This is a genomic window from Ensifer sp. ENS09, from assembly GCF_014852425.1.
Classification (GTDB): Bacteria; Pseudomonadota; Alphaproteobacteria; order Rhizobiales; family Rhizobiaceae; genus Ensifer.
Genome location: NZ_JACVBP010000003.1, coordinates 511,964 through 566,136, shown reverse-complemented (window position 1 = coordinate 566,136; position 54,173 = coordinate 511,964). Strand labels below are relative to the sequence as shown.

At 59.4% G+C, this 54,173-nt stretch carries 59 protein-coding genes and 6 pseudogenes (2 of these 65 running past the window's edge); 25 read left to right on the top strand and 40 right to left on the bottom strand.

All coding sequences use genetic code 11. From position 1 onward, the window contains the following. Positions 1-206: the 5' portion of a helix-turn-helix domain-containing protein gene (locus IB267_RS17750; RefSeq protein WP_192448785.1), read on the bottom strand. It extends 82 nt beyond the left edge of the window; the window shows 206 of its 288 coding nt (coding positions 1-206); the start codon lies at positions 204-206; the stop codon falls past the left edge of the window. A gap of 3 nt (positions 207-209) precedes the next feature. After that, positions 210-1,547, bottom strand: a complete 1,338-nt coding sequence (locus IB267_RS17745) for a type II toxin-antitoxin system HipA family toxin (protein WP_192448784.1) — start codon at positions 1,545-1,547, stop codon at positions 210-212. A 1,122-nt stretch (positions 1,548-2,669) separates the two neighbouring features. On the opposite strand from IB267_RS17745, the gene IB267_RS17740 reads away from it, so the two are divergent. After that, on the top strand, positions 2,670-3,080 hold the full coding sequence (locus tag IB267_RS17740) for a low affinity iron permease family protein (protein WP_192448783.1): 411 nt from the start codon (positions 2,670-2,672) through the stop codon (positions 3,078-3,080). 141 nt (positions 3,081-3,221) lie between these two features. Continuing rightward, positions 3,222-5,333 (top strand): catalase, encoded by a 2,112-nt coding sequence (locus IB267_RS17735; protein WP_192448782.1) that lies wholly within the window; start codon positions 3,222-3,224, stop codon positions 5,331-5,333. Between the two features lie 58 nt (positions 5,334-5,391). On the opposite strand, the gene IB267_RS17730 is transcribed toward IB267_RS17735, so the two are convergent. The 5 genes from IB267_RS17730 to IB267_RS17710 all read right to left on the bottom strand — a co-directional run bounded on the left by IB267_RS17730 (position 5,392) and on the right by IB267_RS17710 (position 7,471). Beyond that, on the bottom strand, positions 5,392-5,709 hold the full coding sequence (locus IB267_RS17730) for a hypothetical protein (protein WP_192448781.1): 318 nt from the start codon (positions 5,707-5,709) through the stop codon (positions 5,392-5,394). A 228-nt stretch (positions 5,710-5,937) separates the two neighbouring features. Further along, a complete protein-coding gene (locus IB267_RS17725) occupies positions 5,938-6,171 on the bottom strand; it encodes a hypothetical protein (protein WP_192448780.1) in 234 nt (77 codons plus the stop codon). A 51-nt stretch (positions 6,172-6,222) separates the two neighbouring features. Further along, positions 6,223-6,516, bottom strand: a complete 294-nt coding sequence (locus IB267_RS17720) for a DUF982 domain-containing protein (protein WP_192448779.1) — start codon at positions 6,514-6,516, stop codon at positions 6,223-6,225. A gap of 35 nt (positions 6,517-6,551) precedes the next feature. Further along, positions 6,552-6,911, bottom strand: coding sequence for a DUF2188 domain-containing protein (locus tag IB267_RS17715; RefSeq protein WP_192448778.1), 360 nt, complete (start codon positions 6,909-6,911; stop codon positions 6,552-6,554). Positions 6,912-6,943: 32 nt separating this feature from the next. After that, positions 6,944-7,471 (bottom strand): DUF4142 domain-containing protein, encoded by a 528-nt coding sequence (locus IB267_RS17710; protein WP_192448777.1) that lies wholly within the window; start codon positions 7,469-7,471, stop codon positions 6,944-6,946. A gap of 218 nt (positions 7,472-7,689) precedes the next feature. Between IB267_RS17710 and IB267_RS33960 the strand changes: the two are divergent. Beyond that, a pseudogene (locus IB267_RS33960) lies at positions 7,690-7,930 on the top strand (hypothetical protein). Positions 7,931-7,989: 59 nt separating this feature from the next. On the opposite strand, the gene IB267_RS17700 reads toward IB267_RS33960, so the two are convergent. From IB267_RS17700 to IB267_RS17675, 6 genes are all read right to left on the bottom strand, one after another. Beyond that, positions 7,990-8,577 carry a cysteine hydrolase family protein gene (locus IB267_RS17700; protein ID WP_192448776.1) on the bottom strand — a complete coding sequence of 196 codons (588 nt, stop codon included), beginning with the start codon at positions 8,575-8,577 and terminating at the stop codon, positions 7,990-7,992. Between the two features lie 148 nt (positions 8,578-8,725). Continuing rightward, positions 8,726-9,682, bottom strand: a complete 957-nt coding sequence (locus IB267_RS17695; protein ID WP_192448775.1) for an SDR family oxidoreductase — start codon at positions 9,680-9,682, stop codon at positions 8,726-8,728. Positions 9,683-9,763: 81 nt separating this feature from the next. Further along, positions 9,764-10,693 (bottom strand): DUF3618 domain-containing protein, encoded by a 930-nt coding sequence (locus tag IB267_RS17690; protein ID WP_192448774.1) that lies wholly within the window; start codon positions 10,691-10,693, stop codon positions 9,764-9,766. Beyond that, positions 10,690-11,109, bottom strand: a complete 420-nt coding sequence (locus IB267_RS17685) for a phage holin family protein (RefSeq protein WP_192448773.1) — start codon at positions 11,107-11,109, stop codon at positions 10,690-10,692. Before IB267_RS17685 ends, IB267_RS17690 begins: the two co-directional genes overlap by 4 nt. Continuing rightward, positions 11,102-11,635 (bottom strand): nutrient deprivation-induced protein, encoded by a 534-nt coding sequence (locus IB267_RS17680; RefSeq protein ID WP_192448772.1) that lies wholly within the window; start codon positions 11,633-11,635, stop codon positions 11,102-11,104. The genes IB267_RS17685 and IB267_RS17680 overlap by 8 nt, the downstream gene beginning before the upstream one ends. 378 nt (positions 11,636-12,013) lie before the next feature. After that, the gene (locus IB267_RS17675; protein ID WP_192448771.1) at positions 12,014-12,526 is read right to left on the bottom strand and encodes a hypothetical protein; all 513 of its coding nucleotides are present in this window, start codon (positions 12,524-12,526) and stop codon (positions 12,014-12,016) included. Between the two features lie 305 nt (positions 12,527-12,831). Here IB267_RS17675 and IB267_RS17670 point away from each other — a divergent pair, with 305 nt between their 5' ends. Next, entirely contained in the window at positions 12,832-13,137 is a 306-nt protein-coding gene (locus tag IB267_RS17670; protein WP_192448770.1) for a DUF1236 domain-containing protein, read from the top strand. A gap of 165 nt (positions 13,138-13,302) precedes the next feature. On the opposite strand, the gene IB267_RS17665 is transcribed toward IB267_RS17670, so the two are convergent. After that, a complete protein-coding gene (locus IB267_RS17665) occupies positions 13,303-13,689 on the bottom strand; it encodes a response regulator (protein ID WP_192448769.1) in 387 nt (128 codons plus the stop codon). Then, the gene (locus tag IB267_RS17660; RefSeq protein ID WP_192448768.1) at positions 13,689-15,203 is read right to left on the bottom strand and encodes a sensor histidine kinase; all 1,515 of its coding nucleotides are present in this window, start codon (positions 15,201-15,203) and stop codon (positions 13,689-13,691) included. The genes IB267_RS17665 and IB267_RS17660 overlap by 1 nt, the downstream gene beginning before the upstream one ends. Before the next feature lie 578 nt (positions 15,204-15,781). On the opposite strand from IB267_RS17660, the gene IB267_RS17655 reads away from it, so the two are divergent. Beyond that, positions 15,782-16,186 carry a GFA family protein gene (locus IB267_RS17655; RefSeq protein WP_192448767.1) on the top strand — a complete coding sequence of 135 codons (405 nt, stop codon included), beginning with the start codon at positions 15,782-15,784 and terminating at the stop codon, positions 16,184-16,186. Positions 16,187-16,263: 77 nt separating this feature from the next. Here the strand turns inward: IB267_RS17655 and IB267_RS17650 are convergent, their stop codons facing one another. Next, positions 16,264-17,154, bottom strand: a complete 891-nt coding sequence (locus IB267_RS17650; protein ID WP_192448766.1) for a LysR family transcriptional regulator — start codon at positions 17,152-17,154, stop codon at positions 16,264-16,266. A 92-nt stretch (positions 17,155-17,246) separates the two neighbouring features. Between IB267_RS17650 and IB267_RS17645 the strand changes: the two genes are divergently transcribed. Then, complete coding sequence (locus IB267_RS17645) at positions 17,247-17,489, top strand: helix-turn-helix transcriptional regulator (RefSeq protein WP_192448765.1); 243 nt, start codon at positions 17,247-17,249, stop codon at positions 17,487-17,489. 161 nt (positions 17,490-17,650) lie between these two features. Here the strand turns inward: IB267_RS17645 and IB267_RS17640 are convergent, their stop codons facing one another. From IB267_RS17640 to IB267_RS17625, 4 genes are all read right to left on the bottom strand, one after another. Beyond that, positions 17,651-18,649, bottom strand: coding sequence for a serine hydrolase domain-containing protein (locus tag IB267_RS17640; RefSeq protein WP_192448764.1), 999 nt, complete (start codon positions 18,647-18,649; stop codon positions 17,651-17,653). A gap of 221 nt (positions 18,650-18,870) precedes the next feature. Next, positions 18,871-22,137: an error-prone DNA polymerase gene (locus tag IB267_RS17635; RefSeq protein ID WP_192448763.1), complete on the bottom strand. Its 3,267-nt coding sequence runs from the start codon at positions 22,135-22,137 to the stop codon at positions 18,871-18,873. Then, positions 22,134-23,657 (bottom strand): DNA polymerase Y family protein, encoded by a 1,524-nt coding sequence (locus tag IB267_RS17630; RefSeq protein ID WP_192448762.1) that lies wholly within the window; start codon positions 23,655-23,657, stop codon positions 22,134-22,136. Before IB267_RS17630 ends, IB267_RS17635 begins: the two co-directional genes overlap by 4 nt. Beyond that, complete coding sequence (locus IB267_RS17625; RefSeq protein ID WP_192448761.1) at positions 23,572-24,333, bottom strand: ImuA family protein; 762 nt, start codon at positions 24,331-24,333, stop codon at positions 23,572-23,574. The genes IB267_RS17630 and IB267_RS17625 overlap by 86 nt, the downstream gene beginning before the upstream one ends. 186 nt (positions 24,334-24,519) lie before the next feature. Between IB267_RS17625 and IB267_RS17620 the strand changes: the two genes are divergently transcribed. Beyond that, positions 24,520-25,191 carry an SOS response-associated peptidase gene (locus IB267_RS17620; RefSeq protein WP_192448760.1) on the top strand — a complete coding sequence of 224 codons (672 nt, stop codon included), beginning with the start codon at positions 24,520-24,522 and terminating at the stop codon, positions 25,189-25,191. Between the two features lie 40 nt (positions 25,192-25,231). Next, complete coding sequence (gene dinB, locus IB267_RS17615; RefSeq protein ID WP_192448759.1) at positions 25,232-26,314, top strand: DNA polymerase IV; 1,083 nt, start codon at positions 25,232-25,234, stop codon at positions 26,312-26,314. Positions 26,315-26,333: 19 nt separating this feature from the next. Here dinB and IB267_RS17610 read toward each other — a convergent pair whose 3' ends face one another. After that, positions 26,334-26,780, bottom strand: coding sequence for a hypothetical protein (locus IB267_RS17610; protein WP_192448758.1), 447 nt, complete (start codon positions 26,778-26,780; stop codon positions 26,334-26,336). Positions 26,781-26,917: 137 nt separating this feature from the next. On the opposite strand from IB267_RS17610, the gene IB267_RS17605 reads away from it, so the two are divergent. The 3 genes from IB267_RS17605 to IB267_RS17595 all read left to right on the top strand — a co-directional run bounded on the left by IB267_RS17605 (position 26,918) and on the right by IB267_RS17595 (position 29,932). Beyond that, complete coding sequence (locus IB267_RS17605; RefSeq protein WP_192448757.1) at positions 26,918-27,775, top strand: alpha/beta fold hydrolase; 858 nt, start codon at positions 26,918-26,920, stop codon at positions 27,773-27,775. Positions 27,776-28,318: 543 nt separating this feature from the next. After that, the gene (locus IB267_RS17600) at positions 28,319-29,245 is read left to right on the top strand and encodes a hypothetical protein (protein ID WP_192448756.1); all 927 of its coding nucleotides are present in this window, start codon (positions 28,319-28,321) and stop codon (positions 29,243-29,245) included. 69 nt (positions 29,246-29,314) lie between these two features. Then, positions 29,315-29,932 carry a flavodoxin family protein gene (locus IB267_RS17595; RefSeq protein ID WP_192448755.1) on the top strand — a complete coding sequence of 206 codons (618 nt, stop codon included), beginning with the start codon at positions 29,315-29,317 and terminating at the stop codon, positions 29,930-29,932. A 54-nt stretch (positions 29,933-29,986) separates the two neighbouring features. On the opposite strand, the gene IB267_RS17590 is transcribed toward IB267_RS17595, so the two are convergent. Further along, positions 29,987-30,685: an MOSC domain-containing protein gene (locus IB267_RS17590; protein ID WP_246810689.1), complete on the bottom strand. Its 699-nt coding sequence runs from the start codon at positions 30,683-30,685 to the stop codon at positions 29,987-29,989. Between the two features lie 30 nt (positions 30,686-30,715). Further along, positions 30,716-30,988 (bottom strand): hypothetical protein, encoded by a 273-nt coding sequence (locus IB267_RS17585; protein WP_371742589.1) that lies wholly within the window; start codon positions 30,986-30,988, stop codon positions 30,716-30,718. Positions 30,989-31,567: 579 nt separating this feature from the next. Between IB267_RS17585 and IB267_RS33955 the strand changes: the two genes are divergently transcribed. Further along, the gene (locus IB267_RS33955; protein ID WP_371742588.1) at positions 31,568-31,756 is read left to right on the top strand and encodes a hypothetical protein; all 189 of its coding nucleotides are present in this window, start codon (positions 31,568-31,570) and stop codon (positions 31,754-31,756) included. A 166-nt stretch (positions 31,757-31,922) separates the two neighbouring features. On the opposite strand, the gene IB267_RS17575 is transcribed toward IB267_RS33955, so the two are convergent. Beyond that, positions 31,923-32,981 carry a YihY/virulence factor BrkB family protein gene (locus IB267_RS17575; RefSeq protein WP_192448753.1) on the bottom strand — a complete coding sequence of 353 codons (1,059 nt, stop codon included), beginning with the start codon at positions 32,979-32,981 and terminating at the stop codon, positions 31,923-31,925. 602 nt (positions 32,982-33,583) lie between these two features. Between IB267_RS17575 and IB267_RS17570 the strand changes: the two genes are divergently transcribed. The 4 genes and pseudogenes from IB267_RS17570 (at position 33,584) to IB267_RS17560 (ending at position 35,845) form a co-directional block, all read left to right on the top strand. Beyond that, the gene (locus IB267_RS17570) at positions 33,584-33,826 is read left to right on the top strand and encodes a hypothetical protein (protein WP_192448752.1); all 243 of its coding nucleotides are present in this window, start codon (positions 33,584-33,586) and stop codon (positions 33,824-33,826) included. Between the two features lie 180 nt (positions 33,827-34,006). Continuing rightward, complete coding sequence (locus IB267_RS17565; RefSeq protein ID WP_192448751.1) at positions 34,007-34,447, top strand: sigma-70 family RNA polymerase sigma factor; 441 nt, start codon at positions 34,007-34,009, stop codon at positions 34,445-34,447. 719 nt (positions 34,448-35,166) lie between these two features. Then, positions 35,167-35,364, top strand: a pseudogene (locus IB267_RS33375) (alpha/beta hydrolase); the annotation flags it as partial. Positions 35,365-35,473: 109 nt separating this feature from the next. After that, positions 35,474-35,845 carry a hypothetical protein gene (locus IB267_RS17560; RefSeq protein WP_192448750.1) on the top strand — a complete coding sequence of 124 codons (372 nt, stop codon included), beginning with the start codon at positions 35,474-35,476 and terminating at the stop codon, positions 35,843-35,845. 293 nt (positions 35,846-36,138) lie between these two features. Here IB267_RS17560 and IB267_RS17555 read toward each other — a convergent pair whose 3' ends face one another. Beyond that, the gene (locus IB267_RS17555; RefSeq protein ID WP_192448749.1) at positions 36,139-36,621 is read right to left on the bottom strand and encodes a pyridoxamine 5'-phosphate oxidase family protein; all 483 of its coding nucleotides are present in this window, start codon (positions 36,619-36,621) and stop codon (positions 36,139-36,141) included. A 399-nt stretch (positions 36,622-37,020) separates the two neighbouring features. Between IB267_RS17555 and IB267_RS17550 the strand changes: the two genes are divergently transcribed. Continuing rightward, positions 37,021-37,203, top strand: a complete 183-nt coding sequence (locus tag IB267_RS17550; RefSeq protein ID WP_192448748.1) for a hypothetical protein — start codon at positions 37,021-37,023, stop codon at positions 37,201-37,203. Between the two features lie 742 nt (positions 37,204-37,945). Here IB267_RS17550 and IB267_RS17545 read toward each other — a convergent pair. Then, positions 37,946-38,200 (bottom strand): hypothetical protein, encoded by a 255-nt coding sequence (locus IB267_RS17545; RefSeq protein WP_192448747.1) that lies wholly within the window; start codon positions 38,198-38,200, stop codon positions 37,946-37,948. A 489-nt stretch (positions 38,201-38,689) separates the two neighbouring features. Then, positions 38,690-39,076, bottom strand: a complete 387-nt coding sequence (locus tag IB267_RS17540) for a hypothetical protein (RefSeq protein WP_192448746.1) — start codon at positions 39,074-39,076, stop codon at positions 38,690-38,692. Between the two features lie 80 nt (positions 39,077-39,156). Between IB267_RS17540 and IB267_RS17535 the strand changes: the two genes are divergently transcribed. Together IB267_RS17535 and IB267_RS17530 are read left to right on the top strand one after the other, a co-directional pair. Beyond that, positions 39,157-39,417, top strand: a complete 261-nt coding sequence (locus tag IB267_RS17535; protein ID WP_192448745.1) for a hypothetical protein — start codon at positions 39,157-39,159, stop codon at positions 39,415-39,417. 155 nt (positions 39,418-39,572) lie between these two features. Further along, positions 39,573-39,986 carry a hypothetical protein gene (locus IB267_RS17530; RefSeq protein ID WP_192448744.1) on the top strand — a complete coding sequence of 138 codons (414 nt, stop codon included), beginning with the start codon at positions 39,573-39,575 and terminating at the stop codon, positions 39,984-39,986. A gap of 107 nt (positions 39,987-40,093) precedes the next feature. On the opposite strand, the gene IB267_RS17525 is transcribed toward IB267_RS17530, so the two are convergent. The 3 genes and pseudogenes from IB267_RS17525 to IB267_RS33370 form a co-directional block, all read right to left on the bottom strand. Continuing rightward, on the bottom strand, positions 40,094-40,294 hold the full coding sequence (locus IB267_RS17525) for a hypothetical protein (RefSeq protein WP_192449262.1): 201 nt from the start codon (positions 40,292-40,294) through the stop codon (positions 40,094-40,096). Further along, a pseudogene (locus IB267_RS33950) lies at positions 40,277-40,474 on the bottom strand (hypothetical protein); the annotation flags it as partial. The gene IB267_RS17525 and the pseudogene IB267_RS33950, both read right to left, overlap by 18 nt. 429 nt (positions 40,475-40,903) lie before the next feature. Further along, a pseudogene (locus IB267_RS33370) lies at positions 40,904-41,404 on the bottom strand (glycosyl transferase family 1); the annotation flags it as partial. Positions 41,405-41,814: 410 nt separating this feature from the next. On the opposite strand from IB267_RS33370, the gene IB267_RS17520 reads away from it, so the two are divergent. After that, positions 41,815-42,045: a hypothetical protein gene (locus IB267_RS17520; protein ID WP_192448743.1), complete on the top strand. Its 231-nt coding sequence runs from the start codon at positions 41,815-41,817 to the stop codon at positions 42,043-42,045. A 79-nt stretch (positions 42,046-42,124) separates the two neighbouring features. Here the strand turns inward: IB267_RS17520 and IB267_RS17515 are convergent. From IB267_RS17515 to IB267_RS17505, 3 genes and pseudogenes are all read right to left on the bottom strand, one after another. Beyond that, positions 42,125-42,915: pseudogene (locus IB267_RS17515) on the bottom strand (SDR family NAD(P)-dependent oxidoreductase). 15 nt (positions 42,916-42,930) lie between these two features. Next, positions 42,931-44,088, bottom strand: a pseudogene (locus IB267_RS33365) (zinc-dependent alcohol dehydrogenase). A gap of 179 nt (positions 44,089-44,267) precedes the next feature. Further along, on the bottom strand, positions 44,268-44,819 hold the full coding sequence (locus IB267_RS17505; RefSeq protein ID WP_192448742.1) for a DNA-3-methyladenine glycosylase: 552 nt from the start codon (positions 44,817-44,819) through the stop codon (positions 44,268-44,270). Positions 44,820-45,519: 700 nt separating this feature from the next. On the opposite strand from IB267_RS17505, the gene IB267_RS17500 reads away from it, so the two are divergent. Next, positions 45,520-46,164: a hypothetical protein gene (locus IB267_RS17500; RefSeq protein WP_192448741.1), complete on the top strand. Its 645-nt coding sequence runs from the start codon at positions 45,520-45,522 to the stop codon at positions 46,162-46,164. Here the strand turns inward: IB267_RS17500 and IB267_RS17495 are convergent. Then, positions 46,151-46,441, bottom strand: a complete 291-nt coding sequence (locus IB267_RS17495) for a hypothetical protein (RefSeq protein ID WP_192448740.1) — start codon at positions 46,439-46,441, stop codon at positions 46,151-46,153. The two genes, IB267_RS17500 and IB267_RS17495, sit on opposite strands and share 14 nt — an antisense overlap. Before the next feature lie 491 nt (positions 46,442-46,932). Between IB267_RS17495 and IB267_RS33360 the strand changes: the two genes are divergently transcribed. After that, the gene (locus IB267_RS33360; RefSeq protein WP_246810688.1) at positions 46,933-47,121 is read left to right on the top strand and encodes a hypothetical protein; all 189 of its coding nucleotides are present in this window, start codon (positions 46,933-46,935) and stop codon (positions 47,119-47,121) included. Positions 47,122-47,259: 138 nt separating this feature from the next. Here IB267_RS33360 and IB267_RS17490 read toward each other — a convergent pair whose 3' ends face one another. Continuing rightward, positions 47,260-47,955, bottom strand: a complete 696-nt coding sequence (locus IB267_RS17490) for a chitinase (RefSeq protein WP_192448739.1) — start codon at positions 47,953-47,955, stop codon at positions 47,260-47,262. Further along, the gene (locus tag IB267_RS33730) at positions 47,931-48,065 is read right to left on the bottom strand and encodes a hypothetical protein (protein WP_256436948.1); all 135 of its coding nucleotides are present in this window, start codon (positions 48,063-48,065) and stop codon (positions 47,931-47,933) included. Before IB267_RS33730 ends, IB267_RS17490 begins: the two co-directional genes overlap by 25 nt. A gap of 259 nt (positions 48,066-48,324) precedes the next feature. On the opposite strand from IB267_RS33730, the gene IB267_RS17485 reads away from it, so the two are divergent. The 3 genes from IB267_RS17485 (at position 48,325) to IB267_RS17475 (ending at position 52,481) form a co-directional block, all read left to right on the top strand. Then, on the top strand, positions 48,325-48,786 hold the full coding sequence (locus IB267_RS17485) for a hypothetical protein (RefSeq protein ID WP_192448738.1): 462 nt from the start codon (positions 48,325-48,327) through the stop codon (positions 48,784-48,786). 624 nt (positions 48,787-49,410) lie between these two features. Further along, entirely contained in the window at positions 49,411-52,065 is a 2,655-nt protein-coding gene (gene ligD, locus IB267_RS17480; protein ID WP_192448737.1) for a DNA ligase D, read from the top strand. Next, the gene (locus IB267_RS17475; protein ID WP_192448736.1) at positions 52,062-52,481 is read left to right on the top strand and encodes a DUF4112 domain-containing protein; all 420 of its coding nucleotides are present in this window, start codon (positions 52,062-52,064) and stop codon (positions 52,479-52,481) included. The genes ligD (IB267_RS17480) and IB267_RS17475 overlap by 4 nt, the downstream gene beginning before the upstream one ends. A gap of 27 nt (positions 52,482-52,508) precedes the next feature. Here the strand turns inward: IB267_RS17475 and IB267_RS17470 are convergent, their stop codons facing one another. From IB267_RS17470 to ligD (IB267_RS17455), 4 genes are all read right to left on the bottom strand, one after another. After that, positions 52,509-52,784 (bottom strand): hypothetical protein, encoded by a 276-nt coding sequence (locus tag IB267_RS17470; protein WP_192448735.1) that lies wholly within the window; start codon positions 52,782-52,784, stop codon positions 52,509-52,511. A 10-nt stretch (positions 52,785-52,794) separates the two neighbouring features. After that, the gene (locus IB267_RS17465) at positions 52,795-53,094 is read right to left on the bottom strand and encodes a DUF982 domain-containing protein (protein WP_192448734.1); all 300 of its coding nucleotides are present in this window, start codon (positions 53,092-53,094) and stop codon (positions 52,795-52,797) included. Positions 53,095-53,164: 70 nt separating this feature from the next. Further along, positions 53,165-53,641 carry an Hsp20 family protein gene (locus IB267_RS17460; RefSeq protein WP_192448733.1) on the bottom strand — a complete coding sequence of 159 codons (477 nt, stop codon included), beginning with the start codon at positions 53,639-53,641 and terminating at the stop codon, positions 53,165-53,167. Between the two features lie 171 nt (positions 53,642-53,812). After that, a protein-coding gene (gene ligD / locus IB267_RS17455; RefSeq protein ID WP_192448732.1) for a non-homologous end-joining DNA ligase crosses the window boundary here: on the bottom strand, positions 53,813-54,173 show its 3' end. Its footprint extends 671 nt past the window's final position; the window shows 361 of its 1,032 coding nt (coding positions 672-1,032); its start codon lies off the right edge, out of view; it ends in the stop codon at positions 53,813-53,815.

The following is a 54,173-nucleotide window of genomic DNA, read 5'->3' as shown; positions in this document are numbered from 1 at the left end:
GGGTTCGCCGTACCTGCTTCGATTTCGGCGACTTGCCTACGGGTTAGTCCCAGGGTGCTGGCGAACTCCTGTTGTGAAAGGCCTATACTCTTGCGCATATCAAGCACAGCTTCTGGTATTCGTAACGACCCGTGCCGGGCGCGCTCAGCAAGGTCCTGGCGCATCGTCAGAATCTGCTCCTTTGTCGGCTTTCTCCAGCGCGCCATGGCTCAGGCTCCTGAAGAACCGGCGAAAGACGCTTCCACGCCGTCGGCGATCTCACCGCACCGCATCATGGCGCGATCGACAATCAGATCCGTCGCGCCCAAGTCCTTCGCGTATTGGGGTATCTGCCTCAGGCGATCGGCAAGCGACTGCAATTGGTTGGCGATGCTCGCCTGGCCATCCGGTTCGGGCCAAGCATCGGCGCAGATCCGGCTCCAGTCCGGAAAGTGGTCTCGGCCGGCATCGCGCATCGATGCCCATCGCGTGGATCGCAAAATGCCCTCCCTTGCCAACCGCATGGGGGCGAAGTCAAAAAGTGGGGAAAGCCGGATCGTGCCGTCAGGATATTTGCTGAGTGCGGAGTTACGGCCGTGATTGTCAGGATTGCCGAGCGCCAGGTTGACGATGTCGCGTTTCAGATACTCGGCAACGTCTGCAACTGGATCGGCCGAGTACGCCTTGAGAATGTCGATATAAGCGTCATGCGTGCCGATATGGCCGAAGTCCGCAACACCGGCAGCCGAAACAAGGCTCTCCTGGCCGAGCCGGACCGTATCTCCGTTCCAACCCTTCTCTCGGTCGAACCTCGGAATGATCAGCACGCCGTCAGCATAAAGGGACGGCTCCTTGACGTTCAAACCGAGTTCCAGCGCCAATCGGGAATAGAGGGCCTCGCCCTTAAGTATCGTACGATCAACAGGCTCGTTGCTGCGAACGAGCTTGACGATGACGTGCCGAACGGCCTCTTCGTCATTCACGATGCTGTCGGCGTAGTAGAGACCGTCCGACGCCTGGGTCATCGACACTTTCGGCCATTCACCCTGCAGGCCGCTTGAGCCGGAGGCAAGCATTGCAAAGCGGTCCGCAACCTCCATGAAGCGATCGGAACGCTCAAGAATATCCCTTTCGGTTACGCCTTGGCGCTGCAGTCCGCGCAGCCGCTGCACCTCCGCCTCGGCCGCCTCCTTTATGCGTATGTTGCCTATTCCGCCAGTCGCTGCCCTCAGGAGCAGCGAATAGTCCGATGAGCGAGCCGCTTCGTTGAGACCAAGATGTTCAGCAAGTTTCCGTCTCGCATGCCCCTGTGGCATAAGGTCAAGAAGAAAGGGCGGCCAGCGATTGCTGTGCCGGTTTTCAAGGTCGACGGGAAAGCGAACAGAAAGCGCACGATGATCGCAGACGGCACTTCCGACCGCGAAATCCCGGGCTGCTGTAGCAATAAAGTAGTCAAGGTCGTAGTCGACGAGGGAGCTGCCCTGGTAGCCGGCCTCATCGTCCTCAAGGGCAACAGTCGCGGCTTCGTGCCATTTGCCTTGAAAGTGGATTTCAAGCGTCAATCTCATGAAACGACCCCTTTGAGGATCATTTAACGGCAATAATCAAAATTATCAACCCATTACACGGGTCAATAAAGCGTTTTGCGGCATAAGCTTTATTATGGAACTTTTCGATGTGCGCGTGCAAAGGTCTGAGCGTACCAGGAACATCTATGCGTTACGACGAAACAATCCAGATCAGTCGTCATAGAAAAAATCAAGCTCCCAGCGCCGCGGGACGAGGAGCTTTGTGACAGGAGAAAGTTCTGCAAACGTTCCCGCTGATGGGCCTTTGGAACAAGGCACGCGCTCCATTGTTTGGCAGATGGAATAATGGGAGACGCTATTACGTCTTAGCCAAAGAAGGGCCAATGCGAGCGAAGGCTTTCCAATGCAAAGTCGTTTCCTGCACGCTGCTGTTTTCGTTTTCCTAATTGCTCCTCTTACGACGGGGTGTGCGGGGATCTCTAACCAGCAGCCTCGATTGTTGGTCATCGCCGTTGGAGTTCTTCATAGGAGCGAAAGGGAACGCGCCAAGCCCTGGCGGTGTCGTCCCAATAGGCCCAAGGCACCTGACGAAGCTCGCCGATGATCGTTCGCGAATAGGGTGTTCGCAAACAGAGATCGTTGCCCACTTCGAGATACGGACTAAAGATCGGATCGAACGCGAAGGCGTCTCTCCCCTTCTCGTTAGCAAACGGATCATGTGCCGACAATTGGCGATCCATCCATAGGGCAAACCGACGTTCGGCTCTTTTGCCCGGGACAAACCATTTGCCCCGGTCGTCACTCCATCGTGCCCGGGGAAACTCCTGCCGAAAGTCTTCAAGCGCTTGTCGGTCGTATGCAAACGAAACGTATGCGCCGGACCGCTCAGCCGATCCGTGCGACATCTCGCGCCGCCCTCCTCGCGTAACAAAGGAACATGTCTGAGGGATAACGAAGGATGTTGGCCGGCCGTTCCCTGCGGCCCGGCTGTTTCCGCAGTTCCCACCCGACCGGAGAGGCGTCCTAGCCGCATTGGCCCTGGCGCGTGGGCACCGGCTCGGATGGCGGCATCTGCCCCAGAAACATCGCCGTTCCGTTGGGAACTTCCGTGGCCCTACGCAGTTTTTCGTCGAAGTCTTAAGTCGTCACACAGGTCGCACCATGGACCGCTTCTTCGCAAGGTTCGCCACGGCTACCGCCCATGCAGCCGGAAGCCCTTTTGCCTTCATTCTATGCGTTGTCGCAGTTGTTGCCTGGGGGCTTTCAGGTCCCCTTTTCGGCTTTTCCGAAACCTGGCAACTGGTGATCAATACAGGCACGACCATTGTCACATTTCTCATGGTGTTCCTCATCCAGAACACACAAAATCGAGACGGGGCGGCACTCCAGGCAAAACTCGACGAGATCATTCTGTTCACCGACGCCGAGAACGAATTCGTTGGCATTGAGAAATTGACCGACAAGGAGCTGGAGGCACTCCATGCTCGGTGCGAGACGGCCGCCCAACGCTCCCAGGCTATGCTCCAAACCACGCACAAGGAAAGAAACGCCCGAAAGAACCGCTCGCAGTAGAGGTCGACCGTCGGCTGGGGGTTCACCGTCAACCCGATGAGAGCCTGGCCTCGCGGGGCAAGTCCAATCGTTGGAACATCCGGGCGCCCCGAGGGTTCAAAGCCTAATGCTCCACCTCTCATTCTCACGAGGAACAAAGATATGGCCAAAAACGCCAAGCAAACACCGGACAAGCGCGCAACAATTCACGATCAGAAGCTTGAGCGCGGGAGCGGCGGGGAACTCCATCAGCTCGCTGATGGCGATGTAGATGTTTTGACGACGGCGCAAGGCGGCCCCGTATCCGACGATCAAAACACCCTGAAAATCGGCGCCCGCGGCCCAACGCTTATGGAGGACTTTCACTTCCGTGAGAAAATCTTCCATTTCGATCATGAGCGCATCCCGGAACGCGTAGTGCATGCGCGTGGCTACGGCGCCCACGGATACTTCGAAACCTATGACTCCCTTTCCGCCTACACCCGTGCCGACATCTTTCAAAGGGCAGGCGAAAAGACGCCCGTCTTCGTGCGGTTTTCAACCGTGGCCGGCTCGAAGGGATCTTTCGACCTTGCGCGCGACGTGCGCGGCTTTGCCGTCAAGTTCTACACCAAAGAAGGCAACTGGGACCTCGTTGGCAACAACATTCCCGTCTTCTTCATCCAGGACGCGATCAAGTTTCCCGACATCATCCACGCCGTAAAGCCGGAGCCTGACAGGGCTTTCCCCCAGGCGCAGTCGGCGCACGACAATTTCTGGGACTTCATCTCTCTCACGCCGGAATCGATGCACATGATCATGTGGGTGATGTCGGACCGGGCCATCCCCCGCTCCTTCCGCTTCATGGAAGGCTTTGGCGTGCATACGTTCCGGCTCGTCAACGCGAAAGGTGAATCAACCTTCGTCAAGTTCATCTGGAAGCCGAAGCTCGGGCTGCAGTCGGTTGTGTGGAACGAAGCGGTCAAGATCAACGGCGCCGACCCGGATTTTCACAGACGCGATCTCTGGAACGCGATCCAAACCGGCAACTTTCCCGAATGGGAACTGCAACTGCAGCTTTTCGACCAGGATTTCGCTGACAGCTTCGACTTCGATATCCTCGATCCGACAAAGCTAATCCCTGAAGAGATTGTAAAGCCGCTTCCCGTCGGACGGCTTGTCCTTGACCGCATGCCCGACAATTTCTTCGCAGAAACCGAACAGGTCGCATTCATGACCCAAAACGTGCCGCCCGGCATCGACTTCTCCAACGACCCGCTGCTCCAGGGTCGGAATTTCTCCTACCTGGACACACAGTTGAAGCGTCTCGGGAGCCCGAACTTCACGCACCTTCCGGTCAACGCCCCCAAATGTCCTTTCCATCACTTCCAGCAGGACGGGCAAATGGCGATGCGCAATCCGGTCGGGCGCGCCAACTACCAGCCGAACTCCTGGGGTGAAGGCCCGCGAGAAAGCCCGCAGAAGGGGTTCCCGACCTTTGCGGCCGAAGAGCACGGTGAAAAGGCTCGGCTGCGCGCCGAGAGCTTTGCTGATCACTACAGCCAGGCGCGCCAGTTTTTCATCAGCCAGACCGCAACCGAGCAGCGCCATATCGCCATGGCCCTGACGTTCGAGCTGGCGAAATGCGAGAACCCCGTTATCCGCGAGCGCATGGTTTCCCACCTTCTCAATGTCGACGAGACCCTTGCCACCACCGTTGCCGACAAGCTCGGGATCCGGACACTTCCCAAATCCGCAGATGCCGCGATACCGCCCCGCGACGACCTCCCCGCCTCGCCCGCCCTCAGCATCGTCGAGAATGGGCCGGATAGCTTTGCCGGGCGAAAGCTTGGCGTATTGGTGACGGCCGGGGCGGATACCGGGCTGCTGAAGACGCTGCAGTCGGCCATTGAAAAGGAAGGCGCCGAGATGGACGTCGTGGCACCGAAAGTCGGCGGCGTAGAAGCCGCAGATGGCAGCTGGATCGTGGCCAAGCACATGGTCGACGGAGGCCCCTCGGTCCTTTTCGATGCCGTCGCACTGGTCCTGTCGAAAGAAGGAGCCGAACGCCTCGCTGAGGAAGCTGCAGCCCGTGATTTCGTCGCGGATGCCTTTGCGCATTGCAAGTTCATCGGCTTTTCAGCGGAGGCGCTTCCGCTTCTCGCGCGAGCCGGCATTGAACCCGACTTGGATGAGGGACTGATTGCGCTCGACGCAGAAAAATCGGTCACTGCCTTCATAAAGAGCTGTCGGAGGCTGCGCCTGTGGAGTCGGGAAACGTCTGTCAAATCCTAGTGTTGGACCCGGGCGTTGCCGCTTGTGTGCCTGAACGCCGGCCGCGAGACATCGAGCCTCATCCAACGCCCGTACGGCGGATCCTGTTCTGCAGTCGGTCCAGTATCTGGCATATCAGCAACGCGTACAAGACCATCAGCTCGGTCTTGGCTCTCATTTTTCGAAGGCGGTTGCGATCCTCAATGTGGAGGGCCCGCGACCGCTCGAATGTCGCGAACAACGCTCGGGCAAATCGGTCGTCGCAAGCGGCTTTTTCGAGCACGTCGACAATTTTCCTTTGAAACATCACATGTCGCGTAGCCTCCTGAACGTGTCGTTCGGCCATGGCCAGGCTGCGTTCGATAAGACCGAGCTCGGCCACCCCATGGTCGAGCATGGACAATCGCCTCACGGCGCGGCGCGGTTTTGCGCGCAACATCGTCAAGGTCCGCCGGCCATCGAGCCGACGACGACCATAACCAGCGCATCCACGTCTATTGCCCCTCTGACATCGACACCGTCGCCTCGCCGCTTTACGCGGAGAGCTTGTCGGGCGCCTTCGCGGCTTGCCGCTCCAGTTCTCCGATGACAGCGGCGATTGCTTTCGCCTCCAACGGCTGGCCAATCAGATTGCCGGTACCCATTTCCAGAATACTCCTTCCTTGCGTTCGCGGTAGTGCTTGAACTCGCATTCAAACGTCCTGCCATAGGCGCCTGCGGCCGCAATGGCGACCGTAGCGGGCGGGCTCATGCCTTTTCCCGGCGCAAACCAGTCTTCAAGCAGATCATCCGGGACGTAGGCGCCGATCCTGAGCGGCAGCAGTCTCAGCACCTCGTCCATTTCCTTGGGTGGTGCCATCTTCGGTTCCTCCTGGCTGTTTTGTTCTTGACAAAGCGCCCGGCGGCAGCGTCAGAGCCTTGCCAGTCGCGACGGGGACGATGAAAAGACCCCGACGGGGGTTGGCGTCATGCCGGCCTCGATGCAAGCTCCGACGAACGCTTCCCGCGCGACGGAAGCCGGTGCGCGACCGTTCAACGCTTCCCTGCAACTGTCCACTGCCGCCTTGTAAGTCTGACCGTTGCGTACGGGCCATTCGTTTTCGAGAAAATCCAGCGCATCGAAAACGGTAGAAAACAGACGCTCGGCGCCGGACTGCAATCGCACGGATAACGGTACGCCCCAAGGCAGCTCCCGACCGTACATGGGTGTTCCTCCCTTTGACCGCGCATGTGCGCTGCTCAGCGGCGTTGCAGATGGCGAAGAATGTAGGCGACCGCCAGCGCGGCGCTGGTGGCAAGCAGGAACGTTTTCAGCGGACCACCCCCCTCCCCTCGCCGCAGATCGATCTCCTCGTGTGGCGCGTCGACGACTTCGGTTTGCGGCCGGTCGAGGCCCGAGGCAATTTGGATATGCCAGCGGCCGTCCGGATCCTGAAACTCGATGTGCTCGTCAACGCCCGGGATCCTGTGGTTGGCCGCAGCGATCCGCGCTGCAGCAAGCGCATCGGTTTGCGACGGAAACGTCTCGGAAAAGGCTCCCTCGACCTTGTAGGCCCACCCGTCATCATGCTCGACAACCTCATATTGCACTTTGGGCATGCGACCCTCCGTTCTGCGCCTACGCGGCGCGGCTAGTCGGCGAGCGCCTTGGCCATCTCCAGATGATGCTGCAGGGCGGGCAGCGTCTGGGCCGCCCATGCCTTCAGTGCGGCGTTCTCACCGTTTTCGGCGTAGCGTCCAAAGATATCCACGGCGTCTTCATGCGCTTCGATCTGGTCGTCGCGATATTGTTTTTTGAACTCCGCCCCTTGCAGGGCCTTCAATTCGTCGAGTGCCTCGTTCTGGTCGTCGGACATCGCGGCCGCCGGCGAAACCTTGACTTTGCCGCTGTCGACAAGCTGCTTCAATTCACCGGTCGTCTTTTGATGATCCTGGACCATCTGCTGAGCAAATGCCTTCGTGCCCGCGTCGGTGCGCTCGACGGCAAGTTTGCTTGTTTCGATTTCAAAGATATCGCTCATAGAGACTTCCTTGACGAAATCGTCCGTCTTCGGAGCGGCTCCCACCAGACTGTTTATTCCAGATTTCTCCGCCGCTGACTGGGCAAACGCGGACGTGGCGGCAAGGAGGGCCGCCGCCATAAGCGTGATCGTTTTCATTGGTCTTCTCCTCGTTCGATGCCCGAACAATGAAGCCTCGAACTTGTTCCCAGGGGCCGAACGTCTGTCGTCGACACTCTCAAGATTTCCTTGACGGCACGATCGCGAACGCTGCCAGCCCACTCCCCCGATAACGATCATCGAAACCTATGGAACCTTTTTCAGAGCCGCTCATTTGAACCTTCCTGCAGTGACGAACTCCGGAGTCGCCGGCACTTCTGATTGCGGCAACCATCGTTATCGGATGCGCGGGTTCCGCGGCTGCACAGGCCGACATGGTCTGTGACCTAGGCGGTATGACGAAACTGGAGACCGACGCAAACTCGATTACGGACGCGACAAAAATAGGAGATGGCTGCAAAGGAAATGGCGATGGCCAAGGAAGCAATGGCTGCCAATGATGCGCAGAAATGCAAGACCCACATGGAAAATGCGATGAAAGGCAAGGACGCCATGTGATCGGCCCAATTTGACTTTCGAGCGTCGCGTTCTACGTTCGACGGGCGCGCGCCGCTCCCCTACCGCTTAGAAAGCGCGCCCAACCATTCTTCGACGGTTGCAAGTTCGAGCTGCACCGAAAAGCGGTTACCGAGGAGTTCGAGTGAAGCGTCGTGCGTTTGGTCGAGCCCGCTGTAAACGCCGTCTTTCAGCAGCACCACCCCGTAGCCCAAATCAATGGCGCCCAGCACCGCTGACATGACACAAACATCAGTTTCGCCGCCCGTCACAACAATCGTCTCTACACCTTCATAATTCAGCGTTCGCTCAAGGCGACCGCTGAGCCATGGCGAATAGGTGCGTTTATCCAAAATGCGCGCAGGCGGCACCAGCCGCTGGAGGGGACGAATAAGTTTGATAAGGTCCGGGTCTATCTGTCTTGCCGTCATCATCGGCCATTTTTCGTAGTAGTCGCGCCACATACCCGGCATCTCCTCGGGAGCATCGGGGGGAACGAAACGCGTAAAAATCGTGCGCTCGGGAAAGCGCGTTGCGACCTCGATCACCTGATCGGCAATTTTGGGCATCCATCTTGCCTGCCATGGCGTCTCGTCTTCGAACATGCGCTGCATATCGATGCAGAGGTGAATCCATTTCTTCGATCTCATTCCGGTTGCCCAACAGAGAATTGACTTCCCAACTGCGCGCGGGAACCGACGGTTCCAAAAATGTTGCCGCCTTGCGCGTCTCAACTATCTACTCGCGAGCGGCTTGCCGCACGAAGGCTCTAAGCGTCAGCGACTACCCCGGATGCAATCAGTAGCCGCCGATGATGGGCAGTATTTCGCCGGTGATGTAGCTCGACATCTGCGGCGATGCGAGGAAGACGTAAGCGGGCGCAATCTCCTCTGGCTGGGCAGCCCGCTTCATCGGCGTTTTGGACCCGAACGCCTCCACGTCTCCAGCTTCCTTGTCGGAAGGGTTGAGGGGTGTCCAGACAGGACCGGGAGCGACCGCGTTGACGCGGATGCCTTTGGAAATGAGGTGACCAGACAAGGCGCGCGTGAAAGCATGAATGCCGCCTTTCGTCATCGAGTAGTCGAGTAGGTCCTTTGATCCCACAAGTCCTGTCACAGATCCCGTGTTGATAATCGAAGAACCGTTCCCAAGATGCGGAATGGCCGCCTTCGCCATGTAGAAATATCCATAGAGGTTCGTTTTCAACGTCTCGTCGAAGTGTTCCGCAGTCAGGTCTTCGATGTCCTTTGCGTGAATCTGGAACGCGGCATTGTTGACAAGAATGTCCAAGCGTCCGAACGTCTCCACCGTTTCCTTCACGACCGTTCGGCAAAATTCGTCTTCTTTGACGTCGCCTTTTTTCACGAGGCATCGACGGCCCTCCGCATCCAATGCAGCTTTTGTATCGGCAGCATCTTTCCCTTCATCCAGGTGTACGAAGGCAATGTCTGCTCCCTCACGTGCAAAAAGGATGGCAACGGCCCGCCCGATTCCGGAGTCGCCTCCGGTAATCAGCGCAACCTTGCCTTTCAGCTTCTCCGATCCCTTGTAGAAGGGCGCGTCATACATCGGCGCAAGCGGCAGATCGGCCTCCGATCCCGGCTTGGCCTGATGAACCTTCGGAAAGGGAGGTTCAGGATAATGCCGCGCTCCCGCTTGCATGGCGCCGCGCGGCTTGGGATCTTCTTCCTTCCTGTCGGCGCTCTCCACCTGTTTCTGGATCTTGCGCTGCTTCTGTGCGGTAGGAGCCGTCATTCAAATCTCCTTTGACTAAGAAGAGGAAACACCGGCGCGCTTCAACCTTGAGCATGCACTGGCGCAAGCCCTCGGCCAGGCCTACTTTTGGTCGTGTTCGGACCGGTCAGCCTCATCGATCGCACCCTTGGCGCCCTCGATGGCACCTTCCGCGACTGCGTCGGCCGTTGTTGCAAGGTGATCGCGGAGGCGATCCGAAGCTTCGCCGGCCGCCTCATCCTCAAAATCAGTCGCAGGCAATGCTGCTCCGATAGCTGCACCAATCGCAAACGCGAGCGCGCCGCCAACAAGGGGCTGGTCGCGAAAAGTCTTGACAAGAACCGCATTCAGTTCCGCACCGTGGTTCTGGGCGCTTTCGCGGACACTCCGAACACTATCGGCGGCGGAGCGGCCGGCGTTCGAGACGGTGCTGGAAATCCCGCTCGCCGTGCCTTTCACTTCGCGCCACGTCGCCGACGCCCAACCGGTTGCTTCATCGAACAAGCTGCCGGTCTCGTCCCGTATGTCGTCGATTGCCTGACCGGAAGCGTCAGCGAAACCGCGATAGACCGTCCCGCTTGGATCAACGAAGTGACCCGCCCTGCGGCCAGCGGCGTCAGTTCTCGCCCGAAAGCGGCTACCGCCTTGATCTTCGAAATGGCTGTAACGGTCGCCGAAATTCGCCTCGACCGGCCCCACCCGGCGCATGTGGCCCTTGATTGGGGCGAGCGGATAGTCGTCCATTCCTGGATCGACGGCAGAAGCTTGGGGCGCCTTCGAGCCAGGATCGGCAAGTAGCCAAGCAAGGCCGATCCCCGTCAGCGCTACCGGAATTGGATTTGCTTTCATGGCGCCGCTGAGGTTGCCGAGGAATTCGGCACTACCACTTCCTTTCGCGTAAGCGATGAACTCGTCCATCAACTCGCCAGGGGACATTCGCTCCTGAATGGCATGGAGACGCTCTTCGATCCTTTGGCGATCGGTTTCGATTTCCCGCTGGAGTTCTGCGGATGAAGGTGTATCGGCGCTCATTTCACTGTCTCCTTGGCCACGTCGAGGTCGCGCTGGAGCGAGGCCGCGGTTTTATCGAAGCGAATGCTGCGATGTGAAAGCGTGGCGAGGCTTCGGGAAATCATTACCCACGCGAGAACTCCCACCAAAAGCCCGACTAGGACCGCTGAGAGCGCATGGGCATTGGCCTCTTGCATTCCTTGGCCGATCATGAAGGCCCCGACCGCCTCCACCACTGCGCTCAAAAGCACGCCGATGGCCGCGATGGCAAAGACCAGCCCGATGAGGAGCGTCTCGATGCTGCCAATTGCGCGGGAGAAGTTTTCGCTTGCCTCAGCCTTTGCGAGATCGATCTCTTTGCGGAACAGGCCGGCGATATCGCTCACCAGTCCCGCCATGAGGTCCGACAAGGAACGGTCGTCTCGTGAGTTAAGCATCGCCCACCTTCCTTTCAAAGGCCCAGTTGCCCTCAGGGCGGGTAGTCGACGGCGTTTCGTCCGACCTCTTGGCCGACGCACTCAAAAAACGACTTGCCGCCAGTCCCGCGATCGCAGCCATGCCGAGGAAAGCAAGTGGCTGCCTCTGCCCGAAATCTTCCGCCAGCGCCGCGATTTCTCCGAGATCCCGATTGTCGCAATCGCGGGCCAGGCGACCGACTGAGCGGCCGAGCCTTTGGGTGTAGCGACCAAGCGCAGGCTGGTCCGAATGAGAGAGCTCGGAGCCGACTCTCTCCATGGCGCCGGCAAGCCCGCGCAACTGTTGCGCAAGTGCGCCTTTTTCGTCATCCATCGCTTTGGCCTCTGCCGCCTTTGCGTGGCTGGAGCGATTGCCATACTCGGCATCCTCATCGGCGTCGTGGTCCGGCACTAGGTTTTGGGGCCACCCGAGGTTTGGGTCTCCCTCATTCGAGCGCCAGACATCCGGCTGCTGCTGTGGTCTGCGGTTTTGTGGGTCGTCGATCATGTCGCGCCTACTGGTTTGCGTGGACGGCACCCCGATCCGTTGGGTTCAAACCAGCGGCCTGCGATCTTGTTCCCAGCCCAATCCGCCAATCACCTCCGGCAGGCGAAGGAGACCAATCTCTTCCTGCGCGCCCGTTTCGTGTGAAACAGCCGGTCACGGATCTCGTCGCAGGGCCTTGATGGATCGCAGAGCACACTTGCCGTCGTGTTCGAGCCGCCGGCAACCGGTGCTGGGAGCAGCGTGGGTCGCCCCTTTTCGCTCGGCCAAAAGTCGGGCTGGCGTGCTGCATGGCAGCGTACGACCCGCACGGCAGCCAAGAATTGGTCCGCCTTTTCGGCCCCGGCGGAACATTATCGCTGGAAGACGCTTAGGTCCTCCTCAGTCAGATCGACTGAGGAGGACAAACCAAGGAGAAACACAATGCCAAATCAAGGCGGCCATGGTGGTGGCAGCGAACAACAGCGCAAGGCTGGCCAGCAAAGCCACAAGTACGATGACAAACGCGAATCCAGCAGCCGCGAGAGTGGCGCCAACAAGGGTTCTGGTTCTGGGAGCAGCAAGCGCAGCTCTGGCAGTTCCGGGAGCAGTTCTGGCGGTCGCGATCGGAAAAGCTGAGACCAGTCCATGGTATGCGATCGAAAACGCTATCGGCTCGGTGAAATCCCCGAAGATGGCCCGCTTCGCCAAGACGATCTGCCGGAACCGAGAGAGCCCGTTCCCGATCCCAACGAAGACGAAGAATCGGTCGAGGACGAGGAAATCGAGATCCCGGACAAGGGGCTCGATCCAGACGAAGACGTTCCAGACGATTTGCCTGATGGCAGATAAAGCCGCCTGGATGCCGAAACTGTGATGCGAACAAAGTCGCCCGCCCTTGGCGGGCGACTGCATTCAACGGCGCTCGCTACTCATTTGAGCAAATTTCCACGTCAACAAGTGCTTATCGACAAGCACCAACAGATCTGCGCTGAACTTGCAGGGTGAAGTGGTGGCGCTCGTCGCCAGCTTGGATGAGCAGCTATTTCCCTAGCCAACGCATTTATCTTGGTCCGTAAGACCTTGGTCCCAAGCAACCTCCGACCAATGTCAAACTACGCTGCGACTGAGGTCGGGCAACCGGAACCGTCCCTGCGAGAGGAGGTTTGAACGGAATTCCCGCTGACAGTGGGAATTCACCATCTGATTTGGAGACGAACATGAGAAAGCTTCTGAACATTGCCGTCACCGGGTTCTACCTGCTCGGTGCAACCGGCGTGACCTTTGCGCAAACGGTCGTTGTTACCCCGGAACAGGAAACAGTCGTTCGGGAATATGTGAAGAAAAAACCGATCGCGTCGATCAATCTGCCCGGCGTAGAACTCAATGTCGGATCCGCGCTTCCTGACACAGTGGAGCTGCATACGATTGACGCTCCCGACGTCCAGTATCGCTACGTGGTCATTGATAACCGCACGGTGCTTGTGGATCCCGGCACACGCAAGGTCGTTCGGGTCCTGCAGTGACCGCGAGGGGTCTCCCTCGCTCGGCAACCCGGATGAGGTGTACTCCCGAATGACCGAGCTCCCGTCGGTCAAACCAGGGCACCTCGGGCCAGCGGCCCGAGGTAAGCGCGTGCGGCGGCCGTCTTTGGTTTCGTCGCACGATGTCCATCTCCCAGACGCAAGAACCTATAGGTCACCATGCCGAAGGAGAGCTTCGACTGCCTCAACCAGCGCCTCGCTCGCGAATGGTTTGCCAAGAGTTGGAGCGGTGTGCGTGCTGCCGCTCAAAGCCGAAGCCCCATATCCGCTCAGAACGAGAAACGGGATCGATTTCTCGCCGCAAGCGTCTGCTACCGGGGTCCCGCTATGCCCTTGGAGGTTCATATCCAGCACGACCACATCGATCGGCGACGTCTCCTCGATCAGCACCAACGCCCGGCTGACCGAGGGAGCGAGGCCCACAACCTGCCCTCCAGCCGCTGCCAAAGTGTCCTCGATCGACATGGCCACGAGCATTTCGTCTTCGACGACGAGTATTCGCCGTCCCGCCAATGTACTTGAGTGGGTCAACATCAGTGCGCTCCAAAGGGCGGCTTGCTGGTGAAATCCAGGCTCATCGTGCATGTCAGTCCTTCCGGTTCGAAGCGGAGCTCGACCGGATATCCAAGTTCGTGGGCGAGGCCCCGATTGAGGACCCGCAGGCCAAACCCCTGCCGATCGGGTACTGCCGTCGGTGGTCCACCACGCTCTTCCCACAAGATGCTGCACACATCCTGGCATTGCCAGGACAGCGCGACGCGTCCATTACCGTTTGATAGCGAGCCATGTCTAATCGCGTTGGTCAGCAGTTCGTTGAACGCCATTGAAAGCGCAAGGGCTTGCTTCGGGTTGATGCGGATCGGTGCGCCGCGGAGAGACACGCGGCCATCTTCGACCCAGGCTGCCAGAACGGTCTGCGCGATATCGCTCAGGTTCACCGACTGCCATGCCTCGCGTGTCAAAAGGTCGTGCGCCTTGGCAAGCACGAGCAGACGGGTGTTTAAGGCTTGGGCGAACGCCTCGGGAGAGTCAGAACTTTTCAAGGTTTGCTCGGCCAGGGAACTCACGGTCGCGAGCGTGTTCTTTACCCGGTGGTTGAGTTCTCCGACCAGGAGCTTCTGGCGCTTTTCTGCCTTGCGCTCCTCGGTTCTGTCTCTGAAAATCTTGAGATAGCGATCAGGTCCGCTCTCCTCCACAGGAAGCATCACGCCAGAACCCCAAAAACGTGAGCCATCCTTGCGATAGTGCCATCTTTCGTTCGCCGCACGCCCCCTTTCGCCCGCGATAAGCATTTCCTGTTGGGGGACATTGGAGACCCGATCCTCAGGGCTGAAGAAGATCCCTCCGGAAAGGCCAAGTACCTCGCTGTCGCGATAACCCAAAAGACGTTCGGCGCCACTGTTCCAGCTTGCGATGCAGCCGGCCGCGTCGAGCGTGATGATGGCATATTCGCTGGCGCTGTCGAGGATGGCACGTAACCGCTCATTGGTGCGGCGAAGCCCCTCCTCCGCGCGCTGGCGGGCCTCCTCTGATCGCTGACGCTCGATGCTAAAGCCGAGCTGGCGCGCGATCGTAAGGCAGAGGACGGCCTCGTCCGCCGTAAATACGTGAGCGATCTCACGATAGGCCATGAACTTGCCGATCACGATCCCGTCGATGGTTAGGGGTATGAAGGCAAGGGCGCGGATCCCTTCATCTGTGATGATATCCTTGAGTGCCTGTGGTTCGTCAGCCAGTTCGATGTCGCTGACGAAAATGGGAACGGCATCTCGGTCTCCCGGCTTCCACGGTGAGTGCCCGTCAACCGCGCGGCGATAGCCTTCTGACAGCCCCCGCGAAGCAACGAAACGCATCACGCCCTGGTGGTCAAAAAGCAGGATCGAGGCGCGCGAACACCCCAATGCTCGCTCGATCGCATCGAATGTCGCATCGAACACATCGGTGGAGGTCTCTGCGCGATAAAGACCGTCCGTCAGTTGGAAGAGCGCTTCCAATTCATCGGCCTTCCTGATCCAGGACTTATCGGCGACAGTATCGCGTTGGCTCATGTGTGGCCCCGCTGGGCAATCGAGCCCGTGAGAACTCGGCTTTCTGCAGAGACTGCTGTAGCCTTGCCGTCACTTAGGCTCAGCTCTCAGCAGGTTCAGGTAAGAAGATTAGGTGTGGCACGCGGGCATGAATTCAAGATCTCAAGAGGCGGCTACGTCCGAACCCGTCACCGGCAACCGGGAAGAGCCATTTGCAATGCCATCGTAAAGAGTCCCGCCAGCGGTGACGGGGCCGTCTCCTGCGTCCAGACGCTCCCCAATGGGTTGGAAGCCCGTTAGGCGGATGCACAGCGCAGCCGTCAGCCTGGCTGCCCTGGTCGGTGCGGTGATTACGCAGGTCGTCGGCAAAATTCTTTGAGACAGTACCGCCGGTCGACCGGGCCCAAGAGACCTCTAGCCAGCAATTCGACCCATTTCCTAGACGGCTGGTCGTTCGCGTTGTACATTATCGTTTCGGCATGCCGGACCGGGTCCGGAATTCAGCCAATCGCACCGACCGCACAAAGCGCGGTTTCGAGCTGCGCCAAACCTCCCCCAACTCAACACGATTTTCCCACGCCAGACTGGAGGAACTTCCGATGGCAACCGCGCGATGCGCCTGTGGCGCTCTGACACTGAGCTTGAGAGAACCGCCTCAATTGACCGCGCTGTGTCACTGCCTTGCTTGCCAGCGACGAACGGGTGCGCCGTTCAGCGCGAATGCGTTCTACGCAACGGACTGCGTCGAAATCTCAGGGGTGTCGACAGAATACACCCGAACCGGCGATAGCGGGCGTAAGGTGCGAATGCATTTTTGCCCGACCTGCGGTTCGACGGTTTATTGGATGGCCGAGGCTTCGCCGACCTGGGTGGGGGTGGCAATCGGTTCATTCGCCGACCCTACCTTTGCGCCGCCCGCCATCTCGGTGTTCGAGGAATCGAAGCATGACTGGGTGCAACTCGGCGACACCGTCGATCATTTCCACGGCCTCCCACGCGCGTAACCGTAGTAGGATTTTACAGAGGGCCCGGCAGCTGACGCGCCTTGATAGCTGAAGAGCAGACGCAGACGTATCTCCCCTCACCTGCCCGACCGCGCCAGTGACCGGGCTATATCGATGATGTCATCCCGTGACGCCGTTGGATCCTCTTTGTTCCAAGCGACACCCAACCCGATCTTCAGATCGACGCCGCGCACCGGTCTAAGCTCAAAGTTGCGGTTCGGCAGATCCTTTGTCCATTCCGGCACAAAGCCGATGCCAAGGCCGGCTGAGACCAGCGATACCAACGAGAACGTGTCATCGCAGCTGTAGGCAATGTTTCCAGCCAACCCTTGGGTGTCGAACATCTCGGAGAAATAGCGCTCCGAATAGGAGAGGTTCTGCCGGGAAAACGCGATGATCTTCTCTCCTCTCAGATCCTCGATATCGATCTCGCTGTGAGCGGCAAGCCGGCTCGTCCTTTCGACCGCCAGCAGATAGCGCTCATGCGCGATTGAAAAGAACCGCAAGGAGCCGATGTTTTCGACCGGGCGGATGAAGCCGAGGTTGATCTGGCCGTTCTCCAGTCCGCGGATGATGTCTGAGGTCGAGCCGCTCCTGACATGCAGCGCCACATCCGGAAACTTCCGACCGATGCGCGATAGAAACGAAGGCAACACCCCGGTCGTTGCCGGATAGACGGTTCCGATCCTGATCGTGCGTGCCGCCTTGCCGGCAACCGAGCGCGCCACTTCAGCCGACAGCCCGACACCGCCGATGATCCGCACCGCCCGATCGTAGAACGCCTTCCCTGCCCGCGTCAGCTCGACCCGCCGCGTCGACCGATCCAGCAGCCGGACACCCAACTCCTTCTCCAGTGCCTGGATGTGCGAGCTCAGCGCCGGCTGGGCGATGTGCATACGCATCGCCGCCCGATGAAAGTGCAGCTCCTCGGCCACTGCGACGAAGTAGGAGAGTTGACGCAGTTCCATGCAAACCATCCCAAAGCGCAAATTATCTGAATTTAAGATAACTGAAAATCAGATATAAATGAAGCCCCCATCTCAAGGCAGGTGGGCAAATCGTGGCCAAAACTCTCGGTACGGCACGGCATAAAGCGCTGATTGCGCTACTAATCGCAAAGCGGGAGGCCGCAGGGCTCACGCAAACCGAACTTGCGACAAAACTTGGCGAATACCAGTCGTTCGTAGCGCGCCTTGAAAGCGGACAACGCCGGGTGGACGTCGTAGAGTTCCTAGAGCTCGCTAGGCTCTTGGGCTTCGACCCCCATCAAGCAATGGACCATGTATCTCAGGTCAGAGACTAGCCGCGACCGGAACCTTGGTTCATTGAAGAAGCAGCGTCATGTTGATTTCATCGACATGAGATAGAATTCGACAATCGCTCCCCCCCTTTGGGAAAGCTACGCGAGTCCGGGGGCCGGCAGTGGGGAAGGCGCCGCCGCAGCCATTCCAACTTATGCCCTATTCACCAATTGCCTGACAGGCCGAGCCAATCCAAAGAAGGATGGTGACCTGGAATAAGGTAATCGACAATACCCGGCACGATGTCTAAGCCCCGGTCGCTGTTCATGAAGACGGCAAGAGCTGTTTGCCTTTCGGGGACTGCCAACACAAACGCGGTAGCGCCAGTGTTTGCGCCCCAGTGAAAAATCACGTTTGCATGCGGTTCCAAGCCCCAGCCTAAGCCCCAAAACACGCCGGCCTGCAATTCATAATGCACGCTCTCCAGCGCCTGAATACAGCCTCTTGGCGTCGGAATCTGAGGCTCCAACCAAAGTTGAGACGCTCGCTCGGAAAGCAGCCCTCTTCCAACGACGTCGACCATGAAGCGCCCGTAGTCGAGCGCTGTCGTGTGAAGGGAGAAAGCTGCATTCGCTCGCTGGGGCTTGAACTTGCATCCCACTTCTCCTTCCCAGTTATGGCTGAACGCTGCATTGGCATCGAAGGTATCACGCCAGACAAAGCTTGAAGTGTCCATCCCGAGGGGACTGAACACCAGCCGTTGGAGGATAGTATTCAGTGGCTCGCCGGTCAGCCGTTCGAGCGCCGACTGGAGATATGCAAATCCTTCCCCCGAATAGCTGAAGCGGGCCCCAGGCGGAAAATAGGTTCGCAAAGGATAATCGTCATTGCGCCAGTTCGGCAGACCGGCGGTGTGGGAGAGAACATGACGCGCAGTGATCGTTGCGAACGCGGGATCATCAACAATTTTTGCATTGGTAATACTGACCAACGGCTCATCCAAATCCAGCTTGCCAGCATCAACGAGCTGTAGCACCGCGTGCGCGACGACTGGTTTGCTGAGAGAGGCTGCTTCAAACACGGTTTGGATATCGACGTGAAGCCCCGTGTCAACGTTCCGAACGCCAAACGCTCCATACTCCATCAAACCATCCCGCATGACGAAGATTGATAGTCCGGGCACGCCGCCTGCTTCCATTAGTTTTGAAATCTTCTTTTGCACGCCGTAGGCGCTCCCCCACGCGGCAGAACTAGCGATCAATCGCCGGTTGCTTTTCCAATATAGCCGACATCCGAGAATAGGTGATCTCGCAACAAGTGCAATGGCCGGCTTCGCCTCATCGTTCTAGAGCACGGCGCTGACGGCCTACCACATTGATGCCCGTCTCGGAGTCGCGATCGTTTCCAGCTAGCGAACACGAGCTGAAAGAAAGAAACTCCGCTTCACCGAAAATCCCGCGTCTTCACCTTGATCTGATCGAGATGCAAATAGGGATCAACGATATCGCGCGGCCGCGGTCCCTTCGGCAGTCCGCACGGATCGGGCGCCGGCGCACCCCGATGAAACTCGTCGCCGCGGCCATGCGGCAGCGGGAAATCGGCATCACGATCGCCGACGCTGGCAAGCTGGCCTGAAAGATCGGTCAGCCGGTGCGCGACCAGATGCACCACCTCGCCCTCCCTCTGGATCCGGCCGTAGATGCCGAGCATGCCGGCACCCAAAACGACGCGGCGGAACTTCTCAAAGGTCTTTGCCCAGACGACGAGATTGGCAACCCCGGTCTCGTCCTCGATGGTGATGAACATCACGCCCTTGGCCGAACCCGGCCGCTGGCGCACCAGCACCAGCCCCGCAGCCTCCAGCCATTTTCCATCGCGCGACCGCATCGCTTCCCGGCAGCTGACGATGCGGCGCTTCGTCAGATCCGCACGCAGGAACGAAAGCGGATGCTCGCGCAGCGTCAACCCGACATGGCCATAGTCCTCGACCACCTCGCCGCCTGACGTCATGGGCCTCAGCGCTACCGCCGGTTCATCGAGCTCGGCCACCGTTCGGTTCTCACGATCGGATGCGGCCGCAAACAAGGGCAAAGGCTCGTCGCGCAGCGCCTTGATCGCCCAGAGCGCCTCGCGCCGTGCAAGATTGAGCGAAGGTCTGAACGCATCGGCTTCGGCGAGTTCGACAAGCGAAGCTGCCGGCACGCCGGCGCGGCGCCAGAGATCGTCGACGCTTTCGAAGGGTCGCTCCGCGCGCACAGCAACGAGGGCGGCTGCGTCGACATTCGCAAGCCCCTTGACCATGCGAAGACCGAGACGCACGGCAAATCGGGCGTCGTCGCCGGTCGGCTCAAGCGTGCAATCCCAGCGGCTCTCGTTGACGCAGACCGGCCGGATCGCGACCCCGTGCTCGCGCGCGTCGCGAACGATCTGGGCCGGCGCGTAGAAGCCCATTGGCTGGGCGTTCAAGAGGGCGGCGCAGAAGACATCCGGGTGCCAGCATTTCAGCCAGGATGACGCATAGGCGATGAGCGCGAAAGAAGCGGCATGGCTTTCCGGAAACCCGTAGCTGCCGAACCCTTCGAGTTGGCGGAAGGTCTTTTCGGCAAAGTCCGCCTCGTAGCCGTTCGCGACCATGCCGGCGATCAGCTTCTTGCCGAACTTCGAGACGCCGCCCGTGTGCTTGAACGTCGCCATGGCGCGCCTGAGCTGGTCGGCCTCGCCAGGCGTGAAACCGGCACATTCGATCGCGACCCGCATCGCCTGTTCCTGGAAGAGCGGCACGCCGAGCGTCTTGCCGAGCACCTGCTCCAGTTCCGGTTTCGGAAAGACCACCGCCTCCTTTCCCTCGCGGCGGCGCAGATACGGATGCACCATGTCTCCCTGGATCGGGCCGGGGCGAACGATCGCCACCTCGATGACGAGATCATAGAAGGTGCGCGGCTTGATCCTCGGCAGCATCGACATCTGCGCACGGCTTTCGATCTGGAAGGTGCCGAGCGTGTCGGCCCTGCGGATCATCGCATAGGTGCGCGGGTCCTCGGCCGGGATGGTCGCAAGATCGAGGTTGATCCCCTTGTGCTCGGACAAGAGATCGAAACCGCGCTTCATGCAGGAGAGCATGCCGAGCGCCAGGCAATCGACCTTCATGAACTTCAGGATGTCGATATCGTCCTTGTCCCACTCGATCACCTGCCGGTCTGCCATGGCTGCCGGCTCGATCGGCACGAGCTCGTCGAGGCGATCATTGGTGAGTACGAAGCCGCCGGGGTGTTGCGACAGGTGCCGCGGCGCACCCATGAGCTGCCGGGCAAGATCGAGGGTCAGGCGCAGGCGCCGGTCGCCAAGATTGAGGTTCAATTCCTCGGCATGCTTTTCGCCGACATCCTCGCCCCATCCCCAGACCTGGGACGACAGCATCTTCGTCATGTCTTCCGGCAGCCCGAGCGCCTTGCCGACATCGCGCAGCGCGCCTTTCGACCGGTAGCGGATGACAGTCGAGCAGAGTGCCGCATGGTCGCGGCCATAGGTGTCGAACACCCATTGCATGACGATCTCCCGGCGCTCGTGTTCGAAATCGACATCGATGTCGGGCGGCTCGCGCCGCTCCTCGGAAACGAACCGCTCGAAGAGCAGATCATTCGTATCCGGGTCGATCGAGGTGATCCCGAGCACATAACAGACCGAGGAATTGGCCGCCGATCCCCTGCCCTGACAGAGAATGTCCTTCGAGCGCGCGAAGCGGACGATCGCATTCACGGTCAGGAAGTAGGGCGCATATTGGAGCTTCTCGATCAGCCTCAATTCATGCTCGAGGTTTCGCCTGACCTTGTCCGGCAGCCCCTCGGGATAGCGCCAGGCCGCCCCCTCCCAGGTCAGCTGCGCCAGCGTCTCTTGCGCCGTCAGTTCCGGATTGGAGCGTTCCTCGGGATACTGGTAGGCGAGCTCGTCGAGCGAGAAGCGGCAGCGCTCCATGATCTCGACCGTGCGGGCGAGCGCTTCCGGGTAGCGCGGGAATAGCCGCGCCATCTCCTCGGGCGGCTTCAGGTAGCGATCGGCATGGCGCTCGCGCCTGAAGCCCGCGTCATCGATGGTGATGTTGTGACGGATGCAGGTGACGACATCCTGGAGAATGCGCCGCTCAGACACATGAAACAGGACGTCATTGGTAACGACTGTCGCGACGCCATGGACGGCGGCCATGTTTGCAAGCTGATGAAGCCGCAGTTGATCGTTCGGCCGCCGCCTGAGCGTCAGCGCCACGTAGCTGCGATCATCGAAGGCTTCGCGCAGGCGCCGAAGCTGCAGCGCCAAATCTTGATCGGCCTGGTCCGGAAGCAGAACGGCAATCAGGCCTTCGCCATAGGCAACGAGATCGGCCCAGGCGAGCCGGCATTTCGCCTTGCCACCGCGCTTCTTGCCAAGCGACAGCAACCGACAAAGGCGCGCATAGGCCGGGCGGTCCGTCGGATAGACAAGCACGGAAATCTCGTCGTCGAGATCGAGCCTGCAGCCGACGACAAACCGGACGCCCGTGTCCTTGGAAGCCTGATGCGCCCTGACGATGCCGGCGAGGCTATTGCGATCGACGATCGCCAACGCCTCGATCTTAAGCTCTGCTGCGCGCTGAAATAGCTCTTCGCAGGACGAAGCCCCCCGCAGAAAGGAGAAGTGCGAGGTCACCTGCAGCTCGGCATAGCGCGGCGCCGTCATCCGAATATCCCGTGCAGGAACCAGCGGTGGCTGCCCGTCTCGCCGTGTTCTCCGTCGCCGGAGCGGAAGATCCAGTAGCGCTCCCCGGCGTCGTCTTCGACCTGGAAGTAATCACGGACCGCGACGAGTTCGGCATCGCGCTTCCACCATTCGCCAAAGACGCGCTCAGGCCCGTCGGCACGGCGCACGCGCCGCCTCACGCCGCGCCAGGTGAAGCTGACCGGCGGATGGTCTGGAAGAAGCGCCATGGTTTCGATCGGCTCGGGATGAAGAAGAAGGCGCGTCGGCCGCGGCCAGTGACCGGGCCAGGTCTCGCCCCCATCCGGCGCCATCGGCGCAATCCGGGCGATGGAGCGCTCAGGCACGTCGCTTGCGACCGGCGCGAAGCGGAAGAGCCGGCGATGGCCGATGCGGTTTCCGAGGATGTCGATCAGACCCGATACATCGGCTTCCGGCTCCTCGACCAGCGACGAAATCACCTGGGTTGCAACAAGCGGTTCGGTGTGCGTCGCCGTCAGCGACATGATCTCGATCCCGAAACCGGGATCAATCGTCTCGATGCGGTCAGTCAGTAGCCGCGTCAATCGCTTGACGTCGCGGACGGGGGTCGCCGTTCCAGCCCTGATCGCCTGATAGGAACTGTCGACACGGTGAAACAGGAGATCGACGCGCCGCGCGCCCAGGCCCTTCTCCTCGAGCAGCCGACAGAGGACGCTGACGAGCTTGGCCGTATAGCGCGCGATGGTTTCGGCGGCAGCGATCGGCTCCCCGAACGAGCGACGGACTTCGATAAGCTCGGGCGTGCGTATCGGGTCGATCGGTTGGGCAACGCGGCCAATCGCCTGATCGAGGCGCCGGCCAAGTTCCGGCCCGAAACGCAAGGAGAGCGGGGCGCGCGGCTGACGGTCGATGTCGCCGACCGTATTGAACCCGAGAACGCGAAGGCCATGAACGACAGACGGATCGAGCCTCAAGGCTGCTATCGGCAGAGTGCGGATGACTTCCCCTTGAGTGCCAGGGGCTACAGCGAGCGTCGGCCGAGCGAGGAAGCGGGCAGCGGCGTGTGCCGAGCCCCAGGTGTCGGCGATCGCCACCTGTGCGGCGATGCCGGCCCCATGGAAGCGATTGACCATGCCCGACAACATCAACGCCTCGCCGCCGTGCAGATGATCGGCACCCGTCGTATCGATCACCAACCCGTCGGGGGGATCGGCGGCAACGATTGGCGCATAGTGCTGAAGTGCCCAAAGCGCCAGACGCTCAAGCGCCTCGGCATCGGCAACGGGATCCGCATCCATGACGACAAGGCCGGTTACCAGCGCCTGTGCCTTGGTTGCCGGCATGCCGATCCTCAGCCCCGCGGCAAGAGCTGCCGCGTTTGCCGCCATAACGACCCGCCGGCGATCCCGCCTGCCGACAAGGACGAGCGGAGCATCAGCCGGCGGCGCGGTGTCGGCGAGCTTCCTCCTCAGGCGATCCGTGGGAAAGGTCGGAAGGAAGAGCGATACGACCCTTGGCATCGGGGGCCTCCACTTCAAAATCTGCACTTTCGCCGGATCGGCAACGGATGAGTTCAACGAGCCAGCGCGGGCGGCCAACACCTGGAACGGGCAACGGTGCGGACGGCAGGACGGAAACCCGCCAACGCGTCGTCGATGCCGTCGGTTGCCCGAAATCCGAGGCCTCCGACTGCCTTCGCCACCGGCGGATCGCGATCCCGATCGTTCCTGAGCTTTCGGCCGCAAGCTGCAAGCGCCGCGAGGCCGTCATCGAAAGGCGCGCCAGTTCGCCGACGACGGCGCCCAGGCCGCCATGACGCAGGCCTTCTTCCATGCAGGCAAGAAGCGCCTTTTCGTCTCCCGCCTCCACATAGATGACCCGTGTCGGTGACAGCCCCACTTGGGCCAATGCCGGCGCGAAGAGATCCGGCCGTGTCACGCACCAGAGCACCTTGCCCTTGGAACGCGCAGCAATGCCTGCTGAGAAGAGCGCCGAGGCAGCGCCGTCGATCGCGCCATTGCCGCCGCCGGCGACCTCATGCAACGCGCCGAGCGCAAGCCCCCCACCGGGCAAGCGCCGGTCGATTTCGGCAACGCCGAACGGCAAGACCTGGCGCCCGCGACCGCTCGTGCCTTCGAGGCGTTGGATGCGCTCGCGCAGTTCGGAAACGACCGAGTTGTCGACTGGACGGGGCATTTTGGAAGGAACAGCTCCCTGGGGCTTTGCATTAGCGCTTCCTGTTGATATGTTCTTTATTTGTTCTCTTTCGCATTGCGAGTCAACTGGCCTTTGAGCCAAGAGTTTCTCGTCGATGCAACACGAGACGACAGGCAACGGCGACCGCTGATATGAACGCGGCGCTGGAGACGGAGGAACTGGAGCGTGTGCAATCTCTACAATCTGACGACCACGCGTGACGCCATCATCCAGTTCACCAGAGCCTTCCGCGACAAGGCCGGCTGGAACGAGCCATCGCTGGACGTCTATCCCGGCTACCAGGCGCCGATCGTGCGCGTCGGCGAAGACGGTGAGCGCGAGATTACCCGCACCACCTGGGGCATGCCCTCCCCGCCGGAAGTCGTGAAAAACTATGATCCCGGCGTTACCAACATCCGAAACCTGAATTCGCCGCATTGGCGGCGATGGCTGGGTCCGACCAGCCGCTGCGTGGTGCCATTCACTTCCTTTGCCGAGCCCGATCCCGCAGCGAAGCTTCTGGGAGGCAAGATCCCGAACGCCTGGTTTGCCGGCAGCAGGGATCGACCTTTGATGTTCTTTGCTGGGTTCTGGACACCGTGGAAGGGTGTCCGGCGCGTACGCGACGGCGAGCGCGAATACGAACTCTTCGGCTTCCTGACGACGTCGCCGAACGAGGTTGTCGCACCGATCCATTTCAAGGCGATGCCCGTCATTCTGACGACCCCTGAGGAAGTTGACCTGTGGCTCACCGGATCCTGGGATGAGGTCAAACATCTCCAACGGCCGCTGCCGGGCAACATGCTGGTCGTCGTGGAACCGCCGGCCGCGCCCACCGAAGAAGGTTTGCTCCTGTGAGCGGTCACCCGGACACAAGGGCGCGACCAAGGTGAAGGCGATGGAAACGCCCGAGCGCCCACGCAAGATCATCCATGTGGACATGGACGCCTTTTATGCATCCGTCGAGCAAAGGGACAATCCAGAGCTTCGCGGGCTTCCTCTTGCCGTCGGTCACGGCGAGGCGCGGGGCGTCGTCGCGGCCGCCAGCTATGAAGCCCGCAAGTTCGGGGTCCATTCGGCCATGCCCTCGGTAACGGCCAAGCGCAAATGCCCGGACTTGATTTTCGTGAAGCCGCGCTTCGATGCCTATCGCGCCGTGTCGCAGCAGATACACGCGATCTTTTGCGAGTACACCCCGCTCATCGAGCCACTGTCGCTCGACGAAGCTTATCTCGACGTCACCGAGAACCTGAAGGGGATGGAATTAGCCACCGAGATCGCCGAGGAAATCCGCCAGGAAATCAAGGTACGAACGGGACTGACGGCGTCCGCCGGTGTCTCCTACAACAAGTTCCTCGCCAAGATGGCGTCGGACCAGAAAAAGCCCGACGGGCTTTTCGTCATTACGCCGAAGAACGGCCCGGCCTTCGTCGAAGCGCTGCCGGTCAAGAAGTTCCACGGTGTCGGACCCGCTACGGCGGAGCGCATGCACAAGCTCGGGATCGAGACAGGTGCGGATCTCAAAGCCTGCGACCTTGTCTTCCTGCAGCAGCACTTCGGCAAGTCTGGGCCGTATTTTTACTGGATTGCGAGGGGCATAGACGAGCGCCAGGTCAAACCCGATCGGGAGCGCAAGTCGATCGGTGCGGAGGACACCTTCACAATCGATGTCCACGACTTCGAAACGGCGCACGCCGGCCTCCAGCCGTTGATCGATAAGGTCTGGCGCTATTGCGACGCCAATCGCATCCGCGGGAGGACGGTGACGCTCAAGGTGAAGTGGGCGGACTTCACGCAGATCACCCGCAGCAAGACGGTCACGGCGCCGGTATCGAGTTCGAGCGAACTTGCCGATATCATCACCTTGCTCCTGTCACCGATCTTTCCCGTCTCAAAGGGCATCCGACTGCTCGGGGTCAGCGTCTCATCGCTCCACCATGCGAGCGCCCAAAGCGCACCACAGCTCGCGCTAGCGCTTTGACGTCGACCCCGCCAAGAGGTCATACCTGTGTCGGCTTGATGTTGCCGACAGAAATCGCACCCGACAGGATACCCCTTACAAGTCCCGGCCGCCCTCTTTCGATCTCGACGACACTATAGAGCTTTTCGGATCGAAACGGACTTGCCGAGGCCGTTGTCACATCCTCGGCCGGAGCTGCGTCTATTTCCATGAAGTCGAGTTCGCCGCCGGCCGCGACGACGCGCGCGTCCCCTGAGGTGCGTGCCGCCACGACAACTTCCCCTTGCGAGGGTGCGTTTGCCCATCGTGGATCACTGGCAGAAGCGATGGGAACCAACCGGTAAACATTGAGGGTTTCGGTTCGACCGCCTGATGCAACAGTCTCTGCATCCGCCATCTGCGCTTTGCTTTCGACCGATTGGCCGACCGTCGTCCCGCTGACGCGGGGATTGCTCGGATCAAGGTCGTCTTTCGGATCACTGGACATTTGGCTCTCCGCTTTTGTCAGAATGGACCTTCGTAACGGTCGACGAAGGATCCCGGTTCCCCCAAGGACAACCCTTTTGCAGTCGCATATGCCATGCAGCGCGCGGAACCCTCTTCGCGCTCGGTCGTTCAGCACCAATGTTCGAAGGTTTCACGCTCAAAATGATCGAGGTGTCCGGTGCGACGTTGCGCGTGCGATATGGCGGACGGGGAAAACCACTTCTGCTCTTGCACGGGCACCCGCGCACGCATGCGACGTGGCATCGGGTGGCGGCGACGCTTGCTCCCGACTATTTCGTGGTCTGTCCGGATCTCCGCGGTTTCGGCCAGTCGTCGATCCCTGCAGATATGCCCAACCACACTGGCTCGTCAAAAAGAGCCAAGGCTCTGGATTGCATCGAGCTCATGCAGCGATTGGGCTTCGATCGGTTTTCCGTCGCTGGGCATGACCGAGGAAGCTATACGGCCTTCCGGCTGGCGATGGACCATCCAGAAGCAGTCGAGCGTCTCATCATTCTCGACGGTGTGCCTATTATCGAAGCGCTGGAGCGATGCAACGCCAATTTTGCGAAGGCATGGTGGCATTGGTTCTTTTTCGCGCAACTCGAGACCCCCGAACGCGTGATCAATGCCGATCCAGAGACCTGGTACAAGGCCACGTCACAATACATGGGAGATGATGCCTTCGCCGATTTTCTGGATGCCATACACAACCCGCAGACTGTCCATGGAATGCTGGAGGACTACCGCGCCGGCGTAGCAATCGATCATCTTCACGATGCCGAAGACCGAAAGAACGGGAATCGGGTGCAGTCGCCGATGCTCGTCCTCTGGTCTCTCAAGGACGATCTCGAGGAGCTCTATGGAGACGTTCTCGGCATCTGGCGGCCGTGGGCTGGAGCCTCATTGAGCGGCAAGGGCCTGGTCTCCGGCCATCACATGGCCGAAGAAATACCCGAAGCTTTGGCGGCAGAGATGAAAGCGTTCCTCGGATGAACCGCTCCCGCCCTATCGAGGGCCGATTCACTCGCCCCCCGCGGCCTGAGAAAGCCGTATTTCCCGAGCCGGCACAACCGAATCGATCATGGCTTGGAAATGCTCCGCATTATCCTAGCTTCCGGGGGGGCAGGAAATTCGAGTTTGACTAGCTCTGTCCTCGCTTCAAATCAGAAAGATCAGTTCGCGTAGAGGCGTGCGGAGCGCCGCACAAGAGGTGACACGGAGCCAATGGCCTCGGATTTACTGCGCGTCGGGCCGAGCTTCATCACTCGACCATCCGATATCGCTTTGGCCTCCTGCGGAACCTTTTTCATTCCAACCGCTTTGAAGCGCCGAGCGCTCGACGGTTGCGGCAGGCGACATTGGACAAGCCTTCCCTGCAAGCCCTTTCAGTGCTGAACAGTGGCTCGGGCAGCGCGCTGCTCGCACCACCACCCTTACAAGGAGACGGCTATGGGTCGCGGTATTTTGCTTTGGCTACTCGGTGTTCCGATACCGATCATCATCCTTTTGATGCTCTTCATGCGATAGGAGGCCGAGATGGAAACTTCCGTACTTGCCGATGTCTCAGCGCCGACGGAATCGTCCGCCTCCGGCGTGAACTGGTCGCCGATCATTGCCGGCGCCTTCGCAGCTTCCACATTGACCCTCATCCTTATGCTGGTGGGGTCCGGATTGGGTCTCACGATGGTTTCGCCCTGGTCGGGTCAGAGCGCGAGCATTACTACCTTTGCGGTTTCCACGGCCGTCTGGCTGATTGTGGTCCAATGGCTTTCGGCCGCGTTTGGCGGCTACCTGACGGGCCGGCTGCGGACAAAGTGGGTGGGTGTCCACACAGACGAAACTTTCTTCAGGGACACGGCGCATGGTTTTCTTTCCTGGGCCCTCGCGACGCTCGTCGTGGCCTTCTTCTTGGGTTCTACCATCTCGGCGGTGGTAGGCAGCGGCGTACAAGCGGCCTCCACCGTGGCCTCGGGTGCCGCGATGGGCGCCTCCTCGAGTGCGGGGGGCGGGACCGGGAACGATAGCGGCGGCGGAATGACATCCTACTTCGTCGACGCCCTGCTCCGCCCGACCGACCCCGCGCGGATCGCGGCACCAGGAGCGGAAGGGGACACAACGGCCGCAGCTCAAGCTTCCCGGATCTTGGTCGAAAGCGCGGCTTCCGGGCAAGTCGCGCCAGACGACAGGACCTATCTGGCTCAACTCGTCGCGGCACGCACGGGACTTTCGCAGGCCGACGCCAGCGCGCGCGTCGACGCGGTTCTGGCCCGGATCGAGCAAGCGAAGGTGGATGGGCAGAAGGCAGTCGACGACGCCCGAAAGGCCGGTGCCACCTTTGCCCTTGTTGGCGCGCTTTCACTCATCATCGGCGCATTCATTGCTAGCGCAGCTGCCGCGTTAGGTGGGCGTCAAAGAGACGAGGAGGAAGCGCTCTTTCTCAGCGTGAGCCCGGACAGGTTTTAAGACCGCTACCAGAAACCCAATTGGGCTTGGGCGAAGCTTTGCGCCCAAGCAATTTCGGGGAGACGTCCCATGGCGAAGCTCAAAGCGATCGCTCTCAATGCCACTTTGAAGCCCTCCGGCGGAGAATCCTCCTCTACCGACCGGATGCTGGATCTCATTGCCATATCCATGCAGGAACTGGACGTGACGACAGAGCGCATTCGCCTGGCGGACCTGAACATTAAACCTGGTGTCCTGTCGGACGAAGGAGAGGGAGACGAGTGGCCGGACGTGCGTCGGAAGATCCTTGACGCCAATATTCTCGTTGTTGGAACACCAATCTGGATGGGACAGCCATCGAGCGTAGCCAAGCGTGCGCTGGAGCGGATGGACGCATTTCTGGAAGAGACCGACAAACAGGGCAGGATGGTTTCCTACGGTCGCGTCGCGGCAGTGGCTGTCGTTGGCAACGAAGATGGCGCCCATCACGTTTCTGCCGAGCTCTACCAGGCGCTCAATGATGTCGGTTTCACCATTGCAGCCAATGCCGTTGCCTATTGGGTGGGAGAGGCGATGGGCAGCACGAATTTCGTCGATCTTGCCAAGGTGCCAAAGGTGGTGAAAACCGCAGTCGAGATGCTTGCCCGCAACACGGTTCACCTAGCGAAACTGATGAAGGAAAACCCCTATCCAGCCGAAACAAAATAGCGGGTAGCAGCTGCCGTTCATGCGAAGAACTCGAGTTGATGTGAACCACTCAGCCTAGAACTTGATCACGCCAACGTTCAGTGACGCACGCAACCTCGCGTGCACCGGCGCAGCACGACAGCGTGCGATGAATTCAGGCGGTGCCTTCTGGCCATAGTGAGCCATCACTTCTGGCATTAAGATCCTCTCCCCGGCGAAGGCAAGATACCTTACCAACGCTCCTGTGATGATGGGCCCAGGCCGAATGACCCGACAGTAAAAGCCCGCTCGAGCAGCTTCCTTGTACAGCTTGGGAAAACTCATATCACGCATCTTTTCACCCAGGATCCGGCATGGCATCCGCGGTGCTGTCGCTTCCATGACGAGGTCGCCTACGATGAAGCGATCGCCGATCGCCACGGTCTGGTTATCCAGTCCTTCGAAGCAAAGATTTTCTCCGAGGAGCCCGTGATCGATGGTCCTGTTCAGTGTGTATTGCCACCACAACCGGGTCAGGTCCCCCTCAACGTACACCGCCTGCTCCGGTCCGCCGTGGTGCTTCTGGTTGCACACGGCGTCGCCTTCGACACCTCCGCCTCCCACGAACTTGCTTTCATTCGTCGGATTTTTATTGATTCCGGTTTTTGCCTTCTTGCCCGGTCTACCTTCCGCCTTGCCGACGCAGACCGCAAGAACCTTCAGAACCCTCGCGCTGTCCGGCACCGGTTCTTCGCGATGTGCGGGGTTGTGAATTCCATATAGCGCAGTGCCCATGACGCGACGCCCTCGATCCGCGCCCAACGCTCAACGGACCTTCTGCGGTTGGTGTGCTCCCGGCACGCGACGGTTTGAATTTGGAATGGTCTCAAGCACCAATCTCAATTCGATCAGCAAAACACGCTCCTGGTCAAAGACCTGTATGCCGATCATCGATATGGGGTGCCGCGGGAGGCCGTCGGCCGCCATCTCAGCCAGAGTCACTTTTGCCTCAGTAATGGCTGCCTCCTCATCGGGGAATTCGAACCCCCGATCTTCGGCACTGAAGCCTTCCTGGTCGGTGGTTCGGAAGTAGAACATCGGCAAAGTGACGTCCTCCTAATGGCTCGTTCCATTCAACAACGCGGTGGTCGGGGCGGCACCGAGCCAATGCTCGCCCTTGATGGCAATCACCGATTGTCAAACGACGGCGGCGCAAAGTGGTTCCGTGCCGCGCGTAAACGAAAGCCGCCGCAAGGTGGATGGAGCGACGCGGCCAAGGGCATCCATCGTTCGCTGAACCTCGCGCGCCGGTGAACGGAACATTTTACAAAACAGCGGGTTTGCTGGGGGTCAACGCGACGACGAGGCGCGCCGAGCACGACCCCATAAACCATGAAGGCCTTGACCATGACATACGTTGCATCCCCAAAAACCCCGAAGGGAAGCGCGGAACGGTCCTCCGACTGTTTCCGATGTGTTTCAGCAACCCTCTCGACCATCGGTCCCGCGGGATCTCTGCCGGCCAACGAGGCCAGTTTGATTTCGGCCGCCGTCGAAGCCGGCTGGGAAGAAGAAGAGGTGCGCACGGCGATAAAGGAAGCTCGCTCGGTTAGCGCGGATGGGAGCGGGAATATCGGAGGAATTACCGGCCGGCTTTCCGGATCTTCCGCGACAGAAATAGCAAACGCACCGTTGGACGCTGGCCGCGAGTCGGCGAAGGGCATGCACGAGAGCGCTAAACAGGAAGAGCGGCGGATCGAAGAGCTGAAAGGGAGCCCCCTTCTCAAAGGCGAGGAACGCTTCGAGGAACGATCGAAAAGTTCCGACGGGAAGAGTGCGGGAGAGAAGCAAGACCCGGGTGAATGATCCTGGCAGCGTTGGCCGCGCATGAACTGTCGCGTGAAAACCTGCCAGAGGGGTGTCTCATCAACTTTCCCACTCGAAACCGATGCTTTTACGTGCTTCGCGCTGAAACTCACGGCCGAGCTAGATCTGCAATGCCTAAACCGGAGAAAGATGTGCCCGCAGAAGCCTAATCGACAGCTTTTCCGAGCGTGTCAGCGACATATGCGCCACGTTCACCCATCAGCAAAGGCTTACCAGTGGTGGTATCGACCGCCGTCTGGTGTTCAAGTTCGGCATTCAAAAGAGCACCGATGATTAAGATCACCGTGGAGATCCAGACCCACATCATGAACCCCGCCAGCGCGCCAAGAGCCCCGTAGGTCGCGTTGTAGTTCGCGAAATTCTCCAGATAAAAGGAAAAGAGCCAGGATGCGGCGAGCCACATGATGGCGCTGAACACCACGCCCCAATTCAGCCAGCGCACTTTGGCCCGTTCGCGACTTGGGCCGTACCGATAGATTGTGGCCGTCCCCATGGCAGCGAGGAAAAGGATCGCGGGCCAGCGTATCACTCTTGTTAAGGTTTCTACCCAGCGATCCAGCCACACATAGGCAAGCAGAGCAGGAATGATCCCGATCAGGAAGATGAGGATCGCAGCAAACATCAAGGCGGCAAGGGTGAAGGCGAGGCAGAAGAGCGTTCTGGCCACGAAGCTCCTTTTCTCGTGTTCACCGTAAGCAACGTTCATGGCGTCAAAAATCGCCGACATGCCGTTGGCTGCACTCCACAGGGAGATCAAGAGACCGCCGGCAAATCCGAAACGAAGCGTGGTGGTCTTCTGCGCCGTCAAAGATTTCAGCTGATCGGTGATTAATCCGTAGGATCCTGGCGGCAGAAGATCATCAAGCACATTCATGTGCGCGCCGATGTCGTTCGGATCGGCGATGAACCCGTAGACGGACACCAACGCGCCAAGTGCCGGAAAAAGAGCAAGCATAAGATAGAAGCTGACCCCTGCCGCGATGAGGAAAACACGCTCTTGCGAGACCTCTTCCACCACGCGCCAAAGGACATCGCGCATGCCCTTGGCCGGTATTTCCTCCGGCTTTTCAGCCGTTCGCCCTCTCCCCGGTTCGGCGGTTTCCAGTTGCTCCGTCACGTCGACCTCTTGGCGCTTGCGCAAGTATTCTTTGCGTCGAAATAGCCGGCAGGTATCGCTTTGCAGCGCCGCGCTGTCCGATGCCATGGGTGTCAGCCGGGGAAGGTGAAAACGAGGATCGGCGCGATCACCGCGAAGGCTGCAATCAGCGCGGCCATTTCAACCCTTATGTGACGCTGGGTATGACGACGCATGGCAAAAAATCCTCCACATAGCGGCGAAGATGGAAACGGGACGCCCGACCTTCGCAAATGTTCACTGACCGCAGGATTTTAGATTGCATGATGGCGCCTCGCCTGTCTTGTCTAGGTAATACTTCGATAACAATGATAGCGCCCCAGAATACCCCGCCATTTCTCCGGGTGTTTCATAAACCCCAGAGGAGTAATCATTGCGCAGTTGCGATGCTTTATTTTCTCGCGAAGATGAAGGCTCGTGAGCGTAGTTTCTGCTGGCAGCGATCCGCCATTCACCTGGGCACGCGAACTGCCGGCATTGAAACACGGAACAGAAGTTGGACCGGCGGCCACCGGGAATGAAACTAATCGTTCCCGCCATCCGGCGCGGACAGGACACATACGGGCACCGGCGGGATTGCCGCGCCTTTGCTGCAAACGTCGCGCATAAGCGAATTGGGAACAGGCGACTGAAAAGCTCGTTATCTTTCCGGCAGCACTGAGGAGCGAGTTATGTCCGATCCAACCAACTTCCCACGTCTTTCAGATGAATTGGAGGCCGGGCTGACGGCTTACATGACCGACCCTGATGTTGGCTCGCCATCTGCTAGTCGAGCTGCAGCTATTGAAACGATTTTGCGGGATTGGCTGGTCGCGCATCGATATATGCCTGAGGTCCCGAAACCCGTGCCGGTCCGATTGGACTCGCAGGGCATCAATCGCGAGGAAGTGCAGTACCCGGGATTCATCAAGTAAAGCCTGCGCATCGCCGCGCGGCTTGAAAGTCGCGCCGACAGAGTATGCTTCCGGAGACATGTCAAAGTGAATAGTCGAAGCGCACGTCCGAGCGCATGATGCGCCCATTGCTGACTGCAAAAGGGCGCTGGCGACTGGGAGATCAGAAGCGCTTTCGCCCCATCCGGAGGAGATTGCGCCATGTTCGATCGACAGCAATCTGGTTACATCCTACCTGAAGGTTTCTCTGTCGTATCTAAGGTTTTCGACAAGATTTTGGATGCCCGGAACATCTCCAGACACAGTGAGGAAGGCGAGCGTCTCGCGCGACACGCCCTCATGCTCTACATGGGCGGGATAAGTGGACCGCTAGAACTTGAACATCAGCTTGGCGACCCTTCGCACGACTACCGAGAGGAAAGAGGCAAAGCCCAGACCACTATCGTAAACTTGCTGTCTGAGTTGTTGGCGCACGCGCGAAGCTTATGCCCCTCATACGAGGCAGCCACGGATCTTACCGAGCAGACACTGGAATATGCCATCGAACACGTCGATGAGTTCGGGGACGGCTCAGATGTCAAAGAGTGGCTTGTCAGGATGATGGTGGAAATTCACTTGCGCCGCAGCCACCGCCTGCCGTGACCGTCGCTCCCGGCCTTCGGACATTGGATGTTTTCAGATCGGGTGAAGCCAAGTTTGATTTGGCCGTTCTCCAGCCCGTAAACGACAGCGCAAGTCGAGCAGCTCCGGCCGCGCGCTGCAGAATGGGACACCGCACGCCACTCGTTGCCGCATCAACGATCCTGAGCGGTTTTGGCGGCTTGCCGCGGACAAACATCCGGCGCGACGCGCTGGCGCCCTGTAGAGGCGTTCGCGCTCGGCGATACCGGAAGCCGTCAGCGGACCTAGGGCGGGAACTTTAACGCGTTCCGTTTGTTCACTTTCCAACTGGAAAGGAAGTCAGGATGAACAAACCAAACCACGGCAAAGACCTTGTCAGACCGATCCCCGATCCCATCGAGAAACCGCGGCCGCCAGAGATGGATCTGGAACCGATTCCGGCGCCGGACTTGTCGGGAGCAGATGCCGATGAACGGCGGGGCGAGTACCTCCCGTTCCGAGCCGCGACGAAGCCAATATGGAGCCGGATGACGCGCTCCCAGCAGATGACGAGGAAGAGATCATCGGACGACGACCCTGCCCGTGAAAAGACCCGGTTCGACGAAGAAGTTCCCAAAGAGCAGCCGGTAACTGGTAGCGCTCAGGGCGGATTATGCCGACGGAAGTGTCCCCAGGCCTGCGCCGCTATCCGTCACCATGATGATGCGTGACAGCGACGTTCGGTTGCTCGGCAGCACCCTGCGGCCTCCACCGCTCCTGGCCTGTGGCAGCTTCATTGGTCGCGCCACACACCGCGGCGAAAGCAGATCGGCTTCGGCCTGAAGGCGGACAGGCTGTGGTTCCCGCAGCATCGCACCCATAAGCCACCGGCCTTAATCGTGTGGGGACCGAACGACAATTACATGCAGGCGTCAGCGAGAGCCTGTCTGCGCGATCTCCAATGCTTTCATGCGCGGTAATCTCTTGGGTTAGGCGGGAACATTCCCGGGGTTCTCGGGTTGACGCAGGCACCGTTGGCGTACGGTTGCGTCAGGAAAGGATTGCAATATGAAATGGATTCCGATCACCGCCTTTTTCCTGGCTGGATCCGCCTTCGCCCAGAGCCCCGAGCTGGAGCAGGCCTGCATCTCTGTCGCGAAGAACTTCTTCATGGCCGACGCATTGAATGTCGGTGTCGTGCAGTCCTTCCCGGAACTCAAACCGCCAGGCGTACGGTTCAAGTATTCCGAAAGAGCCGACACAAAGAAGGCCGACATGTCTGACACCTTCGACTGTGAATTCGACCAGGCCAAAACCCCAATGAAGATCCTCCGCTTTTGCGTCTCGCGAATTTGCTACTCCACCGACCAGGAAGATGGCGAACGAAGACGCCGGTTCGAAGAGATGCAGGTCCTGACGCAAAGAGGCTCCAAGCCATAATCGCGGCTTCGGCCTTCATCATAATGATTTCATCGAGCATGGCCCGTACTGCCATGGCGTCGCGGCCGAGCGCCTGCATTCCCACGGCCAACGCCTCCTCTGCTCGCAACGATGTGTACACATACAGGGGCCGTGGCCGTTTTACGCGGGGCTGGTCTGGCGCGTCGCTAACCTGCATCATTTTCCTTCTAAAAGCGCAGACTGTAAGACGCCTTTCGTGACGCAGGAAGCAGGTCCGGATACTGACGTGCCGATAGCACTCCTTCCGAAACCTACCCCGCTATAGTGACCTCTTAGAGCTTCACCGACGCATTGTCGCCCAAGTCGGGTTTGGCGCCGCTGATCGCTGCTGTCGCCATCTTGATGTAGCTGATGACAGTTCCGGGACTATCCCAATATTCCGCAAATGAGGGATCGACCTTCAAGACCCGGATTGCGGGATCGTCGGGGCTATCCCACCAAGCCTTTGCGGGAAGAGAAAAGAGTTGCCTGATCTTCGTCCTGTCGTTCTGAATTGTGGCCGTTCCGGATATTGAAACGTACTTCTGGCCCTTCGGATCTGCAAAGGCCAGGCAGACTGCGGGATTGCCGGCGATCTCATCGTCCTTGTGGCTGGCATCATCGGTCAGGAAGTAGAAAGCGTTGTCGTCCCGCTCGATGTGGGCCGACATCGGTCGCGCGCGAAGATCACCTCCCGTCTGGGTGGTTAGCATGCAGAAGCCTATATCTTTGGCCAGTTTCCAAATCTTGTCCTGGTCGTTCGCGTTCTGTGCCATTGCCATTTTCCTTCTTTGAAAAACTGAGAACTGTCGCAGCACATCGAAGTTCCACTTGAACCTCGGCAGAGGTGTTTGATGCTTTCAGTTCGCAGCCGTTCGCGCGCCAGGGCGCCATTTGCTGTGCGGGATAAAGGAGACGGAAAATTCGATCAGACCCGATTACCGGCGGCAGTTATTGGTCATCTCAACTCCGCTTTGCCAATCGACGGGTCACGAAAGGCTGGGCGATCACGGAAAAATCAAGCCCGCACGGAACCAGCGATGCCTGCCTTCGTTTATGCATCGGGTCCGGTTGTCGATCTCTCCGGACCCGTTGATGACACCGGAAACTCATGGCCTCGTCAGTCGCCTTTCGGGGCCATCTTTTTTCCGGCCCTTTCGAAAAGGTGAATTTCAATGACCACCAAAGATACCAACGCGACGCCCGAACAGGCGAAGCCGAAAGACACTCATCAACCCGCGAACCGCAGCAAACACCAAGACGAGGAGTCGGTGGCGCCGCCCACTGTACAGCCTGCGGGCGCCAAAGACACAAGTGAGAAGCCGGCCGTGAACCCAGTGACTGGCGTGGCGACGTAGCGGCATGCAGGGAACCCTTGCGAAACAACAAGGTTTGGTAGGCCGGGCTCAAGAGTTTCCATCCTACGAGCCTGGGCACACACCACCTCTGGCTCCGTCACCCACGGGGCCATCTTTTTACGAACAGCTCGGAACTCATTCACCGCGTCAACGTTTCTGAAGCATGGAAGCCCTGAATTCCCCGATCAGGGTGACCGCTTCGCAGAACTGAAGCCTTTATGAGCCCACATGGCCTCGTCTTCCCCTGGACGGGGCCATTCCTTGTCCGGTCCAGCAAATTTGTCGGGAACCGCAGGCTCAAAGGAGATGAACAATATGGGACAGATGCAGCTAGGTAGGGCTCGGTTGGCGATGGCACTGCCGCGCCATAGAACCCAACTTCAAGTTACGAGAGATGAGCGCCTGTTCAACATCTTCGAGGCATACGCTCGGGCGTCCTCGATACTGGAGAATCTTCTGCGAGAGATGCCCCGTCGAGAAGACCAGATATCCGAGTCTCGTCAGATCTGCCAAGATCTCCAAGCTGAGGTCATCGCTCGCCTCACCGTTACCGATGAAAGGCTGTTTCCGTGAGAAACTGCAAAAGTATCGGCGTTAACCTGGTGCCCCGAAATCCAAAGGGACATTTTCGCGCGGCGACGTCGGTGGAGCCGTTAACGCGACGCACCGCGCGCTAGCAGATGAGGCGTCTGGGCGGGACGTCGAGGGCCGTACCGATGGCATTGCCCCCGACACTTCGCCGTTACATAGGATCATTATCCTTCATCGCGTTCGACATGTGGGTCTTGCATTTGTCGGTGTCATTGGATGCGAGCGCTGCCTTTGCCATCGTCAATTCCTTGGAGGCGTAATCCTTTTTCATCTCGTCCTTCATGGCTTTAACGTCATTTTCAAGCTTTGCCATGTTGGACTGATTGCACTTGATATCAGACAGGGCGAACGCGCTCGGCCCTGCAAGGGCGGCCATCACAGCGGTTGTCATTAGGATCTTCATCATCGTTTTTCTCCACTTCGAAAGCATGTACCTCGTGCCAAGCGTCGACTTGCACCTTAGGTTTCTGCGGGGCGGACACAACCTCGTGATCGCCAGGCAGGATCCCCGCTTCTCACGGGGGACCGCGGTCCCACGGTTGGTACCGCCAAGGCACTGACTGTCCCAACGAAGGAAGGATACGTCTCGCACAACCTTACACTCGGGGTGGAATCTCCACACCTGGCACGGGCGTAATTGCGGGGGCCTCGTCGGGACCGACGTCAGGCTCTGGTTCTTCAATGGGGGGATCCGGCAAATCGGGTTCGTCCGGCGGCATGTCCGGTGGGAACTCGGGATCCGGCGGTTGTGGGATCGGGGTCGTGGGCATGTTTGTCTCCTCTATTGGAATCAACCGCGATGAGGCGTTGTTGTTCCCGCAGACGGACGTGCCCATTCGAAAAGATTGCATAAGAGCCTTGGGGCAAAGACATTACGGCGAGGGACGGAGGCGGATCATGCACAGGGTTGCTCAACAGTTCGAACTGTAGAATTCTCATCGCCGCTGAAAACTTGAGGCCGCTTTTGCCCCTCCGGAATTGGTTGTGCTGCAAGAACCACTGAAAGCGGCAGGGGTATCACGGTCTTGATGTTGGCGGCGTGATGGAGACCCGCCCAGCTTTCAGCGATGTGTCTGTGGGCATCGTGAAATGCCGCTGGTTTGACTTTGAAACGCACCACATCGAACGCGACCATCGCAGCCTCCTTGCGCTTGTTCAGTCCGCCAACTGCATTTCGGATATTTCTGGCCCCGAGCACCATGCCTCGGGCGACACAAGGCATCGAAACCGGAGCACGTTTGGTGAGCGGGAAAATCGAAAATTCGTTGCCTTCGGTTTGCAAAGTTTAATGCCAAGCGAATCATGAATCACTACCAATTGGTATGCACCAATTCTCTGCGCGGACACAGCTAGGGGGTCAGATTGCAAATCAAGGACTGGAGTACGGACGGGCGAGGCCATGTTCGAGCATCAGACATCATCGATTGGAAAGCGCAGGCCGTGACGGACGGCAGTGGCGACGTCCTGCTGAGGGTGGAATTTAGCGTGGACCCGCACCGAACAGACGTGTCGTCCCTGCAATTCAGATTGAACGAGCAGCAGGCAAGACACATCGGCGCGACGTTGAATTTGATCTCGACCCCGCCAGTGCAAGAATCCGATAGTTTTTTCCGGACAGCCTGATAGTTCGTTTTGACATGGGTCGTCTAAAAGTTACGAAGAGGCGCAGGCGACAGCCGTTTGGCGCACCGCACGTCGCGTTCGAAGTACACCAGCTACACTGGGTGAGATCTGAAGCATTGCTACCCAAGTATCTTGCACAACGACATGACGGTGCGGTGGGCGAGATTGAATTGACCGCGAACATCGCGGCAGCGCTCGCGATCCTCCCTTACTATCCTTCGCTCTGCTTCGATCTGAGCGAAGCCATCTCCTCGTTCCGCTTGAGCATCTCGTCAACGCGCGTGCACGCGAGCGAGGCATCGCCAATGCGAACCGCGATTGTTGGCAGCCGCGAACGGAGGGCAGGAGCGGCGGAAGCCCTTTACAGTCCGCGCCTTGAGCGACGGACTGTGGCTCGTCGTGGATGGGAATTCGACCTTGCTCAATGCTCGTCATTCCAATTGGCGAGCGGTACCTTGCAGGACCCAGTGATCACTCCCTCAGGCGCAAAATTTGTGAACATTGGTTATTCGCTTGTGGAGCTGACGTTTGCCGCGGCCAAAGCTCTCAAGGGCGCGGCGAACGGCTAAGGTGATACCGAACCCGGATCTAAGGTGGAGCGGCCTGCTTGAGAGAGGCCGTTCGAACCGCTTGAGCTGTGACGACCGCTCGGGCGGCGCCGACGCAAATGCGGAGGTTACTTTGAACGATCCGGTTGCTCCTGATCGAAACCGACGTCCCAATCCTTCGCGGGCTCTTTACTCCCCGGCGGGCTGCGATGTTCAGACATGTCCTCCGAGCCGGTTATGAGTGTAGGTTTCGCGCTCGATACACCGCTGCTTCGGCGATCCGCCTTCGACTTCGCAAACTGACCCTTTGCGTCCTGCTTCGCCGCCATCGCATCGGCCGGCCGGTTGCGCTCGGGATCTGAATTGTTTTCGCCCACTGCATCCCGATCCTGGTCAGGATCGTCCTTTGCCGGAAGATACCCGCGAGGCCTGCTTTCCTCCGGTCCTTCCCAACGAGGTGACTGATCCGTGGTCCCCGGTTTGCCGTCTCTCGGCTTCTCGATGCCCATAGCTACCTCCTCTTGGAAACTACAGCAAAACCAGCCCGCAACCCGGAGGTTCCGTCTCGGCAGGAACTTTTGCGCGCCCGGCCCGAACAGATGGGGAAATGTGTGCTCAACCTAGGTCGGCCGCGTTGCTACCAAAAGCGGGCGCTATGGGTTAGATCGAGGGCAACCGACACGGATCACGACACGGTTGGCGTGCTGCGGTCGGCGGGCAAAAATCCGTCTGACGCGCACGAGCGAGTCGGCAGCTCTGATGGCGTCTGAACGCCATCCGGACTGTGCTATCGGGGCCAGGTTGACGCTATCCCCTCAGTCCCTGACGTGAGTTTTCCGGTCCGCCGTGGCGACCGAGGCATCAACCGCTTCCATCTCAACCACGATCTGACGTGCAAGGGCTGGGTGCATTACCTGGCCCGACTACGTAGGATCCATCGATAGCAAGCCGTTCTCGCACACGCGATCGTCGTCCGAACCCAAATGACTGATTATCGGGTATAGGCATATGCCCTCGAGGGGGCACACCCGCTCTCATAGCGGCCCTTGCCTCTTCAGCAACATATTCGAGCCATTCAGAACGGTGGTCTCCTTCACAGCCTGTTTCGGCGATCAGCATCGGCCTCCCGTAGCGGGAATAGGTCTCCACGAGAATTTTATGAAGGGGCTTGTGGAGGGGGTGATCCACGTCGATCGGAGCGCCGCCGTGTATCCACTGGTTGTTGTGATAGTAGTTGACGCCAATGATATCAAGATATCGTTCCGCTCCCCCAAGTGCGGCCATAAGCGGCCTGCTATCATGTCCCAGCCTTGGTATTGGGCAAGCCGATGCCCCTCCGCAGCGGCGCGGTCGTGAGGCCGGTCGGCAGCCGCGACGATGTGGATCACGGGGTCGCAATGTACGAACCGTGCGCGAGGGTCGACGCTGAGGATGGACGCCCACGCGCGCAGGCGTTCGGCCCTCGGTGGGACTGCGCGCGCGGGTGGCCAACCGTCCTGATAGTCGCTGATGACAACGAGTTTCCGCTTTGACATAGGCACACACATCGCCTTACGAGCGTCGAGCCGACGTTCGTGGAGTGGTTGGTTCGATAGTCGAGGGATCTCGATCGTCGCCATGGAACCAGCTTTCAGTGTGTTTGTTCTGAGCGCCGCGAATTTTGTATTCATTCGTCCTTATATACGGAGCGACATTGCACCTCGAACGCGCCAACGTCGTGGATCGAATTGGTGCGCAGGCGCTCCAACGACCTCCGCGCCAAGGGCGTCGTGGAACAAAACTGCGCTTCTCGGACTTTTGATCACCATCGCCCTCCAAGGCGATCTGCTCGGGAAGTTAGGAGCCGGCCATGAAACAGAACGATCCCGGTTTGAATGATCCCAGGACCTATCCGATGACCGATGGCGTTCGATCAAGGAAGGTCAACGTGCTGGAATCCCTGTACAGCGATCACTACGATCTGACAGAATTCATTGGAAAATACGGCTTGTCACCGATTGAGGCGCGAGAAATCCTCGAACGTATCGGTCCCGCGCGCTCTTCTCTCGATGCCTATATGAAGCAACGATTAACGGAATGATTGCCTAGACGAGCGCACACACGTCGCACGCTCATTGGACGCCGTGCTTCCCGGGCGGCGACTGGATCCGGTCATCATTTCAGCATTTCTGTCCAGAGCCCGGTTCAGTCATCTTGGTGTGCTGGTGAGCGAGCACGCTTGCTGGAGTGATATTGGCCACGGCGGCCTGAAGCTTATTTTTTCAATCCGCTGACGACATCACCTTCGCCATCAAGCAACGCATCGTAGCCGACCCTGGCAACCTCAGCGGGATCATTCTTTTCCGACTGGCCGATCGATGTGTCCATAAGTTGGGCGCGCCTGAATTCCGTTTCCGTCGCGCCCGGCATCAGGCAGCTAACGGTCACCCCGGTGTCCTTAAGTTTGTCGCGCAGGGCGAAGGAGAAGCTGTTGATGAAAGCCTTGGTGCCGTTGTAGACCGCCTGGTACGAGCCAGGAATGAATTCGGCGATAGAACCGGTCAAATGGATGCGGCCGCCGCCGCTCGCCCGCATCTGTTTGCCGATCTGCTGAACGAGATAGATCGTCCCGATGATATTGGTATTGACGACTTTGCGCGCTTGCGCGAAGTCGTGATCGAGAAAACCTCTACCAAAGCCGCGGCCCGCATTGGCCATGAGGAGAGCCACAGGTCGCCCCGCCGCTGCGTTCTGTCAGCAGGTCAACACCGTCGATTGTGGAAAGATCAGCCTCGACGGCTTCGACGGACATGCCCAATTGTTGCAATCGGAGACAGGCGTCTTCGATGGACGCTTCATTGGCCGCGATGACGAGATCGTAGCCATCTTGCGCGGCGCATTTCGCTAGTTCGTATCCGATACCGGTCGAGGCTCCCGTCACAACGGCGAGGCCTTGAGGAGGTCGCGTCAGCCATGTTCTTTCTCCCTAGGGCCGCAGCACGACTTTGATGCAGCCATCCTGTTTGTCGCGAAAAGTCTTGTAGAGATCCGGCCCGACGCCCGGTGCGTGATGATGAAAGACGGATCGATTTCGCCGTTTTCGATACGTTGCATTAAAAGGGGGCAGGTAATGCTGAACCGGTGTCTGAGCCATCTTGAACGTCAGGCCGCGATTGATGGCTGACCCCATTGGAATCTTGTCGAGAAAGCCGCCATAAACGCCGACAATCGACACCGCGCCGAAATTTCGACAGCAATGGATAGCTTGGCGCAGAACGTGGGGCCGATCCGTCACCATGAAAGTCGCGACCTTGATGCGGTCGATCCGCGAGTCCCAGCTCGCGGCCGGGTCGGCTTCTGTGCCGACCGCATAGATGCAAGCGTCGGCACCCCTCCCTTCGGTCATTTCCATGATCTTGTCGTAGATGTCGTGATCCATGAAATCGAGCGTGTCGGCGCCTGACTGCTCCGCCAGTCGAAGTCGTTCCGGAACGGTGTCGATGGCGATCACCCTTCCGGCACCCAGGATGAAGGCGGATTTGATCGCCATCTGGCCAACGGGGCCGCAGCCCCACACAGTGATCGTGTCCTCCGGTTTTATGTCGCAGAAATCGGCAGCCATGTATCCTGTCGGAAAAATATCAGAGAGAAACAGCACCTGTTCGTCCGTCAAACCGTCCGGCACCTTGATCGGCCCCACGTCTGCATAGGGTACGCGCAAATATTCGGCGGCCGCCGCTGTAGCCACCGAGAAGATGGGTGTAGCCGAACAGGCCCGCCGGAGAATTTCCCCAGAGCTTGGTGACCTTTTCGGGATCGGGGTTGCTTCACTCACAACCGGAGAAGAAACCGCGTCGGCAGAAGAAGCACTCACCGCAGGAAATCGTGAAGGGCACGACGACGCGATCGCCAACCTTCAGCTTGCCGTTCTCCCGACCAACCTCAACGACCTCACCCATCGTTTCGTGGCCCATGATGTCACCGCGATGCAGGTCGGGCATCACGCCATTGAAGTGATGAAGGTCTGATCCGCAGATGGCGCATGCAATGACTTTGATGATCGCATCTCTGCCATCTTCAATTTCCGGGTCCGGCACGCTTCACATCGAATGTCGTGCTTGCCATGCCAAGTGAGTGCCTTCATTGGAGCCTCCAGAGGTGGAAACAAGCTCCAACTGTCAAGGAGGGTTTTCGCTCCATTGTTGGTTCATGAAGTTGACAAAAAGAACCAAGAAGCGTTCCTCACGTCGCCGACGGTCACCGGACAGATTAATCCGGCAGACGGATCGCAACCCAACCAAGGGGTCGAGGAGAATTGAACGCTCACACAGAAAACCTGCGGCTGAGGTAGTGGGAGCCCTGCGCCCCAAAACGCCAGGGCAGGTCCACAGCCTTGCGAATTCCGATGCGCGGTCCCCGACACACTTCCAATTCGTTCTGACCGGCAGAAAGTCGCAACTTGCTGGAAAAAAGCGATTGGCCGGAAAGACCAAGCGTTATCTCAAGCGCTTGGCAAAGACGCCCCGGTCCGGCGCACAAAATCCTGTCGTTCGAGGTCCGGCGCCTCAGCCGCATGATCTCAAGACCGATAGCCGGCTCAAGGGCGCGCACGAGGACCGCGCTTCCGGTTTGACACACGAAATTCAAGCATATGTGGAGGCCATAGGATCTGTAGACATAGAGCGTGCCAGGCGATCCGAACATCGGACTGTTTCGGGGAGTTCTGCCCCGATAGCTGTGAGACGCGGCATCGTCCTGCAGGTACGCTTCCGTTTCAACAATGGTGCCGCCTGCGCCGTCCGCTTCTAGAAATGTACCGATCAGATCTTCGGCGACGGTAACGGCGCCACGCGCAAAAAATGCCGAATTGATCATGCGTTTTTTTCCTTCGAAGACCCGCCCGGACGTCGCACCGGACATCAACGGCGTCGCGCGAAGCCTGTCCAAAAGTAACCGAGCGTGCCTCCAGCCAAGAGCGTCGGCATCATGTGTCGTCTTAGGCCCGCCTCAATAGAATCCACGCCAAGGATAACCTTAAACGCGGCGAGCTTCATCGGACGTGCGACGGCGTGTGGCTTGTTCGTTTGGCATTCTTGAGCCTCCTGCCTCGGTACTCCAACGAGGCAAAGGCGACTGTTGTTCCACCAATCGGAGCCGGATGCGCCCCAATGCAACGCAGGTAGCGCGCCAGGCTCGCGACTGTTCCGGATTGAGGCCGGGGTGCGCGGAACCATTCCGGCCTATCGGCGGACGAGCCGATGACGACACTTTGACAAGGGATCGTCTAGCTCTAGTTATCCCTCGATCGAGATCATGCACGAGCGCCAAGCTACTTTGCGAAGGCATGTTCACCGTCAACTTTTGCTGTTATCCATTCAGTGCGACGTTTTAAGCATTTGAGTAGTTAGCATGATCGTCGCAGGACCAGGGCGTTCAGCCGTGCCGCGCAATTTCCGCAACGCGCACTTGCATCGTCCAAGTAGGCTTCTAAGATCAGCTGAGGGGTTTGGAGCGACGGCTGCATGGACACGGGCAAGAGGCTGACGGTCTCAACCGCTGCCATGTCGTGGTGGTCATGTTTGCGGCGCTCGTCGTCCTGCTGTCCCTATGGATTTACGAAAGCTATCGCTCCTCCCTGCTACGGTCCGAAGAGTGTGCTGCAGCGGCGTCAAAGATTGTGGCGACCAACGCATCCTGGATTAACGCGCTAGCTATTCAGGCTCTTCGGCGCATAGACGACACACTAGGACCCACGCTCGGGGTCGCATCTGATGAGGTCGCCGATATCAACCTGGCAGTCGCAGACTTGCCAGGACAAGTCCAGGCTTACGTCGTTGATCGCAACGGCCGGACGCTGTTCTCCACAAACCCCAATATCAAACCCATCGATATTCGAGACCGCCCGTATTTCTCCGCCCTTGCGGCAGGAAAATCCTCCTTCCTCTCGGGCCTGCTCGTCAGCAGGCTGAATAATCAGCAGATTTTCGTCGTCAGCAGGGCGCCTGGAACTGGACGGAATATTTGCGGGCGCGGCGATGGTTTCTTTCGAAGGCAAGTTGCTCAAGGAAGTTTAGGAGGCGGTGTCCCTCGGGGGCAATTCGACGGTCAGCCTGATACGAAACATGGCGATCCCACCCGAGTGTTCGATCCCGAGACGGAATCTGCACGAGGGGTCGATCTAAAGATTGCCCGCGCCAAGCAGCCACTTAATCGTCGCTGAAAACGTCGAACGCCCGCCATCGGCGAGAAACAAGCCGTAAAGAACGGTCTGGCTCGATCACATAAGTCTCGTAGACGGGCCGACCAAATTGATCCCGAAATTGATGAGGCACAATACTGCCCACCGGCGCCTTCGTCAGCTTGGTGCGCGGTTGCCCGCCATAGGTAATACTGCCGGGGATCGGTTCGAGCTGCGGCGAAAAGCGGTAGGTCGTAATCCCGGCAGCGCAGCCGCAAAGAGAAGCGACAATTACCAGGGCAACAACAGCGATCTTCATGGCTTTAGTCCTCAGGTCATCAGCGTTGTCTTTGTCTTCCGTGGCAGCAGGCTATAAAGCTGCGCGGCGACGAGAAGTTCCAATAGCTCGAGGCTCTACAGGGCGTTGTTCGGTGATCTCCCTTGCTGCGGTGAGCCGTCTACCGCTCGGCAGCGAGATGGACCGGAGTTCTTGAAGACAATAGAACTGCAGGCGACCATGCCCGGGGCTGATTGTTACTCGTCCCCGAACGCAAAGGGTCAGATTTGGGCTTAGGACCTGTCAGCCGGTACATTATGCGACCTGAACACACAAAGCCAGAACAAGCTAGAAACCGCGGCGCCGCGCAGAGCTCTTTCGCACCTCGTTCATGTGCCACATGAGGCGACCGGCGAAGACTGCGATAAGGGTGGTCGCCGCGCCGCCAAACCAAGCATTAAGGCAGGAGTCGTAATCAGTGCGCTTCGAATGAGCGCGGCCCGCCGCTTCATTGTTCTGCCTTTCAATCTTGGTTGGCGGGCTGTGGAACTTCAACGCCGGCGAGTGTGACGGCCCTTAGGAGCATCGTAGGCACTGACCTGGTTGGCGCCCGAGGGGCGACGCCGGAAGATCAGCGAAAGATAGACCGGACTGCCGTCGGCATCTGTGCGGCGGCGATCTGGACGAAGGCGGAATGCGAGCGGCACGGGGAAAATCGCTGACATGCAGGAAAAGTACACGTCACTCATCGAGCTGCTGAATGCCAGGTGGCGGACTGCGCGCGGTCCGCGCGGATCTCGATGACGAGCCAGGTGAGACCGGCGAGCACGAGCCCGACGACGACGATGCGCTGCCACATCTCAGCGGGCCGGCGCGCGGTTCACCGACCGACGGCCGGTGGCGAACATAATCAGGGCGACGGAGCCGACGACGATCAGCAGCGCGGCGATGCCGGCGGCATAGGGATTATTGACGCCCAGCACCGCCGAAAGACCAGCGCCGCCGAACAAGCCACCGACCGTCGTCACCACCGTTCCGCTCTTTCCGGCCGGCACGTCGTCGGCCGCCGCCACTGCCGGCTTCACGTCCGCTATTTCAGCCGCTGATCGAGCCGCCTCGAGCGCGTCGAGGAGGCTTCGGTAATATCCGGCGATCAGCTTCGCCTTGTCAGTGCTGATGATGCGTCGCGCGTCGACCGGATCGTTGTCGACCTGGTTGAAATAGTCGGCGAGTTTCTGGCCGGTGAAGAGCCCCTCGATCATGCCATCGAAGAGGACACGGATCGCCGTCGGCATCTCGGCGGCCTTCTCCGGTGTTTTGGCAAGGCCGAACTTCTCATAGTTTTCCTTGCCGGTAATCTGCGGCAAGCCCCGGCCGCCATAGAGCCAGCCGTCATCGGGAGCCGTGTTGCCGAGCCGGGCGCCATAGACCTTGTTAGCCAGCTTGCGCGGGTTTCGGGCAAAAGGCTTGGCGCTGGCGACCGTCGGAAAGCGGGTCGGCCAGACCTCGGTGAGGCGCTCGGCCGAATAGTTCAGGTGTTCGGTGACCGGCTGCATCGTTCCGCCGGTTCGTGAAAGACTGTCGCCAGCATGTAGGCGAGATGCCGATTGTCGATCACGTTGCCGATCGACTGGCGCCGATCCCACTCGTCGAGGATGGCGTTCATGCCGTCGATCTAGCTGTGTTTCAGGCGGCCGCCAAGAGGCGCGCGCCTCGCATAGGCGAGGAACGTCTTTCTGTTCATCAGGTTTCCTTTAGTGAGATGAAAAAATGAGATAAAAAACTCCGGCCGAAGCTGGCGCCGACGCGGTCAAGGGCTAGTCAAAGCCCGTTCTGCGAACCATATTTTGCCTGATGGCTGGACCATGAAACGGGCTCCGGCCGTTGATGGACACTCATCACTTTCGCCTTGAATGGAGGAGGTTATGTTTGATCGACTGCAATCCGGATACATTCTTCCCGAGGGGCTCACCGTCATTTCTACGGTCTTTGAGAAAGTCTTGAACGCCCGGAATATCCCCCGACAAAGTGAAGAGGGCGAATGGCTGGCTCGCGAGGCGCTCCGTCTGTTCATGGGTGGCATACGAGATGCCTGGGAACTGGAACGCCGACTTAAGGATGCTCGCCGCCCGCTCGACCATTCACCGCCATTGGGAGGCGTTGGCGTGGTCGTCGATCTGCTGCCAGAGCTGACGGCGTGGGCGCGGAGCCTTACTGCCACCCCGGAAGAAGCAACCGCTCTCACCGAACGAGCGCTTCAACACGCAATCAACCATATGGCCGAGTTCGTCGAAACCTCGGATGTTAGGGGATGGCTAGTTAGGATTATGGTCGAACTACGCCTCGGTCGCAGCCGGCGTCGTCGCAGGGTGCATGATGGGCTATGACTGGAACGGCACTCGCGGGCGCCGGATGAAGATAGCGCGATTTGGTATCGCCATCGCACTGGCGGAAGCCTTGGTGACGAGATTCAAGGCAACTCTCCCGCTATCCAGGCTCGGCGATGATGGACTGTTCGGGGCCTAACAACCCGTATTCGACCCCAGAGAAGTTACCGGTCTCAAAAAAACCGAACAGCAACTGGGAGGAGAAGTGTTGCCGTTCCCGTAAACGCCCTTGGGAGGAGGAAGTGGGCGTCTGCACATAGAACCGACGCGGGAGGAGGTGCATCCCACAATACCGGTTCGCCGCGCCTATTAAATAGACATTGCTGCAGCGCAGTCCTGCTGAGAGCGCATATCAATCCAGACGCGACCGGGTCGGTCATTCAGAGCCGATGGCGGTCGTGCAACTCCCTGTCCAAATCCATGGAACAAAACGATTATCTCCTGCTTTTTGCTTGTTGAGGTCGCGTGCCGTGTCAACCGGACGTGACAGGGATGACGAACGCGATGGTTTTTCCGGTTTCTCATCGCGGCCAACGAAACGGCAGTCGAGCGTCCAACCTGTCCGGCCCGCGCCTCATCCCGTCTTCATCCGAGGCGGGAGGCGGATGTGTACCGGGGACTGCCATGGCCAGCGACAAGCTCTCGACCTACAAGCAGAAGCGCGATTTTCAGAAAACGCAGGAGCCGAGCGGCTCAGCGAAACTGAAGGCATCGAACCGCAGGCGCTTCGTCATCCAGAAACACGACGCGACGCGGCTGCATTACGACCTGCGGCTCGAACTCGACGGGGTGTTCAAGTCCTGGGCGGTGACCAAAGGGCCTTCTCTGGATCCGCACGACAAGCGCCTGGCTGTCGAGGTCGAGGATCATCCGTTGGACTACGGCGACTTCGAAGGGACCATACCGAAAGGCCAGTATGGCGGTGGCACCGTGATGCTGTGGGATCGCGGCTACTGGGAGCCGGAAGGCAATAAGACGCCCGAACAGGCGCTCGCCAAGGGTGATTTCAAGTTTACGCTGGAAGGTGAGCGGCTGCATGGCAGTTTCGTGCTGGTGCGGATGCGCAACGATCGCGACGGGGGAAAGCGCACAAATTGGCTGCTGATCAAGCATCAAGACGACTACTCAGTCGAAGAGAATGGCGCTGCCATCCTTGAGGACAATGCAACATCCGTTGCATCCGGCCGAACCATGGAGGCGATCGCCGCCGGCAAGGGCAGGAAGCCAAAACCGTTCATGGTGCAGAGCGGCGACGTCCAGGCGGATGCCGTCTGGGACAGCAATCATGGACTGGCGGCGGAGGAACGTGCCGCGGGCACGAAGACAAAGCGAAAACCAGCACCGAAAAAACCGGCAAAGTCCGCGATGCCGGAGTTCATTTCGCCGCAGCTTTGCGAAACGCTCGAACGCCCGCCCTCGGCCGCGGGCTGGATCCACGAGATCAAGTTCGACGGCTACCGCATCCAGACGCGCATCGAAAACGGCGAGGTGACGCTAAAGACCCGCAAGGGCCTGGACTGGACGGCAAAATATCCGGCTATTGCGACATCGGCCGAAAGCTTGCCTAATGTCATCATCGACGGAGAGATCTGCGCGCTCGACGAAAACGGGGCGCCGGATTTCGCAGCACTTCAGGCGGCGCTATCGGAAGGCAAGACCGACGCATTGGTCTACTTTGCCTTCGACCTTTTGTTCGAGGGCGATAAGGACCTGCGCCAACTGCCGCTGACCGAGCGGAAGGAACGGCTGCAGACATTGTTGAGCGACGCCGGCGAGGATCCGCGTCTGCGGTTCGTCGAGCATTTCGAAACCGGTGGCGACGCCGTCCTCAGGTCGGCCTGCAAGTTGTCGCTGGAAGGCATTGTCTCGAAGCAGGCGGATGCACCCTATCAATCGGGCCGCACCGAGACCTGGGCGAAGTCCAAGTGCCGCGCTGGCCATGAAGTCGTGATCGGCGCCTATGCCAAGACCAACGGCAAATTCCGTTCCCTGTTGGTCGGCGTCTTCAGGGGTGATCACTTCGTCTATGTCGGCCGGGTCGGGACCGGCTACGGTGCCAAAACGGTCGATACGCTCTTGCCAAGGCTCCAGGAATTGGAAACCTCAAAGTCGCCCTTTACCGGGATCGGCGCGCCCAAGAAGGATCCCGATGTCGTCTGGCTGAAGCCCGAGCTGGTCGCCGAGATCCAGTTCGCCGGCTGGACGGCGGACGGACTGGTGCGTCAGGCGGCGTTCAAGGGCTTGCGCGAAGACAAGCCCGCAGCCGAAGTCGAGGCAGAAAAACCGGCATCGCCGGCAAAGACCGACACACCGACGCCGGCCGTGACAAAGCCATCAAGGCCGGCACGCGGCAAGAACGCCAAGGCCGAGGTGATGGGCGTGATGATCTCCAGCCCGGACAAGCCGCTCTGGCCGGATGCCGGTGACGGAGAGCCGGTGACCAAGGAGGATCTGGCGCGTTATCATGAAGCCGTTGGTCCATGGCTGATCGACCATATCAAGGGGCGGCCATGCTCGATCATCCGAACGCCGGATGGCATCGGCGGTGAACAGTTCTTCCAGCGGCATGCAATGCCGGGAACCTCGAACCTGCTCGAACTGGTCAAGGTGTTCGGCGACAAGAAACCCTATCTGCAGATCGATCGGGTCGAGGGCCTTGCCGCCATTGCGCAGATCGGCGGCGTCGAATTACACCCCTGGAATTGCGAACCGGGCCAGCCGGAGGTGCCGGGCCGTCTCATCTTCGACCTCGACCCGGGTCCGGACGTCCCCTTCTCCGCCGTGGTCGAAGCGGCACGCGAGATGCGCGACCGGCTTGAAGAACTCGGCCTCGTCAGCTTCTGCAAGTCCACCGGCGGCAAAGGCTTGCATGTCGCCACACCGCTGGCGGCGGCGAAGGGCAAGAAACTGACCTGGCCGGAGGCAAAGGGTTTTGCGCACGATGTCTGCCTGCAGATGGCGCGCGAGAACCCAGAACTTTATCTGACCAAGATGGCCAAGAACCAGCGCAACGGCCGGATCTTCCTTGACTACCTGCGCAATGACCGAATGGCGACGGCGGTCGCACCGCTATCCCCGCGTGCCCGTCCCGGCGCCACGGTCTCGATGCCACTCACCTGGAGCCAGGTGAAAACCGATCTCGATCCGAAACGTTTCACCATCCGCACCGTGCCGGCGCTGCTGGCGAAGACGAGCGCCTGGCAGGACTACTGCGACGGGCAAAGGTCTCTGGAGCAGGCGATCAAGAGGCTGGGCAAGATGATGAAAGCGGCGGCATGACATACGAGCGAACGCACAGTGATTACACGGATTTCCGCAACCTGGACCGTCTGGTACGCCTGCGCCGCATGCGTGGATTGGCTCGGCTCATGGACACGGCGCTGCGCATTCCCGGAACACGCGTTTCGTTCGGCGCGGATTCAGTGATCGGGTTGGTTCCGGGTGTCGGTGACTTCGCCGTCGCGGCGATCAGTCTTTACATCGTCAACGAGGCGCGCCGGCTTGGCGTGCCGAACGACAAGCTTCTTAAGATGCTGGTCAATATCGGCTTCGATGCGGCGGCCGGGAGCGTCCCATTGGTCGGGGACCTGTTCGACGTCTACTTCAAGTCCAACCGCCGGAATCTAGAGCTTGTGCTGGATCATTATGGTCTCGACCATTCCGATTTTGATCGCTACCGGCCGACGCGGGAATGAACCGGCCCGTTCGGCCGGTACGCGCAATCAATATCCGTAACGCCGATCGAGTTCTTTGAGAGCAGCCTGAACCTCATCGATGGAAATCGGCTCTGGTGTCCCAGGCATGTGGCGGAACGCCGGCTTCGAGTCGACCGCGTAGAAGTCCGAGGCCCATGATGCCAAGATGGTCCGTTTGTCGTCTGTAGAGAGTGCGGTCGCTTTCACCACATCGATCGGCCGCTTGATCTCCATGCCCTGAAGCAGGATCGTCGGCCCCATCGCAGTGGCACTGCTTGCGGCCTGCTGCAAAACCTCGTGCATGTCAGGCTCCTCAGCGAACGTGCGGATCTTTGTCACGCCGGCGACGGGAGGCGGCGATCACGTTGGTTTCCGGCGCCAGTAGATCGTGCTTCTCAGCGAAGGCGGCAAACAGGCCGCGCGCGGTCTCGGCTTCGATCTCGCCGCGCAGTGCCGCGCTACACGCTTTCAGGGCGATCGAGTGCGCCGTGTCGCGCAACGATGCTGGCCATTCGGCAAGATGCCGGTAGGCGTCCATGACGGTACGGACCTCAGCCGGGAAGCCAAGCCCGACGAGGATGGTAACAGGTTGTCTGAACATATCGGGTTTCATAACGCTCTCCTTCCCAACCCGGAATGTTGACGGGCGCCGTCACGACGGCGCCCGTTCTTTAGGGTTTCGATCAGGCAGCCTTCTGCGCTTCAATCTGCGCCGGGGCGACCTTTTGTGTAAGAGCCTGGTTGGTCTGGATTTCGATCTTCCGCGGCTTCAGGGCCTCGGGGATCTCACGGACAAGATCGATGGACAGAAGACCATTGCTCAGATCGGCGCCGTTCACCCGCACATGGTCGGCGAGCTCGAAGCGGTGCTCGAAGGGACGGCCGGCAATGCCGCGATGCAGATAGCCGTCATTGGCGGTCTCCTGCTTCTTGCCGGTGACGGTCAAAAGGTTGGACTGGAAGGTAATGTCGAGATCGTCTTGGGCAAAGCCCGCGACTGCGATCGAGATGCGGTAGCTGTCGTCCCCGGTCTTGACGATGTCATAGGGCGGCCAGTCGCTGATCGAACGGGCGCGCTGGGCATTTTCGAGAAGATTGAAGACGCGGTCGAAGCCAACGCTCGAACGGAAGAGGGGTGCATAGTCGTAAGATGTTGCCATAGCCATATCCTCCTTGAAGCAACATGGTACGGAAGCGGCGCAAGACGGCGCTCCCAGCAAGTCCAGCCCTTTCTTCAGCAGCTGGCGGCAACCGATTTGGTTTCTGGCATATTCTGATTCAAGAGTGTCAGCGGAAAAAAATTGGAAGTCGCGACGGCGGCCTACATCAGGTCAGTCGAGCGCGTAAACCGCAGCATCATCCTGGATTTCCCGAAGGCCTTTGTAAGATGCGTGCCGCAGATTGCCGTCGTCGGTCCAGCCGCGGAACTCGATCTCGGCGATCAGCGTCGGTTGCGCGAAGATATAGTTCTTACCCTTCAGCGGCACGACCGGCGTCCTGGTCTTCAGTTTGTCGAGTGTCTTCTTCAGATACGCCGCATCTTTTTCCTTGAAGCCCGTTCCGACAGCGCCAACATAGACCCAATCGTGTTCGCGGCGGGCTGCCAGCAGCAGGCTACCGATCCCGCCGCGGGCAACCGCCGACTGTTCGTAGCCGACGATCATGAAACTCTCGCTTTGAATGCATTTGATC

What these genes read in the sequence shown, in the direction of transcription:
- IB267_RS17745 (WP_192448784.1), bottom strand. Translation starts at nt 1,547, where the DNA reads ATGAGATTGACGCTTGAAATCCACTTTCAAGGCAAATGGCACGAAGCC.
- IB267_RS17470 (WP_192448735.1), bottom strand. Translation starts at nt 52,784, where the DNA reads ATGCACGAGGTTTTGCAGCAGGCCGCAAGCAGTGCCACTGCGATGGGG.
- IB267_RS17490 (WP_192448739.1), bottom strand. Translation starts at nt 47,955, where the DNA reads ATGCAGCCGGTCACCGAACACCTGAACTATTCGGCCGAGCGCCTCACC.
- ligD (WP_192448737.1), top strand. Translation starts at nt 49,411, where the DNA reads ATGGCCAGCGACAAGCTCTCGACCTACAAGCAGAAGCGCGATTTTCAG.
- IB267_RS17680 (WP_192448772.1), bottom strand. Translation starts at nt 11,635, where the DNA reads ATGATCGACGACCCACAAAACCGCAGACCACAGCAGCAGCCGGATGTC.
- IB267_RS17625 (WP_192448761.1), bottom strand. Translation starts at nt 24,333, where the DNA reads ATGCCCCGTCCAGTCGACAACTCGGTCGTTTCCGAACTGCGCGAGCGC.
- IB267_RS17575 (WP_192448753.1), bottom strand. Translation starts at nt 32,981, where the DNA reads ATGGCATCGGACAGCGCGGCGCTGCAAAGCGATACCTGCCGGCTATTT.
- IB267_RS17650 (WP_192448766.1), bottom strand. Translation starts at nt 17,154, where the DNA reads ATGGAACTGCGTCAACTCTCCTACTTCGTCGCAGTGGCCGAGGAGCTG.
- IB267_RS17660 (WP_192448768.1), bottom strand. Translation starts at nt 15,203, where the DNA reads ATGAGCCAACGCGATACTGTCGCCGATAAGTCCTGGATCAGGAAGGCC.
- IB267_RS17675 (WP_192448771.1), bottom strand. Translation starts at nt 12,526, where the DNA reads ATGCAGTCGCCCGCCAAGGGCGGGCGACTTTGTTCGCATCACAGTTTC.
- IB267_RS17475 (WP_192448736.1), top strand. Translation starts at nt 52,062, where the DNA reads ATGACATACGAGCGAACGCACAGTGATTACACGGATTTCCGCAACCTG.
- IB267_RS17555 (WP_192448749.1), bottom strand. Translation starts at nt 36,621, where the DNA reads ATGGCACAGAACGCGAACGACCAGGACAAGATTTGGAAACTGGCCAAA.
- IB267_RS17600 (WP_192448756.1), top strand. Translation starts at nt 28,319, where the DNA reads ATGGAAACTTCCGTACTTGCCGATGTCTCAGCGCCGACGGAATCGTCC.
- IB267_RS17595 (WP_192448755.1), top strand. Translation starts at nt 29,315, where the DNA reads ATGGCGAAGCTCAAAGCGATCGCTCTCAATGCCACTTTGAAGCCCTCC.
- IB267_RS17545 (WP_192448747.1), bottom strand. Translation starts at nt 38,200, where the DNA reads ATGATGAAGATCCTAATGACAACCGCTGTGATGGCCGCCCTTGCAGGG.
- IB267_RS17550 (WP_192448748.1), top strand. Translation starts at nt 37,021, where the DNA reads ATGACCACCAAAGATACCAACGCGACGCCCGAACAGGCGAAGCCGAAA.
- IB267_RS17730 (WP_192448781.1), bottom strand. Translation starts at nt 5,709, where the DNA reads ATGCTCGACCATGGGGTGGCCGAGCTCGGTCTTATCGAACGCAGCCTG.
- IB267_RS17710 (WP_192448777.1), bottom strand. Translation starts at nt 7,471, where the DNA reads ATGAAAACGATCACGCTTATGGCGGCGGCCCTCCTTGCCGCCACGTCC.
- IB267_RS17695 (WP_192448775.1), bottom strand. Translation starts at nt 9,682, where the DNA reads ATGACGGCTCCTACCGCACAGAAGCAGCGCAAGATCCAGAAACAGGTG.
- IB267_RS17590 (WP_246810689.1), bottom strand. Translation starts at nt 30,685, where the DNA reads ATGGGCACTGCGCTATATGGAATTCACAACCCCGCACATCGCGAAGAA.
- IB267_RS17520 (WP_192448743.1), top strand. Translation starts at nt 41,815, where the DNA reads ATGAAACAGAACGATCCCGGTTTGAATGATCCCAGGACCTATCCGATG.
- IB267_RS17655 (WP_192448767.1), top strand. Translation starts at nt 15,782, where the DNA reads ATGGCAACCGCGCGATGCGCCTGTGGCGCTCTGACACTGAGCTTGAGA.
- IB267_RS17460 (WP_192448733.1), bottom strand. Translation starts at nt 53,641, where the DNA reads ATGGCAACATCTTACGACTATGCACCCCTCTTCCGTTCGAGCGTTGGC.
- IB267_RS17560 (WP_192448750.1), top strand. Translation starts at nt 35,474, where the DNA reads ATGAAATGGATTCCGATCACCGCCTTTTTCCTGGCTGGATCCGCCTTC.
- IB267_RS17665 (WP_192448769.1), bottom strand. Translation starts at nt 13,689, where the DNA reads ATGTTGACCCACTCAAGTACATTGGCGGGACGGCGAATACTCGTCGTC.
- dinB (WP_192448759.1), top strand. Translation starts at nt 25,232, where the DNA reads ATGGAAACGCCCGAGCGCCCACGCAAGATCATCCATGTGGACATGGAC.
- IB267_RS17700 (WP_192448776.1), bottom strand. Translation starts at nt 8,577, where the DNA reads ATGAGATCGAAGAAATGGATTCACCTCTGCATCGATATGCAGCGCATG.
- IB267_RS17720 (WP_192448779.1), bottom strand. Translation starts at nt 6,516, where the DNA reads ATGTACGGTCGGGAGCTGCCTTGGGGCGTACCGTTATCCGTGCGATTG.
- IB267_RS17610 (WP_192448758.1), bottom strand. Translation starts at nt 26,780, where the DNA reads ATGTCCAGTGATCCGAAAGACGACCTTGATCCGAGCAATCCCCGCGTC.
- IB267_RS17485 (WP_192448738.1), top strand. Translation starts at nt 48,325, where the DNA reads ATGTTTGATCGACTGCAATCCGGATACATTCTTCCCGAGGGGCTCACC.
- IB267_RS17690 (WP_192448774.1), bottom strand. Translation starts at nt 10,693, where the DNA reads ATGAGCGCCGATACACCTTCATCCGCAGAACTCCAGCGGGAAATCGAA.
- IB267_RS17570 (WP_192448752.1), top strand. Translation starts at nt 33,584, where the DNA reads ATGTCCGATCCAACCAACTTCCCACGTCTTTCAGATGAATTGGAGGCC.
- IB267_RS17670 (WP_192448770.1), top strand. Translation starts at nt 12,832, where the DNA reads ATGAGAAAGCTTCTGAACATTGCCGTCACCGGGTTCTACCTGCTCGGT.
- IB267_RS17525 (WP_192449262.1), bottom strand. Translation starts at nt 40,294, where the DNA reads ATGGCGGCGAAGCAGGACGCAAAGGGTCAGTTTGCGAAGTCGAAGGCG.
- IB267_RS17495 (WP_192448740.1), bottom strand. Translation starts at nt 46,441, where the DNA reads ATGAAGATCGCTGTTGTTGCCCTGGTAATTGTCGCTTCTCTTTGCGGC.
- IB267_RS33730 (WP_256436948.1), bottom strand. Translation starts at nt 48,065, where the DNA reads ATGAACGCCATCCTCGACGAGTGGGATCGGCGCCAGTCGATCGGCAAC.
- IB267_RS17740 (WP_192448783.1), top strand. Translation starts at nt 2,670, where the DNA reads ATGGACCGCTTCTTCGCAAGGTTCGCCACGGCTACCGCCCATGCAGCC.
- IB267_RS17565 (WP_192448751.1), top strand. Translation starts at nt 34,007, where the DNA reads ATGTTCGATCGACAGCAATCTGGTTACATCCTACCTGAAGGTTTCTCT.
- IB267_RS17630 (WP_192448762.1), bottom strand. Translation starts at nt 23,657, where the DNA reads ATGCCAAGGGTCGTATCGCTCTTCCTTCCGACCTTTCCCACGGATCGC.
- IB267_RS17585 (WP_371742589.1), bottom strand. Translation starts at nt 30,988, where the DNA reads ATGTTCTACTTCCGAACCACCGACCAGGAAGGCTTCAGTGCCGAAGAT.
- IB267_RS17635 (WP_192448763.1), bottom strand. Translation starts at nt 22,137, where the DNA reads ATGACGGCGCCGCGCTATGCCGAGCTGCAGGTGACCTCGCACTTCTCC.
- IB267_RS17465 (WP_192448734.1), bottom strand. Translation starts at nt 53,094, where the DNA reads ATGAAACCCGATATGTTCAGACAACCTGTTACCATCCTCGTCGGGCTT.
- IB267_RS17725 (WP_192448780.1), bottom strand. Translation starts at nt 6,171, where the DNA reads ATGGCACCACCCAAGGAAATGGACGAGGTGCTGAGACTGCTGCCGCTC.
- IB267_RS17735 (WP_192448782.1), top strand. Translation starts at nt 3,222, where the DNA reads ATGGCCAAAAACGCCAAGCAAACACCGGACAAGCGCGCAACAATTCAC.
- IB267_RS17505 (WP_192448742.1), bottom strand. Translation starts at nt 44,819, where the DNA reads ATGATCAATTCGGCATTTTTTGCGCGTGGCGCCGTTACCGTCGCCGAA.
- IB267_RS17685 (WP_192448773.1), bottom strand. Translation starts at nt 11,109, where the DNA reads ATGCTTAACTCACGAGACGACCGTTCCTTGTCGGACCTCATGGCGGGA.
- IB267_RS17500 (WP_192448741.1), top strand. Translation starts at nt 45,520, where the DNA reads ATGTTTGCGGCGCTCGTCGTCCTGCTGTCCCTATGGATTTACGAAAGC.
- IB267_RS17605 (WP_192448757.1), top strand. Translation starts at nt 26,918, where the DNA reads ATGTTCGAAGGTTTCACGCTCAAAATGATCGAGGTGTCCGGTGCGACG.
- IB267_RS17715 (WP_192448778.1), bottom strand. Translation starts at nt 6,911, where the DNA reads ATGCCCAAAGTGCAATATGAGGTTGTCGAGCATGATGACGGGTGGGCC.